This window comes from Vibrio sp. MMH1-50, assembly GCF_022347645.1.
In the GTDB taxonomy this organism is placed as follows: Bacteria; Pseudomonadota; Gammaproteobacteria; order Enterobacterales; family Vibrionaceae; genus Vibrio; species Vibrio harveyi.
Map to the genome: position 1 here is coordinate 1 of NZ_JAKRGG010000032.1, position 57671 is coordinate 57671.

Annotated in this window: 37 protein-coding genes and 1 pseudogene (1 of these 38 running past the window's edge); 10 read left to right on the plus strand and 28 right to left on the minus strand. The window is 44.9% G+C overall.

What is annotated here, in order from left to right; genetic code table 11:
* Positions 1-250 (plus strand): annotated as a pseudogene (locus tag MHO32_RS19345) (carboxypeptidase-like regulatory domain-containing protein); the annotation flags it as partial.
* 340 nt (positions 251-590) lie between these two features.
* Here the strand turns inward: MHO32_RS19345 and MHO32_RS19350 are convergent.
* Positions 591-1310, minus strand: a complete 720-nt coding sequence (locus MHO32_RS19350) for a beta-ketoacyl-ACP reductase (protein WP_009697041.1) — start codon at positions 1308-1310, stop codon at positions 591-593.
* Between the two features lie 430 nt (positions 1311-1740).
* Here MHO32_RS19350 and MHO32_RS19355 point away from each other — a divergent pair, with 430 nt between their 5' ends.
* A complete protein-coding gene (locus MHO32_RS19355) occupies positions 1741-3225 on the plus strand; it encodes a DUF1800 family protein (protein WP_239213492.1) in 1485 nt (494 codons plus the stop codon).
* Between the two features lie 5 nt (positions 3226-3230).
* On the plus strand, positions 3231-4577 hold the full coding sequence (locus MHO32_RS19360; protein ID WP_239213503.1) for a DUF1501 domain-containing protein: 1347 nt from the start codon (positions 3231-3233) through the stop codon (positions 4575-4577).
* Between the two features lie 112 nt (positions 4578-4689).
* Here the strand turns inward: MHO32_RS19360 and MHO32_RS19365 are convergent, their stop codons facing one another.
* From MHO32_RS19365 to MHO32_RS19375, 3 genes are read right to left on the minus strand one after another with little or no spacing between them, the layout of a single operon-like run.
* Positions 4690-5496 (minus strand): metal ABC transporter permease, encoded by an 807-nt coding sequence (locus tag MHO32_RS19365; RefSeq protein WP_005452753.1) that lies wholly within the window; start codon positions 5494-5496, stop codon positions 4690-4692.
* Positions 5497-5499: 3 nt separating this feature from the next.
* A complete protein-coding gene (locus MHO32_RS19370; RefSeq protein WP_239213538.1) occupies positions 5500-6426 on the minus strand; it encodes a metal ABC transporter solute-binding protein, Zn/Mn family in 927 nt (308 codons plus the stop codon).
* Positions 6416-7564, minus strand: a complete 1149-nt coding sequence (locus MHO32_RS19375; protein WP_017189561.1) for a hypothetical protein — start codon at positions 7562-7564, stop codon at positions 6416-6418. The genes MHO32_RS19370 and MHO32_RS19375 overlap by 11 nt, the downstream gene beginning before the upstream one ends.
* A gap of 303 nt (positions 7565-7867) precedes the next feature.
* Here MHO32_RS19375 and MHO32_RS19380 point away from each other — a divergent pair, with 303 nt between their 5' ends.
* A complete protein-coding gene (locus MHO32_RS19380; protein WP_050908953.1) occupies positions 7868-8521 on the plus strand; it encodes a cupin domain-containing protein in 654 nt (217 codons plus the stop codon).
* Positions 8522-8602: 81 nt separating this feature from the next.
* On the opposite strand, the gene MHO32_RS19385 is transcribed toward MHO32_RS19380, so the two are convergent.
* Positions 8603-8842 carry a YdcH family protein gene (locus MHO32_RS19385; protein ID WP_005452761.1) on the minus strand — a complete coding sequence of 80 codons (240 nt, stop codon included), beginning with the start codon at positions 8840-8842 and terminating at the stop codon, positions 8603-8605.
* A gap of 233 nt (positions 8843-9075) precedes the next feature.
* Here MHO32_RS19385 and MHO32_RS19390 point away from each other — a divergent pair, with 233 nt between their 5' ends.
* Together MHO32_RS19390 and MHO32_RS19395 are read left to right on the plus strand one after the other, a co-directional pair.
* Complete coding sequence (locus MHO32_RS19390) at positions 9076-9879, plus strand: SDR family NAD(P)-dependent oxidoreductase (protein WP_239213513.1); 804 nt, start codon at positions 9076-9078, stop codon at positions 9877-9879.
* A gap of 263 nt (positions 9880-10142) precedes the next feature.
* Complete coding sequence (locus MHO32_RS19395; RefSeq protein WP_009700644.1) at positions 10143-11015, plus strand: B12-binding domain-containing radical SAM protein; 873 nt, start codon at positions 10143-10145, stop codon at positions 11013-11015.
* A gap of 113 nt (positions 11016-11128) precedes the next feature.
* On the opposite strand, the gene MHO32_RS19400 is transcribed toward MHO32_RS19395, so the two are convergent.
* The 3 genes from MHO32_RS19400 to MHO32_RS19410 form a co-directional block, all read right to left on the minus strand.
* Positions 11129-12433 carry a dicarboxylate/amino acid:cation symporter gene (locus tag MHO32_RS19400; protein ID WP_239213515.1) on the minus strand — a complete coding sequence of 435 codons (1305 nt, stop codon included), beginning with the start codon at positions 12431-12433 and terminating at the stop codon, positions 11129-11131.
* Positions 12434-12516: 83 nt separating this feature from the next.
* Positions 12517-13767: an NAD(P)/FAD-dependent oxidoreductase gene (locus tag MHO32_RS19405; RefSeq protein WP_239213517.1), complete on the minus strand. Its 1251-nt coding sequence runs from the start codon at positions 13765-13767 to the stop codon at positions 12517-12519.
* 231 nt (positions 13768-13998) lie between these two features.
* Positions 13999-17622 (minus strand): Ig-like domain-containing protein, encoded by a 3624-nt coding sequence (locus tag MHO32_RS19410; RefSeq protein WP_239213519.1) that lies wholly within the window; start codon positions 17620-17622, stop codon positions 13999-14001.
* Between the two features lie 611 nt (positions 17623-18233).
* On the opposite strand from MHO32_RS19410, the gene azu reads away from it, so the two are divergent.
* On the plus strand, positions 18234-18686 hold the full coding sequence (gene azu / locus MHO32_RS19415) for an azurin (protein WP_005452777.1): 453 nt from the start codon (positions 18234-18236) through the stop codon (positions 18684-18686).
* Positions 18687-18797: 111 nt separating this feature from the next.
* Here the strand turns inward: azu and MHO32_RS19420 are convergent, their stop codons facing one another.
* From MHO32_RS19420 to pstS, 12 genes are all read right to left on the minus strand, one after another.
* Complete coding sequence (locus MHO32_RS19420) at positions 18798-20864, minus strand: EAL domain-containing protein (protein WP_199479196.1); 2067 nt, start codon at positions 20862-20864, stop codon at positions 18798-18800.
* A gap of 338 nt (positions 20865-21202) precedes the next feature.
* On the minus strand, positions 21203-23293 hold the full coding sequence (locus MHO32_RS19425) for an EAL domain-containing protein (protein WP_017189567.1): 2091 nt from the start codon (positions 23291-23293) through the stop codon (positions 21203-21205).
* A 324-nt stretch (positions 23294-23617) separates the two neighbouring features.
* Positions 23618-24466, minus strand: a complete 849-nt coding sequence (locus MHO32_RS19430; RefSeq protein ID WP_005452782.1) for a mechanosensitive ion channel family protein — start codon at positions 24464-24466, stop codon at positions 23618-23620.
* A 102-nt stretch (positions 24467-24568) separates the two neighbouring features.
* The gene (locus MHO32_RS19435; protein ID WP_239213521.1) at positions 24569-25474 is read right to left on the minus strand and encodes an OmpA family protein; all 906 of its coding nucleotides are present in this window, start codon (positions 25472-25474) and stop codon (positions 24569-24571) included.
* Positions 25475-25483: 9 nt separating this feature from the next.
* Positions 25484-28999, minus strand: a complete 3516-nt coding sequence (locus MHO32_RS19440; RefSeq protein WP_239213523.1) for a hypothetical protein — start codon at positions 28997-28999, stop codon at positions 25484-25486.
* A gap of 68 nt (positions 29000-29067) precedes the next feature.
* On the minus strand, positions 29068-40149 hold the full coding sequence (locus MHO32_RS19445) for a DUF11 domain-containing protein (RefSeq protein ID WP_239213525.1): 11082 nt from the start codon (positions 40147-40149) through the stop codon (positions 29068-29070).
* 371 nt (positions 40150-40520) lie between these two features.
* Positions 40521-41012 carry a DM13 domain-containing protein gene (locus tag MHO32_RS19450; protein WP_005452792.1) on the minus strand — a complete coding sequence of 164 codons (492 nt, stop codon included), beginning with the start codon at positions 41010-41012 and terminating at the stop codon, positions 40521-40523.
* Between the two features lie 425 nt (positions 41013-41437).
* Positions 41438-42163, minus strand: a complete 726-nt coding sequence (locus MHO32_RS19455) for an SDR family NAD(P)-dependent oxidoreductase (protein WP_017189572.1) — start codon at positions 42161-42163, stop codon at positions 41438-41440.
* Between the two features lie 139 nt (positions 42164-42302).
* Positions 42303-43160: a phosphate ABC transporter ATP-binding protein PstB gene (gene pstB, locus MHO32_RS19460; protein ID WP_026000267.1), complete on the minus strand. Its 858-nt coding sequence runs from the start codon at positions 43158-43160 to the stop codon at positions 42303-42305.
* On the minus strand, positions 43157-43993 hold the full coding sequence (gene pstA, locus MHO32_RS19465; RefSeq protein WP_005452801.1) for a phosphate ABC transporter permease PstA: 837 nt from the start codon (positions 43991-43993) through the stop codon (positions 43157-43159). Before pstA ends, pstB begins: the two co-directional genes overlap by 4 nt.
* The gene (gene pstC / locus MHO32_RS19470; RefSeq protein ID WP_009697019.1) at positions 43990-44919 is read right to left on the minus strand and encodes a phosphate ABC transporter permease subunit PstC; all 930 of its coding nucleotides are present in this window, start codon (positions 44917-44919) and stop codon (positions 43990-43992) included. The genes pstA and pstC overlap by 4 nt, the downstream gene beginning before the upstream one ends.
* A 54-nt stretch (positions 44920-44973) precedes the next feature.
* Positions 44974-46008 carry a phosphate ABC transporter substrate-binding protein PstS gene (gene pstS, locus MHO32_RS19475; RefSeq protein ID WP_029788215.1) on the minus strand — a complete coding sequence of 345 codons (1035 nt, stop codon included), beginning with the start codon at positions 46006-46008 and terminating at the stop codon, positions 44974-44976.
* Between the two features lie 378 nt (positions 46009-46386).
* Here pstS and MHO32_RS19480 point away from each other — a divergent pair, with 378 nt between their 5' ends.
* Positions 46387-47781, plus strand: coding sequence for a sensor histidine kinase (locus MHO32_RS19480; protein ID WP_009697017.1), 1395 nt, complete (start codon positions 46387-46389; stop codon positions 47779-47781).
* A complete protein-coding gene (locus MHO32_RS19485) occupies positions 47778-48407 on the plus strand; it encodes a response regulator (protein ID WP_005452815.1) in 630 nt (209 codons plus the stop codon). Before MHO32_RS19480 ends, MHO32_RS19485 begins: the two co-directional genes overlap by 4 nt.
* Positions 48408-48524: 117 nt before the next feature.
* Here the strand turns inward: MHO32_RS19485 and MHO32_RS19490 are convergent, their stop codons facing one another.
* The 8 genes from MHO32_RS19490 to MHO32_RS19525 form a co-directional block, all read right to left on the minus strand.
* Positions 48525-49082 (minus strand): sugar O-acetyltransferase, encoded by a 558-nt coding sequence (locus MHO32_RS19490; RefSeq protein WP_009697016.1) that lies wholly within the window; start codon positions 49080-49082, stop codon positions 48525-48527.
* A gap of 121 nt (positions 49083-49203) precedes the next feature.
* A complete protein-coding gene (locus tag MHO32_RS19495; protein WP_050939397.1) occupies positions 49204-50544 on the minus strand; it encodes an HlyD family type I secretion periplasmic adaptor subunit in 1341 nt (446 codons plus the stop codon).
* Entirely contained in the window at positions 50519-52237 is a 1719-nt protein-coding gene (locus MHO32_RS19500) for a type I secretion system permease/ATPase (RefSeq protein ID WP_005452821.1), read from the minus strand. The genes MHO32_RS19495 and MHO32_RS19500 overlap by 26 nt, the downstream gene beginning before the upstream one ends.
* 59 nt (positions 52238-52296) lie before the next feature.
* Positions 52297-52878 (minus strand): calcium-binding protein, encoded by a 582-nt coding sequence (locus MHO32_RS19505; RefSeq protein WP_005452823.1) that lies wholly within the window; start codon positions 52876-52878, stop codon positions 52297-52299.
* A gap of 206 nt (positions 52879-53084) precedes the next feature.
* A complete protein-coding gene (locus MHO32_RS19510) occupies positions 53085-53741 on the minus strand; it encodes a LuxR C-terminal-related transcriptional regulator (protein ID WP_239213528.1) in 657 nt (218 codons plus the stop codon).
* A 230-nt stretch (positions 53742-53971) separates the two neighbouring features.
* Entirely contained in the window at positions 53972-54640 is a 669-nt protein-coding gene (locus MHO32_RS19515) for a LuxR C-terminal-related transcriptional regulator (protein ID WP_005452827.1), read from the minus strand.
* A gap of 177 nt (positions 54641-54817) precedes the next feature.
* Entirely contained in the window at positions 54818-55018 is a 201-nt protein-coding gene (locus MHO32_RS19520) for a hypothetical protein (RefSeq protein WP_005452830.1), read from the minus strand.
* A gap of 58 nt (positions 55019-55076) precedes the next feature.
* Entirely contained in the window at positions 55077-56993 is a 1917-nt protein-coding gene (locus MHO32_RS19525) for a methyl-accepting chemotaxis protein (protein WP_050907169.1), read from the minus strand.
* Positions 56994-57310: 317 nt separating this feature from the next.
* On the opposite strand from MHO32_RS19525, the gene MHO32_RS19530 reads away from it, so the two are divergent.
* A protein-coding gene (locus tag MHO32_RS19530; protein WP_005452840.1) for an AAA family ATPase crosses the window boundary here: on the plus strand, positions 57311-57671 show its beginning. The gene runs 596 nt beyond the window's last position; 361 of the gene's 957 nt are visible here — the first part of the coding sequence; the start codon lies at positions 57311-57313; its stop codon lies off the right edge, out of view.

Here is a 57671-nt window from a genome sequence, read left to right on the forward strand (position 1 = left end):
TCGAGGGGTTACACATAATGCTTACTTTGTAGAGATGTTATCTGCTCTAAATTGCGATCTATCGAATAGTGAAGAAGTGATTTATGTGTATAACTCAAATTACCCCAGTGGCGTAATTGAATACCCTATAAGTAGTATTTGCAGATGGCCTAAGCGAGCTGAGATTGAAAAAAGGAAAGCCGCAGACATTGAAGAGTTTGGTGAGCTTAAAAATTTGGATAAGTACGGAAATATTAATGGATTAATTTAGGGAATAAAAGTGGTAATACTTCCTCCAAGGTTAACCTCTGATCCAACTAATTTTTTCCATTCTATTATTGAATAAGAAACGAAGAATTGCGCTCTTACTTCACATACAAAAACATTTCTAAACTCAAAATAGGGAAGTTAGAAAAGTCTTGGCTATAACTTCAATAAAATGCTCAATCGTTTATATGGAGGCGCCAATGAGGCTGTTAAGCGTTTTTATGATTAACAGCTTCAACCTGTTTTTATGGAAAACAGGTTCCAATAACTAACTTGACTCTATCCAACAAAAACGCCCTTCACTCAGATGAAGGGCGTTTGTTATTTGAGGTTTAGTTCGTTGGTTAAAGCACTAAACCACCGTCAATCTTGAGCACTTGTCCTGTAATGTAAGCGCTCTTGTCGGAGGTGAGGAAGGACACACCATTAGCGATGTCTTGTACTGACCCCATTCGACCTAATGGGGTTTTGCCTTCCATCATTTCAATGACTTTTTCTGGTAGGTTTTTGGTCATGTCGGTGGCGATAAAACCTGGCGCGACACAATTGACGCGGATCTGTGCCCCCTTTCTCGATAGCTCTTTCGCCCAGCCTTTGCTCATTGAAATAACGCCGCCTTTACTTGCGCCATAGTTGCTCTGACCGATATTGCCATCTGTTCCCACGATAGAAGAAATGCTTACAATACTGCCCTCCCCCTGCTCTAGCATGACAGGGGCAACACGTTGAGTTAGTAAGAATACGGCTTTTAAGTTCACGTCGATAACGCTGTCCCAATCTTGCTCTAGCATGTCTGGCAGCAATGCATCACGAGTAATGCCGGCGTTATTAACCAACGCATCAATTCTGCCATGCTGTTTTACGATACTATCTACCACTTCGCTAACGGTTGCGGCATCGCACAAATTGACTTGATAACTGCTTAACTGCGCTGACTGGCTCCATTCCACAGGCGATATATCCAGCCCGACTACGTGGAATCCATCCTCGAGTAATTGCTCACAAATAGCTTGGCCAATACCACGAGCCGCACCAGTGACTACTGCTACTTTTTCCGGTTTCATCTTGGTCTTCCTTAAATGTTGAGATTACAAATTCGCTGTTATCCCTAGCGTTTGTTGTTTTTATGCTTAGTCGCGTTATAGCTGCGCTTCTCGTACGCAGGGTCTTTCATAAACTATAGAAACAGTCTGGGAGTCGGATGTGAACTAATCAAGACATCTTGATGATGGTTTGCCAAATAATGCGTTTCCGTCACTGTTCTATCGATGTTGCTGCGTAACAAATGCGCTTTTTGTTGAATAAGCAGCCCTTCACTTAAAGCTCACCCATTTAATTCTTAGATTATGCAGCAAAGTCACAATAAAGCTGTGGGTATTACATTCTTGTTATCAAAAATCTGGATTACGATTTTAAAGATACAGCGTGCTTTTAAACATGGATGCGAGAAAGACGCCTCACCTGACAAAGATAACAATACCTACGGGAGATAAAATGAATCAGGCTTACATCGATGCAGCAAGAACGCTGCAACAGTGCACATTTGGGCCATCCCAACGTGACATTAATGACCTCGTTCAATCAGGAAGCATTGAAAACTGGGTCGCTCAACAAACACTTATCCCTTCTTCATCTTGGCTTACTCACTTTGAACAAGATGAGTTGAATGTTCCCGACTTAGGACAGGGCTTGTATTACGCCAGCAGTTGGACGCGCATGACGGTGGAAGGCAACGATATTCTGCGTCAACGCATCGGTTATACCCTTTCTCAACTGTTTGTCGTGAGCGTAAAAGACCCAGCATTTAGTGCAGCGTCTAAGCGTCGTTACATGTGTAATTACTTCGATGGGCTGCTCGATAACGCTTTTGCGAACTTCCGTGATGTGATTCGCTTTGTATCGAAATCGCCAATCATGGGCGAATACCTAACCTTTGTAAACAACGTTTCTAATGAGCTCACTGCACCAGATGAAAACTACGCGCGAGAGCTGTTGCAGTTATTCACTCTTGGTCCTGTCAAGCTGCGCAATAACGGTGAAGTCCGTTTGGATGCCGAAGGTAACGAAATGGCATCTTACACCCAAGAAGATATTGAACAACTGGCCCGCGTGTTTACCGGCTGGAAGTTCATTGATATCCGCGGTAATGACAAATACAGCCAACCGATGTTGCCACGCGGCGAGCATGACATGGGCGAAAAACGTATTCTTGGTAAAACCTTCCCCGCCGGTGTGGGTGCAGAGGATGAGCTGGAAGCAGTGATTGAGCATTTGATGAAACAGAACACACTCTACACTTTTGTAACCAAGTTCTTCATCAATAAGCTTGTGACCAGTAACCCGAGAGCGGGCTACATTCGCCGTGTCCGCCGGGCATTTAAACGCTCTGATGGCGACATGCAAACTCTAGTAGTTGCGATTTTAACTGACAAAGACGCCCTGCGTTCTGGTAACTCAGTGGGCAAATTGCGTGACCCGCTATCTGTCTTTACTCATGCGATGCGTGCTCTGCAAGTGAAGCGTCGTGACGGTGTGATGATGTGGCCAAAACAATTCAATTGGTATAGTCGAACGCTGCCTTTATCTGCCCCATCTGTGTTTTATTACTATCAACCTGATGACGCGCCAAATCATCCTGATTTTAATGGTTTGGTGGCACCCGAGTTTAATGTGTATCAATGGCATGACATTTACCAATACGGGATTCAGTTCCGTGAGTTGATTGCTCGCTTCGAACAGGAAAACAAAGATTGGTACATGGATGAAACCTTGTTCATCCGTTACCTTGCGTTTGATAATGAAGGGGTTGTTGATTACCTCAACGAGCATTTGTTCGCTTTTCAAATGAGTGAGCAAGCGCGCCAATGCTATCTCGATTACCTCGCTCAGTGTCCGGGACGCAAACCGGAATGGCGCAAAGAGATTAAGAATCTCGTCATGAACGCACTGCTTTCACCAGAATTCATCACACAGGGGTAAACATCATGAACTTAACTCGACGTCGATTTTTACAAGCAAGTTCCGCTGGTGTGGGTATTTCTGCGCTGAACCTAGCGGCATTTCCTACCTTTGCTGACTCGTTTAGTCAATGCCAAAACGGATATCGCGCTGTTGTCGGCATTGACCTTGCAGGCGGTAATGATGGCTACAACATGCTTATTCCAACGGCAGCCAATGCCAACGCTCAATATCGCGCCCTACGTGGCAATTTGGCTTTGGATGAAACTACGTGTATTTACCTAGATGCCGTGAACGACACGGCAAAACTGGCGCTCAACCCTGCCATGGCGGCGCTCAAACCTTACTGGGACAGCGCGAACCTTGTACCTGTGATTAACCTAGGACCACTGACTCAACGCGTAAACAACGTGATATATGGCGAAAGTACGCGACCAGCGCATCTGTTCAGCCACTCGCATCAATCCACCATGGTTCAGTCTCATGCGACCAAGTCTTTATCGAAAGAAGGCTTTGGTGCAAAGACATCCACCGAGCTAGGTACCATGCTGCGCAATCTAAACGAACTATCGCCAATGTTTGATATTGGCGGTACACAGGTGTGGACAAATTGTATTGAAGCACAATCCAACTCGGTGGGATCTCAACCTCCAAGCGATATTTTTAATGATCAACGTTCACGCGACTTGTTCGATCAACTGCAAAGTACCGGCAGTTACAGCAATATTTTTCAATCGCATTACGCAGGAGTCGCGGTAGATTCCACCAGAATGTATGAGCAGTTTAGTTCGATTCTGAATTCCGAGATCACCGATGCTTTCCCTGAGACACGAATCGGTAAGCAATTGAAAGCGGTGTTCAAGCTGATTCTACATAAAGATCAATTCCAACATCCTGCTCAGTACTTCAGTTGTAAGTTGGGAGGGTTTGATACTCACTCAGCACAAATCAGTCGTCAAACTGGCTTGTTGCAAGAGTTGGCAGAAGCAATGGCAGCGTTCCAATTAGCATTACAAAACAATGGGTTGTTTGATCAAGTAACGACATTTACTCACTCTGAGTTTGGTCGAACTCTGATTCCAAACGGCACCGATGGCACGGATCACGGCTGGGCAAGTCACGCCTTAGTCATGGGCGGTGGTGTAGCAGGAAAAGCAATTGTGGGTGAGTACCCGGATTTATCTGAACATAGTCCGTATTTGCTTTCTCGTGGGCGTGTTATTCCCACCATTTCTTCAGATCAATTGCATGCAAGTTTGATGGCGTGGTTGGGCTTATCGGAAACCGGAATCAATCAATTATTCCCTGCGTTGGATAACACTTTGACAGATTCGATTCAGCCTCAAATTCTCCCTATTTTCAAATCTTGCTAAAATAGAAACAGATAGAGTGGCTAAATTGGTCTATAAACGAAGACTGCTCAGGCGTTACTAATAAGAAAAAGCAGTGCTAAACAAAAGGCTCCGTGAATGCGGAGCCTTTTTATCATTGCGCGATATGCTCTTGACCTTTGCAAGCAGATTGCGATTTGAGCAACCAAGGTTGCAGCAAAAGATTGAACAACATACCTGCGATAAACAAGGTGATGACAATACTCGCCCCGCTTGGTAAATCGTAACGAGCCGAAACAGCAATGCCCGATAGTATTCCGACAATACCAATGCTGATACTCGCAATAAAGAACCGAATCCCTTTCAATGCTGCGGCGCACAAAGCCGGAATCACCAACAACGCAAATTCTAAGTAAATCCCCGTGAGCTTGACCGTAATCGGCATCAAGATAGCAAAGATAAGATAGAAGCCACTGCCCAGCATAAACTCAGGCTTGAACCATACCAACAGCAGCATCGCCGCGGTTATCAAAGCCAAAGGCCAAACGTCCGCCCACGTTGCCCACAACAACTGACCATTAAGGATGCCTTGAATGAAGTCACCGCCATGTGGGTCTTTGCTCACGAGCAAAATCGCCAGCGATGCGGATACTACAAACAGGCTGCCGATCATCGGCTCTAAATGCTGTTGGTATCGCTTCTCCATTACGGCGATCAGACCGCAAAGCAATAACGACATCACCCAAGGACCAACCATCTCACCAAAGAAGGAGCCTGAAAACAGTGCGTATTGGTTCAACCAATAATGGCTGAGCGCAGCTCCCAAAGCGGCAACTTGTGCCACCGCCAAATCAATAAAGATGATCTGTCGATTGAGAACTTGTTGCCCAAGAACCACATTGCCAGCCAGAGCAATTAAGCCGCACAACACCGCTGGCAATAACCATGCATACTCAGCCATGGTTTAGATCTTCACCGGAATGGGTTGCACGAGCACGGCCAATAAATCGTCGATAACTTGATCGTACATTTCATCCAAGCTTTCACCTTTAGAAACCGTCAGTGGCAGTTGAATCACAGGTTTGTTTGTATGCTGCTGTAACCAATTTGCTGGACGCTGGTCTTGGTGAGATGAGTAAACAATCGCATCAAAACTATTGGCATCTAACTTGGTGAGTGATTGCAGGTGAGATGTGGTTGGCGAGATACCCGGTTTTGGTTCTAAGTCAGCAATTTGCTCCATGCCAAGCCAATCGTACAAATAACGATAAGTCGCATGATATCCCACCACTTGCTTCCCTTTTAATGGCGCGGCTTTTTCATTCCATTCATTGAGTTTTTTACGCCAATGCGCACGAAACTTCATGCCATTAAACTGGTACGTTTGCGCATTATCTGGATCGATGGTTTTCAAACGCTCGGTGATCGCATGCGAGAGTGGAATCATATCGTTGGCTGCAAACTGCACGTGCGGATTGCCATGGGCGTGAATGTCCCCCATGCTACGGTCGACGTGGTCATGAGTATCTAACATTCGAACGAAATCCGTTGCGTAAATCATACTCGGTGCGCCGTTTTGTACCGCAGCATTGCTACTGCGTACTTGCAACATGGGTAGCCACCCTACTTCCAACTCGGCGCCGGAACACATTGCCATATCAGCTTGGCGCATCTTAGCAATTAGAGAAGGGCGAGCTTGGACGTAATGCGGATCTTGCTTTGCTGTGGTCGCAGAATAGATGGTAGCTTCTGGTGCGTGGCTTTCGAGCAAGGCTTTCCATTCTGGCTCACAAACGAAGATGTTGAGAGCCAAAGCAGGCGAAGAGATGATGGCAGCCCCCGCCGCCATCATCGCTAAACTGCATTGAGTCAGTGTCAGCTTAGAACGCATGTGCACCGTGCGCTCCAAATGTCATAACGTATTGCAGAGTAAATACGTTATCTGTTTCGCTGTCTTGGTTATCGATACGAGTGTATTGCGCACGGATAGTACCAAAGTGAGAAGAATCCCACGCGATCATCGCATCCATCTCTTTATCATTCAGTGCAGTGAAGTGCATATGGTCGCCGTGAGCATGACCATCGTAGCTTTCTGCTTCACCGTAACGTAGACCTGCTGACCAGCTTGGGTTAAATCGGTAAACACCTGATACGTAGTATGCGCTTAGGTTATCTGGCGACTCCGCATCATCTTTAAACTTGCTGTCTACCACGCCGTCCAACAACATGTATTCCGCTGATAGCGTCAAGTTGCTGTATTTGTAATTACCATCTGGAGCCCATTTCCATACGAAATCTGCACCGTAAAGGTTTGCACCAGTGACTGCTGCACTATGATTATGGTCGTGACCATGCTCCTCTTCGTGACCATGACCGTGGTCGTGATCTTCGAACTCTTTCACTTTCCCGTTTTCGTTACGCAGGTAGCTTAAACCAAACTGCCAGCTAGACGACTCAGAGAAATCATTACCTAGTTTCAGCGTAGAAGTATAAACGCCTACTTTGGAGCCTTCTTCAACAGAAGACATCTTGCTACCACTTAATGCTTCAACGCCAAATTTCACGTACAGATCCGTTGGCAACACAATGTTTGCGCGTACACCATCATCGTAGTAGTGCGAGCCTAGGAATGTGCGGTAAGCAATCGGACGCTCCACAAAGCTGTCGGTGTGCATGTGTTGATTGTTCAGGTAACCAAAATCAGACAGGAATCGACCAGCACGAACATTGAGACCGTATGGAAGTGCCAGTGTCTCGACAAAAGCTTCTTCAAGCATCAATTCTGTTTCATTGCCATGGCTTTCTAATACCGCTGTTAGCGCACCGTGGAATTTGTCATCAATGTTTGCAGACATGTTCAACTCAGTGTGACCAAGACCAAAACCTTCTTCACGCTCTGAGTTATGACGTTGGCCATCTTGATAGTAACCGTCTAGCACTACGCCAATCTGAGGATTCGAAAGCGCATCGGCAAAAACTGGGGAAACAAACAAGCTACCAACCGCTAAAGAGACCAATTTCTTATTCACTACGTTTTTCCTTATTTTGTTATGTTATAACACCATTCAATATTTCGCGGATGTTATAACATAACAAAGAGTAAAAAAAGCGAAGCATGTAACAATTTGTAAAATTAACTTATGTGTAAATTATCAATAATAATCATAAGGTTAACCGGCAAGGTCTCCGTATCACTCGAAAAATCCATACCTAACCTTGTGAAAACTCCTGGTTGGCAAACACGCGAAAGCGACTAGAATCGCTTTATTACCCAGATGACGCCAAGATGCTTGGATATACGTACTGGATATAAACAAATACAGGAAGCAACTATGTTAAACATGGATTTTTCACAACGCTTGGTGATTAAAACCGCAGAACAGGAATGGATCGCTAGCCCTGCTGTTGGCGTGTGGCGTAAACCGTTAGAGCGTGAAGCTAAAGAGTCAGGACATACCACCAGCATAGTGAAGTACGAGCCAAACTCAGCGTTTGCTACCCACCCTCATCCGTATGGGGAAGAAATCCTAGTGCTTGAGGGGGTGTTTTCCGATGAACATGGCGACTACCCTGCCGGAACTTATATACGCAACCCTCCGGGCAGCCAACACGCGCCTTTTAGTCGTGAAGGCTGTGTAATCTTGGTAAAACTCAACCAGTTTGATCCAAGCGATATTGAAACGGTACGAATTCATACTCATCAAGCAGATTGGCTACCGGGTATTGGCGGATTGCAGGTGATGCCATTGCACGATTTCGAACACGAACATGTGGCGCTGGTAAAGTGGCCAAAAGGCGAAAGACTCCAGCCACACCGTCACTTTGGTGGCGAAGAGATCTTTGTATTATCGGGCGAGTTTAGAGACGAATTTGGTGAGTATCCAACTCACACATGGTTGCGCAGTCCGCACATGAGTGAGCACTTTCCTTTTGTGGAACAAGAAACGGTGATCTGGGTGAAGACTGGGCATCTACCCGTTAAATAGCGTGCTTAAGCTAACAATCCATCTTGCAGATACGAAAACGGCTCGAAGATTCGAGCCGCCATTGATGAAGCACTTGAAGGATTATGCGCTCATTATTTTTGAGTAAAGCCAGTCTTTTAGTTCTGCACGGTTGTGTTTTAAAGTGTTCATTTCATGGTCGTCGATTGGGTTTCCTCGCAATTCGAGTTCACGGATTTCTTTGTCGAGCGTGTTGTAGTTTTTAGCGTTTTCAGCAAACGCAGAGTCGTTAGCTGTCAGTTGAGTGATGGTATCCAAATGTTCTGGGAATTCATGAGTTAATGAGTGATTTTCACCTAACATAGAGACCTCTTTGGCTGAGTATATTTTAAGTTAAACAAGCTGCTCAAATCTTAAGCAACGCTTAAAATAACCATAGCATTTCAAAGGGGGTGAATTCGTCGATTCGCCCACAAAAACACCAATAGATTGATTTTCAATTTTTCCTATAAAGTGTTTCCCCAACGCCCTCAATAGTCTAATGCGGAAGATGCCACTATGATTGTTTCATATCGAATTCATAAGGAATCTCAGCTATGCAAAAAATCATCCTGATCACAGGCTCTACAGACGGCATTGGTTTAGAAACAGCGAAAATGTTAGTGGCTGACGGGCATCATGTGATCGTGCACGGTCGTAACCAAGAAAAAGTCCAAAACGTAGAACAGAGCTTGATTGAGATAAACGCAGGTAAAGTCGAAAGTATTGTTGCGGATTTGTCTTCTCCACGCGCCGTGAAACAGATGGTTGCAGAAATAGCAGAGCGCTTTGGCAAGCTGGACGTCATCATCAATAACGCTGGCGTATACGCAACACCAAACGCAAGAACTCAAGATAACCTAGATGTGCGTTTTGCAGTCAACACCATTGCGCCTTACCTACTGACAAAAGAGTTACTTCCGTTGCTTGGCAATACAGGGCGTGTGGTGAACTTGTCTTCTGCTGCGCAAGGTCCTGTTAGCATTGATGCATTAATGGGTGACAAACCGTTGTCAGACGGTGAAGCTTATGCACAAAGCAAACTGGCACTTACCATGTGGTCACGCGTGATGGGATTACAGTTGAAAAACGTCGGTCCTATGGTTGTATCAGTCAACCCAAAGTCTCTACTTGGTAGCAAGATGGTAAAAGACGCTTACGGCATTGCTGGCGGCGATATTCGCTTGGGTGCTGACATTTTAATTCGTGCCGCACTATCGGATGAGTTTGCACAAGCACATGGCGCTTACTTCGATAACGACATTGAAGCTTTTGCGGCACCTCATCGTGACGCCTTAAACGAGCCAAAGTCACAGCAAGTGGTTGATGCCATTGAAACTGTGATTGCGAAGCTTGTCTAACTCAAGCCAAAATAAATATTGCTATTTTTGTTCAAGCACCTAGCTTCGGCTGGGTGTTTTTTATCTGCATTCCAACAAAATCCCTGCCCTTAATTATCAATAAAATCTAAAAACTCATTCGATAAAAGCACCAATTATCAACAATTACCAATATTGTTAATCTTCGGTCATCGGGAATAAGGCGACGTTATATTGCGCTTATCCCCACTGTCTTTAGCGAGCGATGGCACTGAATCATCCCGCCTTTAACTGGAGATCCATTTATGAACTATGAGGGCAAAGTTTACCGACCATGGCCGGAATACCGCAGCATTCTTATCCAAACTACGCTGGGCTGTAGCATCAATACGTGCACGTTCTGTAGCATGTTTGATGATAAGCGCTTTAAAGTGCGTCCCATTGAGGATGTGTTTAAAGATATTGAGGAAGCGCGCCTTATCTACCCACACGTAGAGTCGATCTTTCTAATCGACGGTAACGTTATGGCAGCACGCACGGATTACTTGCTCAAGATCTTCGACAAACTGCGCTCCACGTTCCCTGAGTGCAAAAAGACTTCACTTTACAGTGGCATGAACGATTTCCGCCGTAAAACCATTGCAGAGCTAAAAGAGCTCAAAGATGCTGGACTTGATATGGCGTATTCCGGTCTTGAATCGGGTGATCGAATTGTTCTAGAGCGCATCAAAAAGCGCATGTCACCAGAACAAGCCATTGAAGGCATGGCAATGGCGAAAGAAGCTGGCATCGAAGTATTGCTCTCTTTCATCTTTGGACTTGGTGGGCGTGAGCGTTCAAAAGAGCACATCATCGCCACAACCGATATTTTGAACCAAATGAATCCTGAGCAAATTGCCCCAATGGCACTTGCGATTCAACCGGGAACGGTGATGGAGCAAGAAGTGAAGAATGGTGAGTTCATTATGCCGACACAACTGCAGGTGTTGGAAGAGGAAAAATACCTGCTTGAAAACCTGAACATTGATACTTTTTACTGGGGCGACCATGGCAACAACATCGTTCCTCAAAAAGGCTGGCTGTTGGATTCTCGCGACGATTTTCTAAGAAACATCAATCACGCGATTGCGTCTAACCCAATGGCAAAAGACAACGTCATCCAAACCTTTTCGTGGTAATGATGACGGGTTCAGATAAAACACCAAATCCCTAATAGGAACTAAGGAGTGACGCACAATGTCACTCCTTTTTTCAAGCTCGATATTAAAGAAGAACCGACTTGGCGTTAGGGTTAGCTCACCGAAGCCGCTGTATGTTGGTCAAAAACATCACCAGCTTGTTTCTTTTGCCAACGGTCAATGACAAGCGTCGCAATCAAATCCCCTTCCACATTGACGGCGGTGCGGAACGTATCCAACGGCCTTTCTATCACTAATAAAATGGCTATCGCTTCCAATGGAATGCCCGCAGCTAGTAGTACTAACTGCATACCCGACATGGAGCCCGAAGGCATGCCTGGCGCACCAACGGAAGAGACCATTGCCATGATAAAGATCATCACCAACCCTGTGGTACTCAAATCCACCCCAAACAACTGTGCTAGGAAAATTGCAGCGACACCCTCAAATAACGCGGTGCCGTCCATATTCATTACAGAGCCGAGCGGCAGCACCATACTGCTGACTTCTGGCGCGACATCTAAATTCTCTTCCGCACTTTGTTTTGCCAAAGGCAGCGCCGCCGCACTTGATGACGTTGCGAACGCCATGGCTAATGGGGCTGAAATCGCTTTAAACAGTGCAACTGGAGAAATCCCGGTCATTACCTTAGCAATCGTCGGTAATACCACTAGCCCGTGCACCATCGTGAGCACAAACACCAGTAACGCAAACAACGCAAGTTGCTGAATCAGATTCCCACTTGAGGTCAGCGTAATATCAAACACGATCGCAAAAATAGCAATCGGAGACAGCTTAACGATGCCTCGAATCATGGTGTTAACACTTTTGCTCAGCCCCGAGATCACCGCTAGCAACGGATGACCCGATGGAACAGAAAGCAAAATCGCAACGCCTGCCATAAAGGAGAAAACCACGATCGCCAGCAAGTTACCATTCGCCAGTGCAGCAAATGGATTCACCATCGCCATCTTGACAAGGTTGGTGAGTATGGCGGCACCACCAGCACCTTGCTCGTCAATCAAATGAACATCACTACCCACAGAAACGCTTTGATTAAGTGGCTCCCATGCAGGCAAAGCTAACGACGCACCAAGCCCTAAACTAATGGCAATTAAGGTGGTGAAACTGTAGAAAAGTAGTGTTCGCCCCCCCAGAGCTTTAAGACGAACGGTTGAACCAATATTGGTGATGCCTTCGACAAGAGAAAACAGCACCATCAAACCCACTACCATTTTCAGTAAGCCGAGATAGACCGTTTTGCCCAACATTAAAATTTGGTAGTAATCACCCGACAGTAAAAGCGATTTGTCGACCAGTCCATGGTCCACAAGAAGAAGGATGGCTTGAGCCCCACTCCACGCAAGTAGGGCAGAAATAAGAAGTTGAACGGGCAAAGAGAGTTGCAAATGACGCATAAAAAACACCTAGCGCCACAAATCCTGATGATTTGGGCGCTCGATAAAAATGAAAAAATGGAATCGAAGAGTCACGGCTTGGATTAAGACCAAGAGCCTTTGTAATATGGGTTCAATAAACCTTTTACGCGTTTAAGCACTACCAAAGCCGACACGCGGAACCAACCGAAAATAACGCGCTGATGCAGCCTAAAGATCGTGTCGTACAAGCGGCGAACGTAGCGTCCACGCAATACGACTTTGTCATTCATCAATGCGCCAACCGCGTAGTCATGCCCAAGCGCGACGACCATCCCACCGTCTTTGAACACAAACGGCTTTAACTCTTTGCCTTTTACTAAGCGTTTAAATTGCTTCGCCAAATGTGTGGCAGCTTGATTGGCAGCTTGCGCTCGTGGCGGCACAATGCTTCCATCTTCTTGTGGGCATTCAGCACTATCTCCAATAACAAACACGTTATCATCGAGAGTAGTTTGCAGTGTTGGCTGCACTTTAAGTTGGTTAATGCGGTTACTTTCTAGACCATCGAGATTCGCTATCCAATCCGGACATCGAATCCCTGCTGCCCAAATTTGTAGATCGGCAAGAATGACTTCATTTTCCGTCACGATACGGTCTGCTTCTGCACGTTGAACTTTGGTGTTTAAGCGAACATTAACGCCTTGCTTTTGTAGTTTCTTCAGTACCTTGGCAGACATGCACTCAGCACTTGCAGGTAACACACGATCCGCCGCTTCGATGAGCGTAATGGAAAGTTGAGTACCATTTTGGTAGCGGTTTAATTGCTTGCTGACTTTCGCCCATTCAGCCGCTAACTCAACACCAGTTGCGCCGGCACCCACGATAGAAACACGATGTGAACCACCATTTGCTAGCATTTGCTTCATCTGTTCCCACGCTTTTTCTGCTTGAGAAGCGGAATCTAAGAATAAGCAATGATCGCTCACGCCCGGAATTTTGAAATCGTTACTGATCGCACCAACAGCAATCACGAGGTAATCGTAATCCAGTGTTAACTGCTGCGATAGCCCGGTCTGCTCTGGTGAAAACTCAGTACTCACAGTGATGGTTTTGTTCGCACGGTCTAAGCCTGACATGCACGCTTGAACATATTGGTAACCGTGACAAGCAGCATGAAGACGAAACGCAACCGAATCGAGCTCATTATCAAACGTGCCCGCCGCAATCTCATGCAGCCTTGGTTTCCATAAGTGATGAGAAGATGGCTCAACCAAAGTAACGGTATGGTCAGATTTGCCTGCAAAACTGCTCGCTAAACGCGTGACCATTTCTAGACCCGCAGCACCACCACCGACAACAACAAAGTTCGACATACTCCCCTCCCGGAAACCATCCATCGAAAGATAAAAATCAAAAACGCAGCAAATACGTTTGGAATGGCGGGCATTATATTGGGTTGAAAATAAATGATAATAAGCGGAAAAAGAAAATGACTATTACGAATTAGTAATAATAAAAACTAAGCATCTGAGCCAAATGCTAAAAACAAAAAAGCCACCACTTTTCGGTGATGGCTTTTCTTCATTGATGTTGCTTTGTCTTAATTAGCGAGGATCAAGACCTAGCTTTTGTAGTACCAGTTTGAAGTTCTCGCGGCGCTCTTTCACATTGTGAACATCACCTGTCGAACACGTCAGGTCCGGACAACCACGGTTAACGATGCCTGAAACGTCATCGATAAATTGAGAACCTTGCAGACCACTATCTACATACTTCTTCAGCTCATTGTGGTAGTTCCAATCCGCGTACTGACCGCCTTCATCGTTGTATGCCTGAACTGACGTTACCCAGTAGAACAGACCTGCGATCCACTTGATCTCTTTGTTCTCTTCCGAGCTACAAATCAGACCTGGGTTAGAACAGAAGTCTAGCTCAGCATAAAGTGGGTTCGCCGGTGGCGCTTCTACCGTTACGCCATCAATTGTCTTACCAATGGTTGATGGATCAACGTGCGAACGACCTAGGTAGTGGTTAAGCGTACCAAAGTTCTGACGACCTGTGGTTTGGATTACACCACGACCCCACCAGCCACAGCCTTCAACGCTTTCTTGGCTGCTGCCGTCCCAAATGAACTTACCTGCTTTCTGACCAACGTAAGTCTTACACTCGTCGCGTTCCCAAACTTGCTTAGACGTATCTACGCTTTCTGGAACATCGTTACAGTGACCGTTGTTTGTCCAACGACCTGCTGCACCGTTCACCAATAGACCGCGCTCTTCAAGTACTGCATCAGGTGCTGCAAAGACTGGAGCTGGTGCGCCATACCATTTAGCATGAGTCAACGCACTGACTTCCATCTTGTCATCACGAGGACAAGAGTACGCATGATCTAAACCTGAAACTGGATTTACACCGTAATCTGCGTATTTCTGACCCAGTTGACCACAACTTGCTGTCATTGGGTAATCCGCAGGCGCGCCGTATTTCACTTCAGACCAGTTGTTTTCATCACACGCGTTGTAGCGGATAGTCTCTTGCATACTTTGCGCAAGGAACGCAGCAATCGCGACTTTCGCGTATTTGATGTTGGTTGCATCATCAACTTCATCGTTCATCAACCAGAACTTATTGCCCGCCACACCAATGTTGTGCATTGCGTTCAAGCCATCTAAGAAGTCGTTCCACTTGTAAACCGTTGACGGAACCCACTGAGACTGTGGCGTTTCGTATAGGAAGGCTTCGTTATCCATCACGCTTTCAGCATTTGCTAACTCTTGGTTTAGCGCTTCAATGCGAGTCAACGAACCTTTCTCTAACTCTTCACCTACGTAGTACAGTGGCACTTTCGCCGTTTGGTAAAGCTCAATTTTGCTGGTTAGAGCTTGAGAGTCTTGATCAAACATCAATGCAAATACGTTGCTGTACGCGGCTTTACGGATTTGCTGATCGGTTTGAGTATTGCCCATGAAGTAATTTGCGGTTTGCTCTGTTGGCATGTTCGCTAACATTGCAGGCGCATCAACGTAATCTGTTACCTGTTTTACGTATTCAAGTGCGTGATGCCACTGCTCGCTGGTTAGTGCCGTGGTTGCATTCGATTTAGTAAACACCACAAAGTCAGCTTTGTTCGCAGTATCTGCTTTGTAAAGCTCGAAACTATCAAGTAGATCGGCAGTGAAAACGGACGCTTCATCCCATACAGACTGACGACCAGAGTGGGTATCGTAAGCAAACTCGCCAATGCTTAATGACCAACCAAATGTCGCTTGTGGCGCAAGGGTTGTGAAGATCAAGTTGTAAGCATGTGCCCAGCCTTTCACGTCATCGCTCAGTGCGTTGATCGCATCGATATCAATACGGCTACCCGTAATATCAATGGCATTCGTCAGTGCTTGTTTAACCGCAACGGGACCAAAAGATGCACCTTTGTCTTGCGTAGCGAGATCCAGAACATCCGATCGAATCACGACAGATGCAGTACCCGCGTTGTCTGCTTGTTCGATAGCCGACACAAACGAACGTGTCAGTTGCTCTAGGTCTGTGAGCGCATCACTGCTGCTTGCTGCAATAGTCAGTGTGCTTGGTGCTTGAGTGGATGGGCTCGCCACTACGAATGTGTTTGGCCAACCTGCCACTTCTAGACGCACTGGGTCCATTGGGTTACGCAATGATAGCGCTGGCGCTGTACCCGGCTCAGTACCATCACAGTTTAGATGTAATGACCATGAGCTATCGCTGCCAGGAACAGATTGAGTCCAGTACACCGCTGAGTAGGCAATGTTCTTATGAACCATAATGTCGCCGCCTGTTGCGTGATCACCACGAGTCCAGTCTGGGTACACATTAAAATCAGCACACAGTCCACCTGTTGGCGGAGGCGTCGGTGTTTCTACTTTTTCAACTGTGATGTTTACACGTGCTGTCGCCGTTAGATTCTCAGCATCTGTTGCGATCGCTTCTAGCTTAACTGCACCGACTTCTGACGCCGTCCAGTTACAAGAGAACTGGTTTGTAGTTGATGCGTTGAAATCACAGATTTGCTTGTTGTTTGCTTTCACGATAACGCGAGACAAATCGTCATCAGCATCCGTTGCACGAACAGAAATGGATACCGCTTCACCTTTTTCAAACTTAGAACCGTTCGAAGGCGAAGAGAAGCTCAATTCTGGCTTAACAAAGCTTGGGGCTGCTTCAACTGCAACTGCGATGCTGCGTTGCTCGACCATTTGGTTGTTCTGATCGAGAACCACCACTTTAAGTGTCGCATTACCCACTTCATTTGGCGTCCAAGATTGAGAATACGTCGTTTGACCTGCTGTGATGTTACGTTGACCTAACTTGCGGTCATTCGCCCAAAACTCCAGTTTAGAGATCAATTCACCATCAACACGGGCTTTAATCGTCGTTGCCTGACCCACCATCAATGCTTGACCCTGTGTAGGCGCGACGAATGTTAGCTCATGGACTTCAGGTGCCACTGGTGGCTCAACTGGCTTCTCTTTTACCGAAATGCTTACCGCTTGTTGTTGGGTTAAACCAGAAGTGTCTTCTACTACAGCTTTGATCGTGTGAGTGCCTGCGCCAACAGAAGTCCAAGTTGCTTGGAATGGGGCTTGCGTTACACGAGCAACTTGTTTGTTGTCGACAAAGAAAGTCACAGCTTTAACGCTGGTGTTGGTTGCCGTAACGTTCGCTAGCATGGCAACCGCTTGACCTTCTTCAAACTCAGCACCGTTCACTGGCGAAGCTAATTGAAGAGAAATTTCTGGTTCACCTACTTCACCTTCGTCATCAGCGATCAGACGAATGGTATTTTGAAGAAGAGTCAGATCCAATACACCACTCACACCCAGAGTTAGCTCAATACGCTCACCTGCCGGAAGTTGTGATTTCACCCAGCTACCGCTATCAAAAGCCAACGCGAGCGTGTTATTGAAGACGTTGCCTTGTGCGTCGCTGGTGAACTTCATGCCCGGGTAGCTGATGCCAGTCGCAGACCAAGAGGGTGTCGACATTGATAGGTTTGAATCAAACGTCACTTTCGCATCACGAAGTTCAACTGGCTTTGAACCGTCGTTCGTTAGGATCACTTTGTAAGTGTTCCACCACTGGCTTTCTGAGCCGACGATAGTTGCGTCTGTGATCACTCCTGCGTGTGCAGCAGGCAACCCCATACCGATCGCCAGTGCTAAAACACTTGGCATGATCGCTAGCGTATTCTTTCTCATAATTAAGGACTTATACAAACAACAATAAAAAGGAAAGGCATTATAGAGGGGGACTTTTTTCGCGTCGCAGCGGACAGGTGTAACTAAATGTAACTCAACTTACAGGTGTAAAAGTGCCAAAAATAAAGCGTCTTTTCGCGTCAATTTGACGACATTTCGTACGCAATCGGTAAGCAAACAAAAAACTGGGACTCTAGTTCAAAATTCAGAAAGTGTGCACTGGATAAAACAAATCTATTTTCTGGTGACAATCGAGATAAGAATTTGTCTTTACTTTGCTTTTATGCATCTGAAAATCAATAAGTTACAGAATAAAAACACTTGAAACACTTAGTTACATGTTAGCAAAAAAAACGCCAAAATCAGGGCGTTATGAAGACACAAATAGGCATCTGAGGTGGTTATAAAGATCGTCTTCACACTTCTTAAATGAAGCGTTCAAAATAAGGCATATGAATGATCATCCAGTGAAAACGATAAGTATAACTTTGCAACAAAACGTCAATATCCGGATTGAAGCACGGTTTCAATTGGAATATTCGATGATAATGAGATGCATTGGATCGGTTTGAATCCAAGTCAGCCCAAAAATAAAATATGGAGAGTGTTATATGTCTTTACGTTTAGTAGCAGCAACCTTTGCACTAGTTGGATTAAGCTTTGGCGCGCAAGCAAGCGCAGAGTGTGAAGTGTCCATCGATGCTAACGATATGATGCAGTTTTCGACCAAAACACTGAGCGTGCCAGCGACGTGTAAAGAAGTGAAACTGACGCTGAACCACACTGGTAAAATGCCTGCGCAATCAATGGGTCATAACGTGGTGATTACTGATACGGCAAACCTTCAAGCAGTGGGTACAGAAGGCATGTCTGCTGGTCTAGAAAACAACTACGTGAAACCAAACGATGACCGTGTTTATGCCTTCACTAAAGTGGTTGGCGGTGGTGAAAGCACTTCTATCACGTTCAGCACTGAGAAGATGACTCCGGGAGGCGATTACTCGTTCTTCTGTTCTTTCCCAGGTCACTGGGCAATCATGCAGGGTAAATTCGAGTTCAAATAATCACGCCTTCATCTAAGTATTCTAGTTTGAGATTCTTAGAGCGACATAAATTGAACCTAAAAGAAAAGGGAAGCTGAGCGCTTCCCTTTTTTGTATCTGCTCACCTCGGCCTTAAAATGCAAAGTGATCGTAATCCAGACTCTCTTCTCGCTGACTGTATTCAAGCTTTACAACATCGTCGAAGGGCATTGGTTGATAGAAATAGAAGCCTTGGATCAGATCGATACCGAGCTCTGCCATAAACTCCAGTTCGCTTTCTGTCTCTATGCCTTCTGCCACCGTAACAGCACCAGTAATTTTTACGAGTTTCGCCGTTAACCTAAACAGCTCACGACCATTTTTGTTGTTGAGATTAAGCACCAACGAACGATCTATTTTCACTTTATCAAAATCGTATTTCGACAAGTAACCAATTGACGAATAACCTGAACCAAAATCGTCCAAGGCAATCCTCACCCCCGCTTCTCGCAGTGTGCTCAACACACGGTGTGTACGATGCTCATCTTGAATCAACATGTCTTCAGTAATTTCAAACTCAACTTGCGAGCAAGACAACGCGCTTTCGTTAATCATCGTCAATACTTTTTCGGTGAAGTCTGGCACCAAGCAAGTTTCTGGAGATAAGTTAATCGAGACCTTAAAATTTGGTCGATTCGCCAAAGGCGCCACTTCACGCAGTGTGGTCTCAACCACCCATAAATCCAACTCACTCATTAAGCCGACTTTGGCAAAGTCCTCAAGAAACGTTGGAGGCGTGATCTCGCCCGTTTCTGAGCGGTGACGAATCAGTACTTCAAGCGACCGAATCTCCCCTGTGCGAGCATTAACCTGCGGTTGGTAGAACAACACGAACTCGCCATGCTTTTTCAGATCACTGATGCGCTTTTGTGCCGCGAACTTATTGGTAATTTCAGGGAAAAATGCCCCAGCGACTTTGCCATTGTCTAATCCCTCGTAATTGAAAAAATCATCAGAGACTGACTTTGCAAACAACGTATTCGCATTCCCAATCTTGTCCATTTGCTTGAAGAACGGATAGTAAATCAGCACACCGACTAAGATGATGATCAGTTGTAATACCACGCCAGTCCATGTGTAACCAGTCCCGATGTAACCGCTGGCGAGCGGCGGAGTCATCCAGCTAACGATCTCGGTAATCGGTGCCACCAACCCCATTGCTGTTGCAATATACGCGATGACTAACCCCACAACCGGTGCGATTAAAAATGGCACAATCATGACTGGATTGAACATGATGGGTAAGCCATAAATAATGGGCTCGTTAATATTAAACAAGCTCAACACCAGTGCTGTTGCCGCCAAGGCTTTATAACTGCGATTTTTAGTCAGAAACAGCATACACAGCACCAACGAAATGGTGTTCCCTGCACCACCCATTCCTGCATAAAAATCAAAGAAGTTTGTGGTTAAAATTGGCAGTGGTGTGTCCAGCGCTTCGTGGTTTTCTATCGCGACACGAGTTACCTCATAAAGCTCTGACTTGTAAGGGGCAAAAATGATGTGACCATTGATGCCAATCGACCAAAATAGGTTACGCACAAACTCATAAATGATCCCATCAAGCAACGAGTTTGGGTCTAGTTTCGGCAGTAACAGATCTGCAATATCAGCGGCACAGAATGCCTGTCCAAGTGCATAGCCCAACACAGTGTAACCAACCACCAAGACTACGGTCGCCATGATGAGGTTGTATGATTGATCCACCACATTTGGTAAATCAGAACGCATAAACCATCTGCGGTTTTGCATGAAGCGTACAGACCAAGCGACGACTGTCGGAACCAGAATCGCTAATGGGTAGTTACTCGGAACAACAGTACCATCTTGCAATAAGCCCCATTCGTTACAGACGATAAAGTAAATCATCAACGAAGGCGTTATCACGTTTACTCGCGAGACTTTTAGCAAAGAGGAAAGGAACTGCGAGAAGTACACTAGAAGCAAAATGGGAAATAGCTTCCAAATAATGGCGCTTGCTGCCCCAACAGTCATACCAAGTTGTTCATAGCCTGCGATCATCAGTAGATTGCTTAACAATGTACTGAATGCAGAAATCAATGAAACAGGCAGCAACATCACTAAGACGTTACACAAACCATTAATGTATAAGTTGGAAGAAATTACAGTAAAAAGCCGATTAATGTATCGATTGTTCATTTGGCTCAGTTAATCCATCAAAGTACGACTCAAAGAGCCGCTCAAGAAATTCGCCGCAATTAAATCCATTTAATTTGTTTCGCAATGAGGGAGAGTTTCGACAAACACGTCGAGGACGGTATCATTCGAGTAACAAAGCGTTGATCGTTCAACGTTGCGAATAGTCACTCAACAAGGGTAGCCACAGCCAACTTGTTGTAATCGACCAAACAGAAAGAGCACCTTTTAAGCCCCTCGGTACTCTTTCGTTTGATAGAAACGCGTTGCTTCTAAGGTCAACGTCGTTCGTTAATTCGCCTGCTATTTAAGCAAGGAGGCGCACATTAGCGCCAGCAAGTCTATATTTCCACTCGACTTTGTAATTGTGACGATAGAAATGGTTTTTCTTGCTGTTCACCAAGAATGTCTAATAAAGGCGATGGACGAGCAAAGAAATAACCTTGCACTTTGTCCACGCCGCAGCGTTTAACAAAGTCATATTCCGCTTGCGTCTCCACCCCTTCTGCCACGACTTCACAATGGGTGATGTGACCTAGTTTCGCAACCAACTTGTAGAGATCTTTGCCCTTTTGATTGTTTGCATCCAACAAAAGTGAACGGTCTAGTTTGATCTTGTCGAATGGGTATTTCAGCAGGTGTGGAAACGACGCATAGCCTGTACCAAAATCATCCATTGCAATACGAATACCCTGTGCCTGAAGCGCTTCCATTGTTTTGATCAAAAAAACCTTATTGCTGAGAATCGCTTCTTCTGTGATTTCAATTTCCAACCACTCAGGAGAAATACCGTAATGGGCTAAACGCGAAAGCAAATGCGGCACAAACTCTTCTTGTTCTATCGTCGCCACCGCGATGTTGATGGCAATACGACGATCTTTCGATAAGTGCATTTTCTGCATGTCTGCCAAGACTTTCTCTATCACCAACTTATCCAGCAATGGCATCGAGTTGAGCATCTGAAAATCACTCACAAACGTCGGCGGGCATAACGTGCCATCTTTATCGATGTAACGAAGTAGCGCTTCATAAGAAAACTCACTGACGTTTTTGGTCGACTGGAGCTTTTGATAGAACATCACTAACTCACCTTCACGCAAAATCGTGGTTAAGCGTTTCTGCGCCGTCGACTTACTGATACTGGAGTTGTTCGACGCCTTTACGTTACTTAGCAGTGATTTAAATATCGAGCTTTCGATACCGGTATAAGCCGTATTCGCACGAAACTGTGCTGAGTATTTTCCTGCGTACGCCAAATAGAACGGTCGATAGATGAAGATGCCCAATACAATGATGAAGGCTTGAAGAATCGAACCTTCTATTTGATTCCCCATCGCCATATAGCCACTGAACAAGGGTGGTGTCATCCAGTTCACAATATTCTCTACCGGCGGTACCAACCCCGATGAAATGCACAAAAAGGTGATGACAAAGCTCACTAACGGCACGAGCACAAAAGGAATGATCAAAATCGGGTTGAAGATGATTGGCAAACCAAACAACAAAACCTCGTTGATGTTAAAGATCACCAGAGGCATCGCTGCCAGAGCAAGCATCAAATGATTGCGCTCTTTAGCAAACATCAGCACACAGAAAAGCAAACTGATCGAGTTGCCAGATCCGCCCATCGACATAAATGCGTCGTAAAAGCCTTGGCTAATCACATTCAGTGACGCCTCTCCGGCCTGCCACGCCATTACATTGGCTTCGGTTGCGGCAAAGATCTGCTGCTTAATCGCAAACAACAGGTTGTGCCCATTGATGCCAATCGAGCCAAGTAAACCCAGCACAGTTTGATAGATCAAACCACCTTTGAATGTCAGCGGGTCTACGCCGAGCTCACGAACCATGCCACCTGACAACGCCATAAAGATCGCCGTGAAATGGGACATCACCAACGCGATGAGCACAAATAAGAAAAAGTGCACCACGTGTTTAAGCAGCCGTGATGAAAAGTCGAGGGCTTGGGGTTCTAACAGACGTATCTTGAAAATGCTGCAGTAAACGTACGTCATTGTCGCGCTCAATAACGCCAACAATGGGTTGTTCGGTAACATGTAAGTCTGTGAAAGACTGCCATTCTCTATTGAGATCAAGTAGAACATGATCAACGAATAGATGATGAACACGGCGCTCGAAACGTTGGTTTTATGGGAAAGGTAGTAACCCGCCACCACGCAGAATGCACTTGGATATAAGTTGATCAGGATATCTGATACATGAAACAGCAGTTGGGAAAAATCCGCTAAGCCAGTAAAACGGAATACGTGTCCAAAAAAAACTGCCAACGCATTAGACAGAATCAAAGGTAACAGCAGCAATGCGATTGACGCCAAATCCGTTAAATAGGATTTCGACGCTGACTGCCACTGCCCCATCAATGCGAATAGACGTTGAGAAGGCGAAAATTTGATTTTAAAGCCAGTTTGCATGAAGCATCTTAATAGTAATGTTATGAAGAGATTCAGCGGTTTAATAAACAGCCATGCGTGCAACCTTTACCGTTAAGTCGTCGAGCCCGTGGGGAGCCAACCATTACGGTACGGACTATCTGAGTAGTCTTAATTGATGTTTTTATTGTGTATTTTTAGCAACAAGCGGAAGTTGTCTGAGGACAGATTGCGGGCGTAATTTAACGATTATATGCGCCTCGATCCATTAAGATATTTTGTCGTAACGACAAATGAGCAATAAAAATAACCCTCACCTTTGATTGGTGAGGGTTAACATTGAGGTGATGATTATTGAGCGAGAACTCAGTGTTCCGGATTCATCGGGAATCGTTGCTCATACAGCTCCATAAAGTCTTTGCGAATCAGGTGTTCTAAGTGGTTGGCTTTGTCCGTTGGACAGAAAATCATGATATGCACGATTTGCTCACCATTGATGTTGCTTGAGATATGGATATGCGGCTCTGCACCCGGAAGATCGACACCGGCGTGTTTTTCAATCATCGCGTTGTAGCGATGCGCGACATCAGCAAAGTAACTGCAATGTTCGTCAATCTTATCGGTCAGTAATGGCAAAATTGGGTATAGGTTGACGAAGTCTTTCACCACAACAGAAAAGTCATGGTAAACGTAACGCTTCATAAAGTTGAGGTTCTTCACTGGGTAGGTGAAAAACATGCTGTTAGGCAACGTCGCGGTTTTTCCTGTGAAGTGGTATTGCCCATGATGCAGGTCGATTTCTTGAATCACTGTCGCCATCATATTGTGCTCAATTACTTCGCCACATAGCTTACCGACTTCAATCCAGTCACCAATGCGAAATGAACGAGAACTGGCTCGTTGAATCGAACCAGTAAAACAAAGAATAATCTCTTTAGATGCGACAACAATCGCTACTGCAATCGCGGTAACGCTTAGGGCGAACTCGCTGATTTCTGATTGCCATAAGATGAACAACAGGATCAGCGTAAGCGCGAACGTACCGTTTTTGGTTCTCGACATCCAACTGCGTTGTTCTTCCGTAATGAAGGCATCGTCGCCACGAATTCGAGACAGAATCAAACGACGCAGAACAATGATGAACAGCAGGATTAATGCGGAAAATAAAATTTTGTGAGTGAGAAGAAAATCGACGACTAACTGCACTTTCTCCATTACCCGACTCCCTGTTTGGTTTGGATAGGTTGACCTTTGTATGCTAACTACCGCTATGAAAACAGGTAGGTAGCTAGCTTGCGAGAGGACAACCTTACCAAATTATTCCGTCGGTTGCCCCAGTTCGCTCTCTTTAAATACGATAAACGCACGGCGGTTTAAAGCATTGGCTTCTGGAGATTCTTCGTTGATCACAGGTTGAAGCTCACCAAAGGCTTTTACCTCCCACACAAACTGCGATGGATCGAGTTTCGTCTTGAGATACGCCACTACGGTTTGCGCTCTTCGCTCCGCCAGTTGTTCATTATAAGAGAGCGAGCCCACTTGGTCGGTATGACCAGCCACCATAATGCTACCTTCTAAACCTTGCAGTTTGGCGATGAAGTCATCTAATTGTGAAAGGTCTTCCGGTTTTAATTCCGACTTATCGAAATCAAAGTGTGGTGTCATCGCCATGTAGATCTTGCGTTCTGATTTTGGCGGCTCACAGAAAGGCATCTCTTCGTATTTCTTCGCCTCTTCAAACATAACGTAAGCACGACGGTTTTCGGCGCGAGCTTGATCCGATTTACCCAACGCTAGCGGCTGCGACTCACCAAAGTGCTTCACTTCCCAATCGTATTGCTCTGGGTTGAGTTGTTGCTGAAGATACGCCTCTACCGATTCAGCACGGCGCATAGACAGCTTCTCATTGTACTCATCAGAGCCTTTAAAGTCGGTATGACCAACAATCGTGATGCGCCCACTCAAGCCTTGAATATCATGGATGAACGCATCTAGACTTGCCGCATCGGCTTCACGAATGGTGGACTTATCGAAATCGAAATGTTCGGCAACCGCGATATGAATTTCGCGCTGCGGCGCCAAACATTCACTGATCAGAAATTTGGAGACATTCACGTCCGCAAACTTTTCTCGGTTCTCTTGGCTTACATACGCATCCGCCGAACAACCTGCCAATATTGCCCCTGCGATCATGCCACTTAACAAACGAATCGTCGTTTTCATATCGCCCTCTTATAACTTACCAACTAGGTTAATGAACACGCCTGATGCGTCGTAATCGTCATCATTCGCTAGGTTGCCATCAAAGCCCGAGAAGTTGTAACCCACGCCGACTTTGAAGTTATCACTCAAATGTTTGTTAACGGAAACCAATGCGCCCTGCTCTAGCTCATCGTAGGTGCTGTCCGTCTTCCAATGGTACTCGCCGGTAACATCCCAATCTTTCATGACACGATAAGATGCACTCAAGCCGTACAATGAAATTTTGCTATCGACAGGAATGTCTTCGCCTGACTGACGAGTGAAGATTTCATGTTTGTCTTTGAATGCGTATTTCGCGCCTAAATCCCAGTTTGCATCCAACGAATAGATACCTTCAATTTCGATGATATGGCTCTCTTCATCTTTGTAATCTACATCGCGGTTGAGCTGGTCGAAATCCACCAAGTAGGTGTAGCGAGATAACAAGTTCAAACGGTCGTTGTAGATTGGGCGATAAGCCAGTCCTGCCGTCGACTCAATAAAGCGAGCCAATACTTTATCGCTCGACTTACTCTCAGAGCGCGAGTAGTTGAACTTGCCAAATAAGGTGTACTCTTCCGTCAGGTGATGCGTGTAACGGTTAGTCGTCACCCATTGGTCGATACGTTTCTTATCTGGGTCTGCGGAATCATCGGTCTTGTCGACACGGTACTCCACTTTGTTCTTGAACAGCACGTCATCGATATCAATCGAAGTGCTAACACTCACCGCTTGGCGCTCAGTAGTGATCTTCTGTTCGTCTTCGATTTCGCCTTTTTGGTAGCCGATGCCCATGTCGATGTCGTCGTTCATGTCGTAACCAAAGCCAAACGAGTCAATACGACCTTTGCCGTTGTTTTCATCAACAAATTGGTTTTCTTGGTAGAAATCAACCGTAGAAGTTAGGTCTGCACGCTGACCAACAATCACATTGTTTTTGCCTTCGTATGTGTCATCTACATAGGTTAAATACGTACTGTAATCTTCGGTTACGTCATACGTCACACTCGCTTCTGCGGCATCGCCACGATCGCCAGTGGTGTATTCAGCACCTACCACAAAGTCTTCTAGAATCCGGGTTTCACCACCCAGAGTGACGCTGTCGTTCTCGTCGTATTCATCCGTTTGACCTACGGTTTTCTGACCTTTGATATAAACGTTGTTATCGCTATCCCAGATGTAGTCAGCACGCAGACCCGCTAAGGTGCCTTTGCCTTTTTCATCTTGGTTGTTTAGCTCTTCAACTTGTTTACCCGCCGCCGAGATCTTGATGTGTTTGGTGACCTTAACTTGAGTTTCCAATTCCGCTTGTTGGGTATCGGTGCGTAAATCACCGTCTGATTCACGTTCTTCAACCGAGGTAAAGCGCGTCTTTACTGCAAGTCGGTCAGTGGCTTGGAAACGAATTTCGGTACCGTATGACTCTTGCTCTAAGTCGTCATCTTGGCTGGCAAAACTGTAGCCTGCATCTTTGGATTTATACCAAGCTTTGACGTCGTTACCCACTGCAGAAAAGACGTTCGGAGCGAGATCGTATAGGTTCATCACCCCTTTCACTTGGTAGATATCACCTTCGCGATCTTCTGCGTTATTGCCAATTGGGGTGAAAGTTAAACCTCCGTCTAAAGAGACGTAGTTAGAATCAGTTTGTCGACCTTTACTGTGCCCGAATTCGGCTTTTAAATAGGTGCCTTCTGAAGCACGCAAGGTTAAGTCTGTGCCGTATGCTTCGTAGTCTTGATTGTCTTTTTCTTCGGTTTGGTAGTTTGCCCCGACGCCGATGTAATCGTTCACCCAACCTTTCACGCGACCACCAGCAGTCATAGAATCTATCGCATCAGTACCTTGAGGCACGTACTCATAATCCACCGCAAGATAGTTGTCGTAGCCAGAAGAAGGCTGGTCGTTGATAACCGAACCAAAGTTATCAGAAATGATGTTGTTTAGTGGTCTGGTTAGAATGATGCGACCTTGATACGGGTCGATTTCATAGTCTCGTCCCGATTGCAGTGGCATTTCCTGAACCGTAATGCTGCTATCAGGGTCAACAACTTTCACCATCACCTTGTCGCTGCCCGGAACCACTTCACCATGACGCAAGAAGTACAACGAACCACCAGTGCCTAAGAATTCATCGTGAGCAAATAGTGAGTCCGATTCAGCCGCAAAACCAACGATGTTCAGGCGATCTTCACCAAACTTGGTGGTTGAGCGAGTACGGTAATCACCTTTGAAACCATATAAGCTACGGTTGTAATCGTTGTTGTCTGTACCCGTAATTCCTGTGTTGTAGTTACCCCACAACACATTGGATTTATCGTATTCGACGTTGAGATAAACCTTACCTTTGGTGTTGACCACTTTGTAGATGTTCGAACTGTCACCGTAGTTGCCGTAATACATCTCATCGTCGTCTTCTAGAATGTCGAATACACTGGATGAATCAGAGGCAAACGGGTGTTTAAACATGTCTCGAACGTCACTCTCTTTGGTATCAAAGTGAGTAGTAATTCTGAGTTTGTCACCAAACTTACCCTGTCCAAAGTACGCTAAGCGTCCTTGGTTGTAGATGTCATCTTGGTATTGGTCGTCGACGCCCAATGCCGCTGAGTTACCGGTGACCTTGTTTTTACCAATGTAGAAGTCAGCAAGACCCGCTTGTACCCAATACTCATCTGGAATACGTACATAAAGCTGATAACGGCGCTCTTCACCATTGTCGAACACCACGCGAGTTGGGAATAAATAAGCGTCTGCTGGTAGGTATTGCTCTGCGTATAGCTCACCTTCTTCCACATCGAACTCGTCTTCGCCAATCACGACTTTGTCGACGCCTTTTAGTCCCGTACCCATGAATCTTGCCAGACCCGCAGAGGTTGGAATGTTGTGACGCATCAACTGAGCCTTACCTAGCTTGCGGCTTTGCTCTTCTTCGCCGTCATTCTTGTCAATATCAACTTCAGAATCAGGCTCAACAAGGTCAATCACACCAACTGTAGTCACGTCCATATTGCCGTCTTTATCGAAGGCTTTTAGGCGGAACAACAGCTGTGTGTTCGATTCAAATTGGTAGTCTTGCGTGGTAGCGCCGTCCCAAACAATGTTGAAGTCATTAGCAAATTGCTGTCCTTCTACCACGGCTAATGGGTTCACTAAACCGCGGTCTCCACCCCGAAACACCTCAAGTTGGTAATGATCGACGTAGTAGCTAAAGTTGGTCGTAATAGCGAAGCTCATCTCTTGTAATGGCTTGCCATCTTTCACTTCCACATCACTGCTGATGCTCAGGTCGAGCACTGGGTCAAAACGCATAATGTCGCGGCTTACCCAAATCGCACCTTGATCTAAGTAGATGCGCGAGTTATCTGTTTGTTCGTGAGCTTTAACTTCAATACCCAGAGAGTCACTGTCAAGTTTTTCCAATTGGCTGGTGTCTTTCGCGTAGGAAAGTATCGGCAAACCAGCCGCGATGCACATTGTCAGTTTTGATGGTCTCAATCTAATCATAATAATCCTGCTTAACCGTTTGAATTGTCGGCTGGGACGCACCCAGCCAGCGTCTGTTCTTCGAACGGTTAATCATCCCCACTGCTTTGAATACTGAAGTTAAATTTCGTCAGCTTGTTTGGTGTAATTCGGCGTACTTTCGGGTTCTCACTGATCACCTTCATGCCTGTTGGTAGCGAGTCTGTGTCAACTTTGACCAAGAACTGCTTACCTTTCTTATTCAACACCCACTGATCTGGAACGTGGTATCGACCATATTGGTCTGTCTCGATAATGATGCCTTCGACGGTCAGTAATCGAACGCCTGGAATGCCATCTTCGTATAGCCCTTTGTTCTCTACGATGATTTCCCATAAATACGCATCACCATCTCGGTAGAGGTTTCTCACTACATCAATGTTCTCTGCTGACAGACCTTTTTTCTTATCTCCTTTGTGCTTGGTAATCGCATTACCTTGCTTGTCGAACTCGATATGCGTGCCGTTATCCGTGGTCACCTTGAATGGGAAGCCTTGGCGAGTTCGAGTCTTGAATTGGAATGCAACTTTGTTGCTGTGCTCAAGCGTTCGATTGCGTGACAAGCCGTATAACTCATCCACTTCGTAGCCTTTGTCGATGCTCGACATCAGCACACCTTGACCTTGTTGCGTGACTTGAACGTCTTTAAGCTGCGTTTCAACACCATCTTGCGTAATGAAGGTTGAACCGGGAATGTAATCACCTGCGGTTAAATCGACATCGATATAAATATCATCCGCTGTCGCATCTGCTTGGAAGCCGTCACCATTGTGATCCTCAAACACCTTGCCGATGATCGAAGCGGTGTCGAATACCTTATCTGGCATCACTTCCACCGTTGCACTAGCTAGATTAGATTTCACCACATAGCTTGTGGTCGCACTCTGAGCAGAGAAGCTCTCTGCTGGTGGCGCTTCTGCCCATGCAGTGTTGGTATAGACACCAAAGGTGGCACCGACACTGACCCGCATTAGGTAACGAATACGAACAGAATCAGCCGTTTTAGAATCGCCTTTGCCGTAAATATTCATGTCACCAACGTCAAAGATCAGCTGATTGGTTTTGGTCGGGTCCACTGAAATTTGAATATCATCTGAAGTGTCAAATACACCATCAGGACCGCTATTCACCATCTCAGTAGAGTCTGGGATATAAGCAAAGCCACCTGGGTAACGGTCCACCAAACGCACACCCGTGAATGGGTTTTCTTTATCTTCGTTAGTGATGGTTACTTCGTACTCCACCACTTCACCTACACTCGCTTCTGACTTACTCGCAACCTTAGTTACGGTCAGCATGCCTTCGTTGTAAGCTTGTTTCTTCACTTTGATAGTGACATTGGCGGTCGCAACTTCGCCCGTCGGCGCGGTCGCAGTGAAAACGTTGGTGAAGTTGTCATCAATACCCTGATTGATCTCGCCTGCCACCACAATTTGATACTCGTTACCTTGGTAGGCTTTCATGGTGTGGTTTGAGTCAACGTTATTATCTGAGTCAACCGATACCACAGCACCAGATTTAAGCTCGGTGATGGTCGCCGTCCACGAGGTAAATAACGCATTTCCATTGCTGCCAATCAACTTATCGATTTCATCCAACAAGTTAACGTTGTCAGCATCAGCAGAACCACGGTTGGTTGCCGTCATGGTAAAGGTGATTTCATCGTCATCATTGGTGTATTCGGTTTTATCCGCAACCTTGGTGACGGCTAGGATGATCGGCTGTGGCTTAATCGTAACGAAATCGTCAGCGAGCACATCACTCTCTGTTTTATCGTACGCATACGCATGGTTGGTAATTTCCCCCATGGCATCCACATTCACGACACCTGTGATTTCGATTTCCAGTTTGTCGTTTGGAGCAAGCACTACACGACTATTGATATCCACGTTATCACCTTGGATTTTTGGCAACACGATGGTTCGATCATCACTGTATGAACTTGTCATTCTCCAACTGGTGAATGCAGCGGCTTCGGTGTCATGAATCGTATTCACCTTCAATTCAGAGAGCAGGTCTTTAAGTACAATCTCTTCGGTGAATGAGCCAGATTCGTTACTCAGTACGACATGGTAAGTTGCATTTTCGCCCGGACGGTAATATTCCTCGTCAACGGTTTTCTCAAGCTTGACGGACTCTGGCATCGATAGCAGCGTTGCACTCGCTTCTTGAGTATCACCGCGGAATGTGGCACTTGCGGTGTTTTCAATCTCACCCGTCGCATATTGATTAACAAGCCCTGTGACCACAAACTCAACTTCATCATTCGCAGCAATCGTCAGCATTGAGTCAATGTCTGCGTTCACTCCCGGAATGTTAGTGATGTCTGTTTCTGGATTGCTCTTATTCACATCAATACGCCAAGAGTCGAAGGCTTTAACGGTGGTGCCATCAAGGCGCACTACGTCAAGATCGCTGATGGCATCTTTCACCTCAACGTCTGTTGCTGGCACCGTACCTTCGTTCTTCACTTTGACACGGAAAGTCGCTTCTTTACCCGGAATGTAGTACTCACTGTCGGTGGTCTTCTCGATAGAAATACCCTGAGACTGCGGTTGAATCGTCGCGCTCGATTGCTGCGTGGTGCCATTCAAATCCGCAGTGGCAATGTTGGTAATGTCACTTGCTGCCAACGGATTCGTTTTCGCGGTAATCGTGAATTCAACGATGTCATGTGGCGCGATATCAATAACCGAACGAATGTCTCGATCATCTACTGGCATTGGCGTAATCGTCGTACGAGTGTCTTTGCTAGTGGTTTTAATTGTCCAACTGATAAACGCGCGATCACTGACACCATTCACGTTAGTCGTTCTGATACCCGACAGAATGTCATCGAGTTTGATGTCGTTATCAAAGCCATCGGTACCGTTGTATACGCGAACGTGGAATACCGCGTCCTCACCCGGAATGTAGATAGGTGATTCCACCGTTTTCTCTATCCATACTTCCTCAGGTAAGGTTTCCAAAGTTGCCGTAGCATCAATCGTTGCACCGCCAAACTCTGCTGTGGCAGTGTTTACAACGTTTGCGACCGCACTGACATTGACCGTACCCGTAATGGCAAACTCCACCGTATCACCTGGCGCAATATCAATATTGGTAGAGATATCATCATTTGGTCCTGGGACCTTCTCGATATTGGTGCGAGGGTCGCCCTTCGTAGTCACGATTGTCCAGTCTTTGAATGCTGGTGCCATAGCGCCGCCCGATGTCTCCACTTCCAGAGCAGAAATGAAGTCTTCCACTTTGACATCTGACGCAAAGCCTGAACCGTTGTTGGTCACTTTGACGCGGAAAGTAGAGAACTCACCCGGCTGGTAGTAACGCTCATCAGTGGTTTTCTCCAGAACGATGTCACCCGGGCGAGGTTTCAGCGTCGCAGTCGCAGTAACGTCTTTGCTGTTATGGTTCAAGGTCGCTTGGTTAACGATATCTCCTGTAGCCTCAGCATTGACGAGACCAATCACGTACAGTGTGATGGTGTCATTTGGCGCAAGGTCGATGTTGTAGTCAATGTCCTTGTCCACGACCAGAGAGTTTGCATCCACCGTTGTTAATGAACTGCCCGAGACGTATTGCACTGCCCATTGCAAGAAGGCTTGATTGGTCGAGCCATCTACCGTCGTTACTGTCAATGCGCCAATCTCATCTTTCAGGTTGATGTCATTGGCGTAGCTATTATCTTGGTTAACGATCTTCAAGATGTAGCCAGCTGCTTGGTTCGGACTATAGAACTCAACCATCGGTTCTTTTGTGAAGGTTAAATCTGGGATTTTTGCTGTACTGGTCGCTTCAGCAGTCTTGGTCGTGCCGTTATAAGTCACTTCGACCTTGTTAGTGACATCCCCGACAACTTCCGGATCTAGCTCCCCTTCTACGGTCAGAGTCACAACGTCATTTGGACCAATATCCAAACTACCGTCCAAGAACTCCCCTGTCGCTGATGGGAACTTTGTATCACCAGTTTGCGAAGCTGCATTAAAGAAGATAGTGCCAGACTCAAACGCTTTCACCGTTGCACCAGTAATGTTGGTAGAGGTGATGTCGTTTACAAGGTCTTTAACTTGAACGTCATTCGCCCAGTTCGCGGTCGTGTTTTCAATTTTGATTGTATAAGTCAGTGTATCGCCAGATTCATACTGGTTCTTATCAACCGTTTTATCGACAGAAAGATCTGCCGTCGCAGCAACATAAGTTGCTTCAGCTGTTTGGGAGCCGCTTGAATCACTCACTTCCACCAGGTTAGTAATGTCGCCAACAAGGTCCGCTTTTACGACACCTTCAACATGCAATTGAACCGTATGGTCAGGGTGAATGTTGTAACGAACTTGATAGCCTTCGCCTTTATCACCTGTAATCTCCGAGCCAGCAATCTGTTGCGTCAGATTTGGGGTAGTGCCCACAACATTGATTGAGGTAGCAGACCAAGCATCAAACGCGCGCACTGGTAATGTAGAGCCCGCTTTATCGGCACGAATATTTTTCCAAAGATCAGCGATCAGGACATCCGTTGCGTAACCATCACCGGTATTTTTGACTTCGATGTCATAACCAATGGTGTCACCAGGGTGGTAGATAGCTGGCGTAGTCGACGTGACTTTCGTTACTGTCAAGCTGCCCGGTTCTGGGACAATCACCTTCTCTTTTAGGTTATAAGTGAAAAAGGTCGAGCCCGAGTTCAACTTACCTTGTAGTTGGTTGGTAAACTCACCAACTGCGTCATCACGAACATGCCCTACAACCTCAATTAAAATCTCAGTGTAAGTATCGTCAGCCGCTTTACCGCCCATTTGTACTGTGACATCAATGTCGCTATTCGCGGCAATGCTATTGAGGTTAGTAATATCCGTATATGACGGGTTGCCATCAGAAATCACACGAGCGCTGACTGTCCAATCTTTTAATGCTACCTGCTCTGAACCGTCAGCCACTTTTACCTTATAACTGCTAATAGCATCTCGAATATCAATCTTCTCGTTATTCGATGTTTGGTTTCGAATACGCATTTGATAACGAACTTCTGAACCAGGCGTGTAGGTCGGTGTATCTGTAGATTTTTGCGCGATTAGGCTCGACGTGCCTGGGTCAAGAACAACGGGATTACTATCATCACCATTCACCTTGGCGATGTTAGTTATAGTACCTGTTGCGTCTGCAGCTACCGTACCATCAACCTCGAATACCACGGTATCTCCCGGCATCAAATCAAATGCCGCATTAAGTGGCACTGTACCTTGATAATCACCAGTGATAGAGAATCTATCCGCATCTGGAGCACTGATAATGGCAACACTGTAATCTTGGAATGCTGGCTTGCCATCGGATGTGTTAATTGTGTTCAGTTCATCCACGATTGTGGCATCGTTAGCAATACTCTCACCGGTATTAGTAACACTGACTTGGTATTGCACTTGACCATTCGGGTTGTAATGACACCCAGAGCCCGAGGTCGATGGGAAGGTACAAGTGCTGCTGTCAGCCGTCGTACTCAGTACCGACTTTTCAAAGCTCAATACAGGAACCACTGGTGGAATCACATCTGTGGTATCACTTTGATTGCCTGCTCGCCCGGTGTTGCCATCAATGTCTCCTAACGCGTCAGGGCGAACTTTTCCTTTCACCGTAAACTCTATGACTTCTTCGGGAGCGATATCAACTAACAGGTCCAAGTTATCGGATGCATCATAAGTTTCAATGTAGGTATCCTGCGTTCCCGAGGTACCTGTAGAGGTAAAGATATGAGAGATTGATGTCTCTGAGAATGCCGACTTCGTGGTTCCACCTACGACTTCAACACGAACGCCAGACACGATGTCTTGGATTACCGTCTGGTCACGCCAAACAGGCTCTGTATTAGTAACAGTAAACTTGTAAATCACCTCATCGTTAGGCTTGTAAGTATCGCCCGATGTGTAAGATTTACCTGCAATAGACACAATTTCTTTGCTCACGGCAAGGTTGCTGCCTTCCGGAGTAACCGTCGCTGCACTGAAGTTAGAGCCATTGTATTTCGGCTTCACTACGATTTGGTCAAGTGCGTCTTGACGAATTTGCGACTCCATAACAAAGTCAATCCAACCACCTGGAGCAATAGACAGCTTAGCAATATCAATATCGACATCAGCACCGCCTACATACCCATCGATCAGCGTCGTTGCTTCTCCAGAAGTCGTTGCCTTCACAGTCCAACCATATTGATCGAATGCTGGTAGCGTCTGTGAGTCTGCTTCACCATCCGCATTCTGTGCAGTACGAACTTTGACTTTCGAGAAAAACTCTTCGAGAGATTTGTTGTACTCCAGGCCTTTACCCTTGTTCTCGATACGCAAGTGGTAAACGATCTTCTCGCTACTCGTTGTGTGATTGTAAGTGGTTTTATGCGTAGCAAACGTTGTATCCGTATACGCTTTATGCGTTTTAGAGATATTTGCTGGCAGCATGTTCACTGGCTCTGATGGCAAGTTATGGCTGTTATCAACGACGGCTACGTTGAGAATTTGCCCTACGGCTTGCTCACTAATCTTCGCCTTAATGGTGTACTTAACAAACGTACCGCCGGTTACAAACTCATTTGCCGCGAGGTTGAAGTTAGTATTGATGTCCGTGTTGTTACTGACTTTACCCGCATCACTGATCGTACTCGCGTCCACACTCGGAGTAATCGTCCATGAGTCAAACGCACGACCTTTCACACCGCCAAAGTAATCCGTTTGAATTTTGCTGATTTCATCTTTGATTGGCATCTGATTGATGTGAACGTTGTTTAAGTTCTTCAATAAGATTTCGTATTCGATGTAACCACCAGGCGTGTATCCACCTGTCAATTCGGTGGTGCCATCTTGGTCATAGAGTTTTACGACGTGTTTAGAGAAATCGTATTTCTCGGCAGATGCCTTAGTCTCTGCACTCACGGTATCGCCGTCGACGGTCAATAGGTTTAGGATCTTACCCACCGCATTTTTATTGACGGTTGCAGTAACTACATATTCAATCTTTGTACCCGTCGGGATGGAGGCATGGGTATTGATGTCTTTGTTATCCGCAATACTGCTATCTAAATCGAGGATCGCTTTATCACTGCCACTCACAATACGTGGCGCTACCGTCCAACCAGAATCAAAGGCTTTTTCATTTTTACCATCAACGAGATCAACCGTGATACCCGACAATTCATCAATCACTGGGATGTTGTAGGCGTTACCTTTACCATCGTTTTCAATGGTTAATCGGTAAACCAATGGCTTCCCTGGCTCATAACTGGATTGATCGACCGTTTTACTAAATGAAAGATGGTAGCCATTTGGAACAACTGTGATACCACCGATAGTAATCGTGCCTACGGCGTCCTCACGAACAACACCTTCCACTTCAAAAGTCACCGAATCACCACCAGCCACATCAATCGTTGTATCGATGTTCTGGTTATCTGCAACGGTGCCATCCAAAGTACCATCGGTGGTTCCTCTACCACCTTTGCTATCTTGCTTACTTACATCAACGGTATAGCCAGACGCATATGGCGTATCTTTGCTACCATCAAGTAGCTGAGTCTTAACACTATCAATATCTTCTTGAACTGGATGATCATTCACATAGCCCGTTTGAGAAGAAACGGTCACTTGATAGGTTAAAGTATCACCCGGCGAGTAGAAGTTTGATTCTTTACCGTTAACCAGCAGCTTTCTGACCACGTCACCGCCATTGTAAGCGCGCTCCATTTCGTGGTGAGAAACGTGTGAATCTTCGTCGTTGCCGACATAACGATACACGTAGGCATCATTTTCGATCTTGTTGTTGAGAGTGGTTCCATCCAGTGAGCCAACAACGTTATCTTTGACGCGTGCTTTGATCTGAAAAGTTCGAATCTCTCCAGGGTCTAGGCTCATTGTCGCGCCTTTACCACCCGGTGGGTAGATAAAATCATCGTTAGTGGCAGGCTCGAAATCTGAACCAGTCTTAAACTGCCAGTATTCAAACGGGTTTTGGTCAGGAAAATCTTGGAACTGATTGTCTTTGTCGTTCGCTAGAACTGACTTGATATCATTCAGATAGTCATAGACTTTGAGTCCATGTTCTGTAGTTGAACCATTGTTTTTGACACGGATTTCATAAGTCACGTCTTCACCAGGAATAAAGCGAACTTTATCGGCTGTTTTAAGAATCGAAACGTTTAATGAATCCCCAGATACATGACCGATTTCAGCAGAAGAAGACTGATTCAAATTGGTCGAAGGATCGTAGGTTTCAGCCGTGTTAGAGATTTCACTCTCCTTGTAGTCGTTCTTAACGACACCAGTTACAACGAATGTTACAGAGCCATCAACTCCACTTACATTGGGGTCAATATCGACTCGGGCATCAAGATTTTCATCCGTTTGGTAACCACTTGGGTCCCCTGCATAGCTGCCTGTTTTATAAGGCGAATTGTTTGAGTCAGTTTCAGAGGTGTAACTCCAGGTAGAAAAGGCATTAAGAGCTTTGATATCATCAAATACACGAACTTCGTCTGCATAACCAAGCCCTCTGTTTCTTACCGTTATTTTGAAAGATACCTCTTTTCCTGGAATAAAATCATCATCTGGAGTTGTCTTCACAACAATGATTTTTGGATCATGTGGATACACGGTAACCGTATCAACCACGGAAGATTGAATGCCTGAATCTGGCGTTTTGACATCCGCAGTGTTGTTAAAGCGAGTAAAGAGGATTTCATCAGGCGTATCACGATCTATTTGAGCCACAATGGTGTATAGCACTTCCACGTTCGGTGGAATCTGCACTTTGGTATTTAAGTCAGTGTTGTCAGCGAACGTACCAACATCGGTATATGTAGCGTTTCCATCTAGGCGAGGGTCATCCGAAATAATCTCTGCACTAATTTGCCAAGACTTAAACACTGGTTTCGTCATGCCATCTGGCTCAAGGACGCCAGCTTTAATCGTCGACAATAGATCTTTTACTTCAACGTCAGTCGCGTAGCCATTCTCTTTCGCGTTCTTTAGACTGATTTGGTACGTCACTTCGTTGTCTAATTTTGAGTAAGCCGTCTGCTCACCATGGAAGCTTGAATCTGTGTTTGTTTTTACTCGCTTGTTTAACTGAATCACAAAGTCACGCGGGTCAGAGCCACGGTCGGCATAAACCGAGCCATCCACAGTCACTTGGTTAGAGATATGTCCATTTGCGAGCGGATTGGTTTCAGCAACAATGGTGTATTCGATGTAAGAGTGAGGCTGAAGCGTCGCAATCACATTTAGGTTATCCGGGAACTTCACCTCACCAGCAATGCCGGTGTCACTTGCGGTTGCAGTACTTCCGTCGTCTTTGAAAGCCTGTGCGGTAATGGTCCAGCCCGTATACGCGGCGATCTCACCACCATGAATATCTTGAGTTTTGACTGACTTAAGGTCATCCAAAACCTGAACTTGGTTAGCGAAACCATCACCATCATTGGTTACTATGATGGTGTAAGTCAGAGCCTGACCGGAAGAGTAGAAACGACTGTCGACATCTTTGCTCGCACGTAAATTATCGTCCGGCGTTTGTACACCAGATCCTTCTTCCGTCACGTTATCATTGGCACAGCTTGCACTGTCATCCAAAATAAGACCGGTACTCGTATCACTCGTTTTTGCCGTTAGCTTGTATTTGATCGTTTTGCCCGGCGCGATATCCGGTGTTAGTGAAAGCGGGCTTGACGTCCAAGTACCATAACTAAACGAACCAGGGTCCGAACCAATGGAATCCTCACCTGAAATAACATCCACTTTCCACTTTTCAAAAGCTTGACCATCGCCCGCGCCGCCTGCTTGTTCAGTCACCACACAAGTCAGGTTTTCTTGGACCAAAAGGTTATTGGCAAAATACTTGGAAGAGCCATTGGTAACCGTGATTTCGTATTCAATCTCACCACCTGGCACATACTCTGACGCCGAGGTCGTTTTGGTAATTGAAATGTCGGAATCCGCAACACTCAGTACTTTCTCTGCATTTACCGTGTCTGAAATACTTGAACTCTTAACTAAGGTGTCAGCTTGATCCGTCACTGACGCAGTGAAACCTTGCAGAGCGCCAATGGTAACAGGGGTTAACGTTGCTTTAACTTGGTAGGTAATCGACTCTCCTGGATAAATCGAAACGATATCATTGAAGTCAACGTTCGTTTGCGTACTGCCCGCATAAGATGAATCTGACTTTCCACCAATGTTTGATACCGTGATGTCCCAACTATCAAAAGGATTTCCGTCCACATCCGTATTGTTGTAGGAAGAAGTACGATCATTAGCTAGACCATTTGGGCTAACCAAATCTTTAATATTCTGTTTTACATGATAATTGTGAGCAATCGCTCCGCCGTTGTTGGTGACCTTGATTTGAAAATCAACTTCACCGTTAATTAGGTAAGGAGATGTCGACTGTAAAGTATGTGCCAGAGCGATATCTGGATCTGCCGGAGGCGTTGTAAGTTCACTACTGTTAACAGTGCCAGCACGAGTCGTTGATGTCGCTTTGGTGACAATGTCGCCAACAAGGTCATCAACAACGGTCGCTTTGATGGTGTAGGTGACGTGACCACCAACAGAGAGCTCAGCGTCTTTAACCGACAAATCACCAGAAGTAGCAAAAGTACCCGTTTTGCTGCCGGACGAGACTTTAGCACTGATATGAACATCACTGAAAGCTGCACCTGTTGAGCCATCTTGTTTTTGAGCCGTCAGCGTCTCGAACGCTTGCTCGATATCTAAGCCTTTAACGGTAACAGAGCCTCTGTTGGTCGCAATCAGCTTATAAGTTAGCTTACTCCCCACTTGGTATTGAGCCGGCTGAACGGAAGCTTCTAACGTGTAGTCGTAATCCGCAGGAGTAAACGTAATCGTTGATGTATTGGTAAACGTCGTTTCTGTGCCGGAAACGGTACCTTTTACCTCGGTGTTGCCTAAGACAATATCCTCAGCGGTGTCATCCGCAACGGTCGCTTCAATTTGGTAAGTAACCCGTCCAAAAGGGAGTAGGCTAGCCCCATTCACATCGAGGTTACTGTTACTTGCGGTGTAAGTGCCTGGGCTCGAACCTAATGTATGAGAATCAGAGATTGTTAAGCGGCTAAATGCTTTATTCGAACCAGACATGACTTCCCATATCTTATTCGTTACAGCAACATTACTAATAGTATTCGCTGTTGTATTTTTCACATCAATGGAATAACTGATTACTTCCCCATTTTCATAAGCAGTTCCTGATGTGGGACTAAACGATATTTCAATTTCCCCCGCGGCCATCGCTTTGGCGGAAACTAAAAACATCAAAAAGAATAAAGCGAGATAACGTTGAATCACTGGCACAATACTTTTCCGACTCATACAAAATATTAATCATTTATTGATTTATGACAGGACAGCGCCCCGTCAAAATACAGGCGTCGAGATACTGGCGACAGAAACGCTCCTTTTGTCACGTTTCTGTCAGTTATTATTCGACATGAGTTAAAATTGTTTGGGTATTAGCTCTGATTCATTTTTGCGACAGATTTGAGCTGTGCAGACGTAATAAATTCACCAAAGGTTTCACACCAAACAATGACTGACGTGTAGTTATCTAAGGGCAGATCTTGAGGAAGAGTGACCATAAAACGGTCAAATGTTTTCACCTCTCCCACCTTCACCATTTGTGACTTCAAGCGATTAAAATCCGCCTCGGTTTCAACAAACGTTGGTGAGAGATACAGCTTATAATCCGGTCCGGGAGCCAATTCTCCTTGAAAAGCAATCGTATCTTCAGTGACCCATAGATCCCCTTCTCCCCAATGAAGAAAGTCACTATCTGTTCGATTTCGCTCGAACATGCCACGGTAGAGAACACCTTCCGAAGAGTTAGACACAACCGAAACATCTGGTGAATCAGGTTGGATAAGAATAGGCAGTGCATAAATACCCGCAGCAAAACCCGCCACAGCAAACAAGATGTGGCTCACAAGCAATAAAATCCATTTCATCGTTATACCTAGCTTTAACTAACAAGACGTCAATATCAAAGTTAGTTCATAAATCCATTTAAAACAGAGCATTACTACAAACTCAGAAATTTCCTATATAGTTTTAAGGGCAATATCACAATTTCGGTGATAATTTCCCCAACCCATCGCCTTTTTAAAAAGTATGTCACTGTTTTTTAATATATGAGTCCTAACCCGAAGCATGAAAAATAGATATCGTCGCCACTGGTTTTAGAGTGTATCGAAGCAGAGGAATTATCATTCGGCATCTTTTGCGCAAAGAGTTTTTTAAATGCCTATTTCAAACGGTGAAAATGAATGTACCCAAAAAACAGGGAGGAGAATAAAGAGGAAAGTAAACGACTACCGATAAAATAATAAGAAGTACTCTACTGAAGAGCACTTCTGTACCCAAGAAAGTAAGCTTAATCAATCAAACTGTCTTGATAGATCATTTTCTTGCTCATTCCACCATCGACAACCAAGTTGTGTCCATTAATAAAGTCATTCTCTGGATGAGTTAAGAACAAACACGCATTTACAATATCTTTTGCCTTACCTACTCGACCCGATGGATGCTGCTGATGGTCAAAGCTATCTAAATCTTCATACCCTTCAACTTGTATCCAACCAGGGCTTACAGCATTAACGGTAATGGGAGTATCAGACAGAGAAATCGCCATGGATTGAGTCATCGAAACTAAGCCTCCTTTAGATGCACCATATGCATCCCAACCAGCTTCATTTTGATTCCAACGTGTCGAGGCAATGTTGACAATTCTTCCAAAAGATTGAGCACGGTTTAATGCAATAAATCGACGTGAACACGCAAACGCCCCTTTGAGATTGACATCAATGACTCGAGAGAATTCTTCAAAAGTCAGTTGTTCAACTGGTTTGTTAAAGTTAGCGATTGCACCGTTGTTGATCAGAATATCAACCTTACCGTGTGCACGTTGGATCTCATCAAAAGCGAGCTCAATCTGCGTAGGCTGCCCTAGATCGACGTGATAAAACTCGACGCTCGGATTTTGGTTTACGGCAATATCAAACACAATGACCTTCGCTTGTTGGTCTAAATAAGCCTGCGCGAGATACTTACCAATACCTTGGCTGCCGCCTGTAATAACCACCACTTTGTTTTTGTACATACTGCGTTCTTAATTGTTTGAGATGACATTGTTTGAGATGACCTTAATTCTAGAGTGTCAGGGCATAAAAAAATAGGCACGATCCTCGCGAAACCGTGCCTAAAACGAGCTGACTAATCAGCGCTATTGTTGTTATTCGTTATCCAAAGTCCCCTGAGATATAACGTTTAGTACGGTCGTTGTCTGGGTGATGGAAAATGTTTTCAGTCTTACCAAATTCTTCGAGCTTTCCTAGATACATAAAACCCGTGTAATCGGAGATGCGCATTGCTTGCTGCATGTTGTGCGTTACGATAACGATGGTGTACTTCTCACGCAGCTCTGTTATCAGAGTTTCAATGGCGGCGGTGGCAATAGGATCCAGCGCGGAAGTCGGCTCATCCATTAAAATAACCTCTGGCTCTAGCGCAATCGTTCGAGCAATACATAAGCGCTGCTGCTGACCACCTGATAAACCATTCGCATCTGCATCTAGCTTATCTTTCACCTCTTCCCACAAGTGCGCACGCTTTAGTGCAGACTCGACACGCTCTCTAACTTCGGCTTTGCTAAATGCACCTTGTATCTTCAATCCAAATGCCATGTTTTCGTATATCGACATGGGAAATGGCGTTGGTTTTTGGAAAACCATGCCCACTTTGGAACGCAGTTCATTGACGTCCGTATTGCTAAAGATGCTCTCACCATCAAGTAAGATTTCGCCTTCAGCGTACTGATGCCCATACAAGTCATATATACGATTTAACGTACGAAGCAGTGTAGACTTACCGCAGCCCGATGGACCAATCAGTGCCGTCACTCGGTTTTTATAGATTGGCATTGATACGGATTTCAACGCTGCATCAGAGCCTTTGTTGTAGTAAAAATTTAAGTTTTGAATGTCCATACGATGAGTCAAACTTGCTGAGACATCGTTGGCGCTAACACTGTGTACCAAAGTATTCATAGTGGATTCATTCATGCTTGCTCTGACTGGATTTAATGTTGCCGTGTTCATGCTCTTCTCGCTTTTAATAATTGCGGCAACGACGTCGCCAGTACGTTAACAATCAAAATAAAACTCGTGATAATCAATGCGCCAGCCCATGCCAGCTCTTGCCATGAGCTGTAAGGGCTCATAGCAAATTGGTATATCGTCACTGGTAAGTTTGCCATCGGTTTGCTCATGTCGGTCGTCATAAAGCTACTGTTTAACGCAGTAAACAAAAGCGGTGCCGTCTCCCCAGAAATACGAGCGATGGATAAAAGAATGGCAGTGATAATCCCCGGAGCTGCGGCGCGGTAACTAAGTTGGGTGATCACTCGCCATTTAGGCGCCCCTACACCGCTTCCCGCTTCTTTCAACGTTGGCGGGACCAAACGTAGCATCTCTTCCGTTGAAGCAACGATCACTGGTAGTGCGAGAACGGCTAATGCGATGGCACCTGCCCATCCAGAATAACCGCCTGTCGGTACCACAATCATGGCGTAGACAAACAACCCGACCAAGATAGAGGGAGCACTCATTAACATACCGTTAAGAAAGCGCAGCGATTCGGCCACTGTGTTTTCTTTATCAGCTTCTGCCAACCACGTGCCCGCAAGAACCCCAATCGGTGCAGCAATCAGAATGCCCAAGCCAGTCAGCATTAAGCTCCCCACAATGGCATTTTTTAAGCCACCTTCACTGCCCGGACCAGGCGTTAACTCGGTGAAGATAGCGAAGCTCAAGCCCTTTATTCCTTCACCAATCAAGGTGTATAAGATGCTCGCGAGAACGAAGACACCGAACGCTGCCGACAAAGTGCAAAATGTTAGAAAGCTAAAGTTCTTTAATTTTCTGCTATTCATGATGACTTCCTTAACAAACGACGAGCAAAACCCATCACAAAGAAAGTGATAAGAAACAACACCACTCCCAGACCAATTAACGATGCGATATGGATTGGATCTGTTGCCTCGTTAAATTGCTGAGCAATCGTCGAAGAAATGGAGCTTGCTGGCATAAAGAATGAAAATTCAATACGGCTCGCACCACCAATAACAAAGGCGACAGCCATGGTTTCACCGAGAGCGCGACCGAGACCTAAAATGCCAGCACTCACTGTTGCATTCTTAACTTTAGGGATAAGCACCTTGGTGATGACTTCAAATGGTGTCGCTCCCGTTCCATATGCTGCTTCACGGAGGACATCCGGAATGGATTTCAATGCGTCACGCGTTAAAGAAGTCATGATAGGCAGAATCATAAATGACAAGATGATCCCCGCCGCCAATAAGCCTATCCCAATCGGCGGACCATTAAACCAACCACCTACCAAAGGGATATCGACCAAATGCACACCGGCCCACATTTGGAAACCTTCAGAAAACCAAGGAACGAAGACAAACAGTCCCCACATGCCGTAGATGATACTTGGTACAGCAGCAAGCAGTTCAATGGCTTTACTTACTGGTTGACTCAACCATTTAGGAGCTAACTCAGCAAGGAATACAGCCGTACCTAACGCAATCGGTGCAGCAATAACAATAGCGATGAAAGAAGTAACCAGCGTGCCATAAATTGCTGAGGCAGCGCCAAATTGACCGTTAATGGGATCCCAAATATCTCTAAAAATGAAGCCTGGACCAAATTCCTTAAAGGCTGGCCAACCACCTTCAATAAGAGATAATAAAATACCAATTAAAGTTACAAAAATTAATAAAGCACTAGCAAAACTCAGCTTATTAAAAACCGAATCGCCGTTCACTTTACTTTTAATAGCTAAAGTAGTCATAATATTTTATATAGTAGCCTGATAAATATATTACTTATCAGGCTACTTGATTAATTATTGAATAATCGTGTGACCGTTAGATTTCAAACCCTCTTTCCAAGTCTCATTAACCATGTTAACGACTTTATTTGGCATTGGGATGTAATCCAACTCTTCTGCAAGTTGACCTTGTTTATAGCTCCATTCAAAGAATTTCACGATTTCTTTCGCTTTGTTCGCATCCGCCTGCTCTTTATGCATAAGAATAAACGTCGCTGCTGTCATTGGCCATGAGTTTGCACCCGGTTGGTCGTTTAACAATAAGTGGTAACCCGGAGCATTATCCCAATCAGCATTGGCAGCTGCAGATTGGAAAGTGTCCATGCCTGGGTTTAGAAACTTGCCATCTTTAGATTGCATTTGTGTATAGGCGAGATCATTTTGCTTAGCAAACGCATACTCTACATACCCAATGGCTCCTCGGGTACGGTTAACAAAGTTTGCTACACCGGCATTGCCGTTCCCGCCAATGGTTGTTGCTTTTTTCGGCCATGTAATGTCTTTGCCAACACCAATAGACTTATGCCATTCGGGGCTTACACGGTCGAGGTAGTCCGTAAAATTGTAGGTGGTGCCAGAACCATCTGAACGGTGGACAACATAGATAGGTTGATTAGGTAGGTCGACATCTTTATTGAGTGCGACAATCGCAGGATCATTCCAGTTTTTGATGTTACCAAGGAAAATATCTGCGAGAACTTTACCTGTTAGTTTCACCTCTCCAGCATCAATACCAGGAATGTTCACCACAGGAACAATTGCCCCCATCACCATTGGAAACTGAATCATGCCCTCTTTGTTCAGCTCCTCGATAGTCAGTGGCGCGTCAGTCGCACCAAAGTCCACTGTGTTTGCTGTAATCTGGCGAATACCACCACCAGAACCAATAGCTTGGTAGTTAATCTGAACACCCGTTTCCTTCTGGTATTGCTCAGCCCATTTCGCATAAATTGGATGAGGGAATGTCGCACCAGCGCCGTTGATCGTTGTTTTAGCAGCAACGCCAAATGATGCTGCAACCAGAACTGAAGACACTAGAGCTGATTTCATAAATTTCACAATATATCTCCGATATAATTTAGTGAGAAATTTGGGCTAATTAAAAACCAATGTTTAATTAGCCCTGTTAGTTTTAGTGTTCAAGTAAAACTAGGTATTGAAATAAATAAACAGTCAATCGGTACTAATCAATCGACGCGTTGAGATTAAAAATTTAATATGACAGTTTTATTAAAGAAATAAGTTAAACAGCTCAGTGTGAATAACAATTATCTCCCGCAAATAATTTATGATAATAAAAATTCACAAACATCATATGAAATCTATATAGATAGGGACGTTTCTAAGGAAATATGTATGCAATGCAAAATAATAAGATTGCAAATTTTAAATATTGATGAAGGGTAAGGAGTCCTTTAGACTCAAATGATGGATATGTTACTCATCTTCAAAATTTACCTCTTCTATGGCTTAGCTTTCTTCGCCATCTTTTTTGCGATTCTGTTTCGAGATCTACGCAAAAGTCGCATTGCTATTGCTTCTGCTCTGCCCATTCTGGCTTTATTTGGTTTCATCCACGGCTTCCATGAATGGTCCGAACTTTACTTGGTGATGTATGAACACGAATTTACCCTGACTAAAGGCATAGAGACTTTCAAAGTATTTAAGCTCTTGTTCTCATTCATTGCTCTCGGGGCTTTCGCTTGGAAGATGCTAGATCTGACCAGTTGGAAGAAGGTCAAGTACATCAAATACGCCGCGATTGCGGTTCTGACTCTATTTATCGTTAGCTTGGTTTACCGCTTCGGCAACAAAGAATACGCCATTTATGTCCATAACACCGCTAACCAAGTACGCTGGATTTTTGGTTTAGGCTCTGGAGTCATCTCTGGTCTAGCCATGATGAGCTACGCCAATATTCTTGAAAAAGAAGGTCATGGCGCTTCACTGCCTTTTAAGCTGACGGGGCTTTCTCTCGTTGCTTATGGCATTGCCGCAGGCGCGCTGACGGTCGATTTAGGACTTTGGGTGCTGATCGTTAGAATGGTGTGTGCGCTCTCTATCTTGTGCACTCTTTGGATTGCCCTCAGAGTATTTGACGATGAAAAGAACAAGCAGCTTGAAAGTCATATCCAACTCTCTCAACAAGACGCTAAATTAAAAGAACTTGGTGAACTGACCTCAGCGGTTGCACATGAGATTAAAACACCACTCTCCAGCGCAACCATGAGCTGCGATTTATTGGAAAAGCAGCTGCCGGATAACGAAGCAACTCATCGACAACTGGCTCGAATTCGGCAGGGTCTTGAGCGCGCCGCAGAGATCAGCCACGAAGTACTTAACTACGCTCACCATAAGCCAATACGACGTGAGGTGGTTTCGCTCAAAGAGGTTGTGGAACATGCTTTGTCTCTCAATCAATACCGCCTAGAAGGCTTTATTGTCAGTACATCACTAGACGATAAATTGAGTGTGCGAGGCGATGCGGGCCAGTTAGAAGAAGTGGTAACAAACCTCATCGGCAACGCTATCGATGCAAGCCAAGAACATAAACAGATTTATATCGAAACTTATCAAGACAAACTCGTAGCAACACTCTCAATTTCGGATTGGGGAACAGGGATGCCACAAGACAAAATCGCCAAAGCAAAGACGCCGTTCTACACCACAAAACCTCGGGGAGAAGGTACGGGAATGGGACTGGCTATCAGTAATCAAATTATCTTACAACACGGTGGCGAGCTAAACTTGAGGAACTCGAAGAAGAGTGATCAGGTAACAGGCTTAACAGTTGAAATCCGCTTACCAAGGAACATTGAATGACATTAAAACTCTTACTTGCAGAAGACGATGTAGAATTGAGAGAGGTCCTCGTTGAGGCATTAACCTTGGAATCGTTTGAAGTCATCGCATGTGATAATGCAGAGGATGCGTTAGATATTGCTAGCGAGCAACATTTTGACTTAGCGCTATTCGACGTGGTGATGACTGGGATGACAGGTATTGAAGCTCTCTCCACTTTAAGACGTCAACATCCCAACATTGGTATTATCATCACAACGGCATTTGCTACTGTTGACGTTGCTGTCGACGCTATGAAAAAAGGGGCAGATGAGTTTCTCACTAAGCCTTTTAACCTCGCTGCACTATCGGTCACCTTAAAGCGCGTCCATGCTGAACGCTCACCAAAATCCCCTCTTGATGAAAGAAAGCATGACCAAATCTTTAGTGCGTTATCCAACCCAATTCGCCGCTCGGTAATCAAGCAACTTAAAATCCATCGTAAAATGAAGTTTATGGATCTATGTCGAGTGGTGGGTATTGAGGATCACACCAAGTTTAATTTCCACTTAAAACAGTTGGTCAATAGTGGTTTGGTGATCAAGGAAGACGGTCGTATTTATTCACTGACCGAACAAGGTCAACAAGTACATTCCAGTATGCTTTAGACCTCGATTGTCTATTTGAACACAGAATGAGAACCCCAAAAAAGCCGACTCTGAGTCGGCTTTTTGTTTATTTGTACTTTTTGTCTATTTGCGCTTTTTAGTTTATTTACTTCGCCTTTACTGCTCAATAGAACGAATTACTTTGCATGGGTTACCAGCGGCTACAACATTCGCTGGGACATCCTTCGTCACGACACTACCCGCCCCAATAACAGAATTCTCACCGATAGTGACACCAGGGCAAACAATCACACCGCCCCCCAGCCATACATTGTCACCAATCGTAATTGGCGTGCCAAATTCAACGCCTTCTTCCACGCGTCCTCTGACATCGAGAGGGTGACCCGCAGTGTAAATTTGCACGTTAGGAGCAAACAAAACATTGTCCCCAATGTGGACTTCCGCGACATCTAACACCACGCAATTGAAGTTGGCATAGAAGTTTTTACCCACTTTAATGTTTGAGCCGTAGTCGCACCGAAATGGCGGTTCAAGGTACGCCCCTTCAGAATCAGGGATCAACTCATCAATCGCACTTCGCCATTCATCCGTATCAGGAATGCTGTTGTTAATCTTTTGCAGAACTTTTCGACATTCAATTCGCGCTTGGTAGAGCTCTTGGTCCCAAGCATCGTATGGCTCGCCTGCCAGCATTTTTTCTTTTTCTGTTCTCATCGTTCATCTCACCTAAATAAAAGCGCATCAAAGCACATCACAACGTCGCAAAATGTGACTGGCGTAGTGGATTATTTATTTGTGTAAACACTGTGATGAGATTTCAAACAGAAGCTATCCATCAGTCTTCTCGGAATGCGCGATTCATACTCTCCGTTAATGGTTTAACCAAATAACTTAGGGGTGTTCTCGGTTCAGACAGAATCAACACTTCTGCATTCATACCAGATGTCAGCCTATGCTTCGCAACATCGTCTTGAGACAGCGCAATACGAGCGAGATAAAAGTCATCTTGATTCTGCTCAGATAATTTATCAGCAGAGACAGTTAATACTGTGCCATCTAGTGGTGCAAGTGTTCTTGCATTTAAAGCCGTTAAACGCACTTGAGCATGTTGCCCTGGACTGATCAAATCAATATCTTGAGGGCTTACTCGAGCTTCCACCAACAACTTATCGTCTTGAGGAACCAATTCCAATAAGGTTTCACCAGAGCCTATAACACCTTGCTCGGTAAATACTTGCATATTGACCACTCTGCCAGAGATTGGCGCAATAATGGCAGTACGCGCAACGACGTCTTTCGCCGAACGGTACTCCTCACGAATTGAAACGATCTCTTTCTTAGTGTTACGCAACTCTTCTACGATTTCATTGAGCCGTTCAAGTTTTAGCTCTTCAACTTTAGCTTGGTTCTCATCCAAACGCTTGCTGACGGTGAGAGACTGGCGATCAAGCTGACTTAAGGTGCTTCGTACTTCTGCAGCAAGGCGCTTTAGCTGTAATAAAGCTGACTTACCTGAAAACCCTTTCTGTACCAAAGCTTGATTGCTCGCAATTTCCTCTTCGATAAATTTGAGGCGCTCCCTCTCAATTACTTTGGTTTCCTTAAGGTTATCCAATTCCAAACTCGCACCGGAAACACTCTGCGCAATGATGTTTAACTTGCTGTTAAAAAAGCGTTTTCTTGCCTCAAAAATCTTGTTTTGAACAGACTTTGCTTCGGCAACAATCTCACTGTTCACGAACATTGTTAGATCTTGCGACCAAACAATCTCTGGAAGCTCATCCAACTCTGCATTGAGACGATTTTCTTTTGCGATAGTGTGGATGTACTGACCGCCAACAGAGTCCAGCTTAGCGTTAGCTTGACGCTGCGAGAGCTGAATAAGTAATTGCCCTTTTTCAACCAAGTCGCCTTCTTGAACGTAGAGCTTATCAATAATGCCCCCCTCTAGATGTTGGATCTCTTGTCGTTTGCTCAATACAGAAAGATCACCATAAGCAATAGCTGCACTCTCAAGCTTAGACGTCGCCGCCCAATAACCAAGCCCACCTAAAAATAGCGATAGTGTAAGTACGCCAAGCAAAATGGGACCTTTTAAACGAAGCTCCGAAGATGGCATAAAGCGCACCACCTTTTCAGCAGCTAATTCGTTAACGGTTGGCAGTTGATTGCTCATTTCGCACCCTCGGTATATCTGTTCTCTCTTCACCCATTAAACGCTTAAGAACTTCATCTCTCGCTCCATACAGCTTCACGCGCCCCTCAGCCAAGTAGAGCAATCGGTCCATTTGCCTTAACGTGCTTGGGTTATGGGCAATCACAATCACGGTAGAACCTTGGGATTTAAGGTGAGCAATCAAGCGTTGGTACGCCGCTTCCCCCTCTCCGTCTAAGTTTGCGTTTGCTTCATCAAATACAACGACCGAAGGGTCACCATAAACGGCTCTGGCTAAAGCAATTCGTTGGCGTTCTCCACCCGATAAACCTCGTCCGTTTTCACCGACCATGAAATCATAGCCTTTGTTTTTCTTTAGTATGAGCTCATGACAACCAGCTAGCTGAGCGGCTTGAATCACTTTAGCGGGGTCTTCGTCTTTGAAACGCGCAATATTTTCCCGAATAGTCCCAGGAAACAATTCCACTTCTTGTGCTAAGTAACCGAAATGTGCTCCCCGATCTTCAGAAGCCCATGTAGAGACTTCCATGCCATCTAACGTCACTTTGCCCGCAAGAGGCTTGATATTACCAAGGAGCAATCTAGCAAAGGTCGATTTACCAGTGCCTGAAGGACCAATTACGCCAACAGACACACCGGGAGGGATAGACAGCGTAATGGCAGACAAAACTGGCTCCGTTGCACCAGGATGGCGATAGGCTAAACCTGTCAATTCGAAGTGCCCCTTAGGTCGAGGCAAAGGCATATCAGACTCATCGTGTTTGACAATCTTGTCTATTTCGAACAGACGGCTGTAAGCGTTTTTTGCCGACATTGCACTGCGCCAAGTGCCGATCGCTTGCTCCATCGGTGATAATGCTCGACTCATTAAAATTGAGCTCGCAATCATCGCGCCTGCAGTGATCTCATGCTGGATTACCAACCATGCGCCGCCACCTAACAAACAAATTTGTAATGAGCCTCGAACAAACTTGGAGAAATTAGCAAGGTAGATCGATTTACCCGCCACACGCTGCTCCAACTGGTTGGATTCATTCACTCTAGAATACCAACGCTCTAAAAAGGCATTCATCATGCCCATCGCAATGATTGAGTTTGAGTTTTGAGTCGCGACTTCTGCTTGATTGATATGGGAAATCGAACGAACTTCACTCTCTTGTAAGGTTTTGCGTGTCACAAGCTCATTAATTAACCCCAAACTAAACAGCACAATAGAGCCACCTAGGGCTATGTGACCCAACATAGGGTGCAGCAGATAAACGAATAAAATGAAAACGGGGGTCCAAGGAGCATCAAGTAAAGGGTATGGCGCTTGGCTACTTAAAAAGCTTTTGATGTTTTGAATGTCTCTCAGCACTTGAGAGGTGTAGCTTTTACCCGTGTGGGCTTGGTATTGAATACTGCGTTTAAGCATAAATACCGACAGTTTTGAATCTATCCAATAACCGAAGGATTTACTCATTTGAGCGCGAGCAATATCGATAAACGACATGGTTAGTAGCGCTGCAAGTACGATAACCGTTAATAAGAAAAGCGTATCAATGGAATAGGAAGAGATTACACGATTGTACACCTGCAACATGTACAAAGGGATTGAAAGTACTAATAAATTTATAAATAAACTAAAGCCAATCAGCAAACCTGTGAGCGTGCACAGTTTCTGTTTAACTTCTTTGAAAACCGTATTTTGCACGATTACATCCACATATGTTGATACGTGGGCGCTAGTAATCTAGCGCCCAATAGAATGACTTAGATAATGAATAAGTCGCTTCCGTATGACTCGATATCTTCTTGCGTGACGCCAATTAGTTTCACAGTTAAGTCTGCACCGTCCGTGAACACTGCGCTGCCGTTCGCATCGTAAGTAAACGTCAGGTCTTCATATGATGTTACTGAATCACTGACGATATGAAGTGAATCTTCACCAATAGTGAAATCAACGACCTTCGCCTCACCATGACCACCAAACTTATCTGTGAAGATAAACTTATCTGCGCCAGTACCACCGATCAGTACATTGTCACCTGAACCAGATAGAAGCGTATCGTCACCGACACCACCGTTAAGCTTGTTGTCACCTAATAGCCCTAGCAATTTGTCATTACCTGTACCTCCGCCCAAGTAATCATTGCCTTCACCAGCCTTCAAAATATCATCTCCGGCACCGCCAATAAGACGATCGTCTCCCGCGCCACCTACGACGTAGTCATTGCCGCCGCCCGCAACAAAGGAGTCATTGCCACCAAATCCAACAAAGATGTCGTTGCCGCCATCAAAGTCAGTTTTATGGTTGTCACCTGAATCACCGTTGTGCGTATGATTTATACTCATTATTGTTCCCTCTTGGCTTTATTTTTGAATAGACCTTTTCACGTCTGGACTACGACTCAATTTCAGACATAAAAAGTCTAATAAATAACCTCAAAGGAGCGAGTTTGAATATGGGATGAGATTTAAAGCTGACTCAATTATCAAAAAAATATTAACTCATACTTTCTTCAATATTCTTTATCCAATACAAAGAGTTACTAGTAGTACTAAAGATTTCTTTTTGCCCAACTTGTTGCTTGGGTTCGATTCTTTACTTCAATTTTTCTAAAAATGTTATAAAGATGAGATTTAATTGTATGTTCACTGATAAATAAAGAATCGGCAATTTCCATATTTGAGCCACCTTCTTTCAAAATCTGTAGCACTTGTATTTCTCGTCGGGTTAACTCCACTTCTATAGCTGGCTCAATAATTCGATTCACTTCCTTATCTTTGTAATAAGTAAGTAACTGTTCTAACAGTCGACGTGATAACCAGTTTTCGCCTTTTATAATTGCCTCTAAGCCCTGACATAACTTGTTCATAGAATCATTGGGACCAAAAATCCCTTTCACGAAAGGCCACGCAGCCAACTCTTCTATTTGAAGCTCATGCCCAAGGTTAAGCATTATTGTTCCTAGTACTTTTTCATTATTTTTTAAATAATCTAAAGTTTCAGAAGGAGTATCTATAGAAAAGTCAACAAGTAGAAAATACTTCTCTGGAATAAGTTCGTGGTAACTAGGATTCTTGCTATCAATAATCGTAATCTTGGTTTCGGTATTCTTAGAAAGCATCTCCTTGAAGTTTTCACTCTGTAAACTTTGCTGAGTGATCATTAGGATTTCAGGCTTATCCTTATTGTTTTCCATAATGTTTCTCATACTTTCACTAACGTTTCATTCTAAATTTAATAATTATTAATCAGCACTTGGTCTCATATCTAAGTGCTAGTCGCTAGAGTATGTTTATTTCCTACTTTTTTGAATTGCAATTTCGTTAAAATCATAAACAAAAAAAGTGTTTCTCATAAAAGAAACACTTTTTACATATCAAATATCTATATAAGATCTGACTCGCAAACTAAGGCTAGAAAGGGGAATCCCTATAAGTTTTATACGGCAATCGATAAACCTGAAATGTTTTCTTTAGCCCAAATTAATGCTTGCACTCTGTTTTTTACATCAATCTTCTTGAAAATATTGTGGAGGTGAGTCTTAACAGTATTTTCGCTCACAAATAGTTGCTCTGCGATCTGTTGATTCGAAGCCCCCATAGAAAGGAAGGTGATGATTTGTTGCTCTCTTTTGGTCAAAATTGCGGACACGCTCTTATTAACTGGTCTGCTATGTCTGCGCAGATGGGTGATGTATTGCTGAGAAAACTTACGGCTAAACCACATGTCACCCTGTAATACTTTGCCAATTCCAGCCTGTAATGTGCTGATATCGTCCGATGTGTAGAAGATACCCGCGAGTGTCTGCCATACAAATAGCTCTTCCGTTGAAATCGATTTGTCACAATTTAACAGAACTTCAATGGCATCTTTTAGCTCTGCTTTTTTAAACTCCATGTAACGAGAGAAGACTTCATCAGTCATAACACTATAATCGAGTAATATAGCGGAGACTGCTTCCAATGGAATTGTGTGCTTGGTGAGCTTTTCAGGGGCTATCAGAAAGACATTAATACCGAGTTTGGTTTCAAGAACATCTCTCAACAATGAAGACTGCAAGCTATCCTCAGTAATTAAAATTACGTTCCTTATATCTTTGTGCTCCATCTCGTTTGCAGTCCTTAATCATTTTGATTGAAATAAGCAATAGATTTAGGTACAGCGGGAGTATTGTCAAGTATGAAAAAAAGTAGTAACAAGGATTAATCTGTTGATTAATAAATAGATTAATAGGGTGAGTTAAATGGCGGGTATTAAAAAAGGGAGTATAAAACTCCCTCTTTATTAGTGAACTGGCACTGAATTTTTCTGATTGAACTTACCAAAGTATTGCTCAAGAACCTCTGGTGTCAGCTTTCCTTCAGCTTCTAGCTTCTTCAGTTCCGCTACGATTTCTTGTTGTTCTTCAAGAGATGGTAGCTTCACTTCAGGCTCGTCACCGGCTTCTTGTGAGATCAGTTCTAGTTCTTTTTCGAAATCATTCATAGTACTTACCTAAATATCGAGTCGTTAAACTTGTAAACTAGGTCTATTCTATCCAACTCTAGAGCTTGAAGCTACCAACCATCTTATCCAAGCGAGATGACAGTTCTTGTAGATCTCGACTTGCGCCAGCCAACTCTTCTGCCGTCGCAGTGGTCATTTCATTGATAGCGTTAATTTCTTCAATGTTCTGGTTGATGGTATGTACAACGGTTGATTGCTCTTCTGTTGCTGTCGCGACTTGCGTATTTCGATCTGAAATATCGGCGATACGCTCAGAGATATTCATCAGAACATCCACGGCTTCATCTGTTGATGCCACACCTTCAAACGTTACCGCTTTACCCGCTTCCATTGCTGTCACAGCATCTTGAGCATCACTTTGAAGTTGGTTAATCATCTTCTGGATCTCTTCAGTAGAATCAGCAGTACGTGACGCAAGATTACGCACTTCATCCGCTACCACAGCAAAGCCTCGACCTTGCTCACCCGCACGCGCAGCTTCGATCGCAGCGTTAAGCGCAAGTAAGTTGGTTTGCTCAGAGATATCACGAATCACATCCAAAATTGAGCCAATGTCTTTGGTCGTTGTCGCAAGTTGAGTGACCACCATGCTTGTGGTTTCCACATCACCAGCAAGGCGACTGATCACTTCTTTTGCTTGCGTTACGACTTGACGGCCTGTTTGGGTGTTATCAGACGCTTGGTTTGCCGTATCTGCCGCTGTTGCCGCATTAGATGCGATCTCACTGATCGTCGCACCCATTTGGTTGATCGCTGTTACTACCTGAATAGTTTGGTCGCGTTGCTCTTGGCTATTATCGTGCGTAGATGTTGCCTTACTTGAAACACTGTCTGCTGCTTGGCTTAGCGCACCACTGGTTAGCGATACTTCTTTCATGGTAGCGTGGATCTTCTCAATAAAGCCGTTAAAGCCTTTTGATAGCTGAGCGATTTCGTCGTTACCTTTGATTTCAATACGCTGAGCAAGATCACCCTCACCTTCACCGAGGTCAGTGAAGCGGTCAGCGATTTGACGAATTGGGTTAGTAATGCTGTTTGCAAGTAGAACACCCATCGCAATGAAGATCAGCGCCACGATTGCTGTTGTGAACAACATTTTCTCTGCGGTTGCATCTAGATCAGCAAACACTTCATTCACAGGAACCACACCAACAACAAACCAGTCCATTGACGGCACGTATAGGCTCGACACAAACATGTCTTGCCCTTCGAACTCAGTCGTAACTAGATTAAAGTGACCTTTATTTAGCAATTGAGATGCTGCGCCACCGAACAATTGATTAATAGATGTTTTGTTCTTACCTTGTTGGCGATGGATTTGGATGTCACCTTTACTATTTGTTAGGAACACATAACCCGTTTTCTCAATCTTAAATCCATTAAGTAGCGATACCATGTCATCCATCGACTTAGACAGACCAGACATCGAAATACCGTTTACGTCTTGGTAGTTGGCAAACATTTTCACGTCGCCATTCGCTTCTTGGAATACGCTAACTGACTTATCTTGACCAGAAGAAGTAAACCCAAAGAACCATGCGTCTTGTGAGTGGTTAAGTTGACGCAGGAAACCATTTTGGTTCCAGTAGTAAGCCGTTTGTCGGTTCGCAACGGAAGCGTCGTTCAACTGATATTGGGATTTAACATTGTTAAGCTGTTGAACAAGTTGTGCTTCTACTGATGGGTTACGGTCTGTCGTTGATAGGGCTTCAACGACAAATTCATTAGTAGCAAGTTGTTTTGCCGCTTGTTGCATCTGTACAACTTCGCGGTCAATTTCAGTATTAATTTGCTGCAACATAGCAGGCAGCTCAATGTCGATTAAGCGGTGACTTAGCACCTCACGTGCATGGCGCTGAGCCATCACACCGACAATAATTGTAGAAGCAAGAACGGCAAAAGTAATACCGATGACAACCTTCTGTTTGATACTCAGGGAATTAAGTTTCAACATATCTGGACCTTTAAAAGAATCACTTATTATCTGCATTCTGAACAGAGTAAAACTAGGTGCATATAAGCTTGGTATGCACGGCATGAAATCTATATCGACCTCCCCCTACAAAACTAGAGAAAATTCTCACAAAATTATGCAAATGTGATGTAACAGACTGTCGAGTAAGGTAATTCACGCTTTTCAATGGCTTGCAATCACTTTACTCGCCCCAATATTGAAAAGATAAATTACGCGGACGTACTGGAACTTTTCCCCTTGAGAAAGTGACCAATACTCAAAACAAGAATCATATGGATACCCAGAGAGTCCAAAAAATGCACAAAACAAACTTCGAAACTCTTCAAAGCTACTTAGAGTCTCAGATCATTGGTCAGCATGATCTCGTTAAACAGCTTCTTATTGCTCTACTTGCCGATGGGCACATCTTGGTTGAAGGTCCTCCAGGATTGGCTAAGACTCGTGCGGTTAAGTCTCTGTCGGATTGTGTAGAAGGTGATTTCCACCGAATTCAGTTCACACCTGACTTACTGCCAGCAGACTTGACGGGCACCGATATCTTCCGTCCAGAAACAGGCGAGTTTACCTTCCAGTCTGGTCCAATTTTCAACTCATTGATCCTTGCCGATGAGATCAACCGTGCGCCGGCTAAAGTGCAAGCTGCGATGCTTGAAGCAA

What these genes read in the sequence shown, in the direction of transcription:
- MHO32_RS19350 (WP_009697041.1), bottom strand. Translation starts at nt 1,310, where the DNA reads ATGAAACCGGAAAAAGTAGCAGTAGTCACTGGTGCGGCTCGTGGTATT.
- MHO32_RS19355 (WP_239213492.1), top strand. Translation starts at nt 1,741, where the DNA reads ATGAATCAGGCTTACATCGATGCAGCAAGAACGCTGCAACAGTGCACA.
- MHO32_RS19360 (WP_239213503.1), top strand. Translation starts at nt 3,231, where the DNA reads ATGAACTTAACTCGACGTCGATTTTTACAAGCAAGTTCCGCTGGTGTG.
- MHO32_RS19365 (WP_005452753.1), bottom strand. Translation starts at nt 5,496, where the DNA reads ATGGCTGAGTATGCATGGTTATTGCCAGCGGTGTTGTGCGGCTTAATT.
- MHO32_RS19370 (WP_239213538.1), bottom strand. Translation starts at nt 6,426, where the DNA reads ATGCGTTCTAAGCTGACACTGACTCAATGCAGTTTAGCGATGATGGCG.
- MHO32_RS19380 (WP_050908953.1), top strand. Translation starts at nt 7,868, where the DNA reads ATGTTAAACATGGATTTTTCACAACGCTTGGTGATTAAAACCGCAGAA.
- MHO32_RS19385 (WP_005452761.1), bottom strand. Translation starts at nt 8,842, where the DNA reads ATGTTAGGTGAAAATCACTCATTAACTCATGAATTCCCAGAACATTTG.
- MHO32_RS19390 (WP_239213513.1), top strand. Translation starts at nt 9,076, where the DNA reads ATGCAAAAAATCATCCTGATCACAGGCTCTACAGACGGCATTGGTTTA.
- MHO32_RS19395 (WP_009700644.1), top strand. Translation starts at nt 10,143, where the DNA reads ATGAACTATGAGGGCAAAGTTTACCGACCATGGCCGGAATACCGCAGC.
- MHO32_RS19400 (WP_239213515.1), bottom strand. Translation starts at nt 12,433, where the DNA reads ATGCGTCATTTGCAACTCTCTTTGCCCGTTCAACTTCTTATTTCTGCC.
- MHO32_RS19405 (WP_239213517.1), bottom strand. Translation starts at nt 13,767, where the DNA reads ATGTCGAACTTTGTTGTTGTCGGTGGTGGTGCTGCGGGTCTAGAAATG.
- MHO32_RS19410 (WP_239213519.1), bottom strand. Translation starts at nt 17,622, where the DNA reads ATGAGAAAGAATACGCTAGCGATCATGCCAAGTGTTTTAGCACTGGCG.
- azu (WP_005452777.1), top strand. Translation starts at nt 18,234, where the DNA reads ATGTCTTTACGTTTAGTAGCAGCAACCTTTGCACTAGTTGGATTAAGC.
- MHO32_RS19420 (WP_199479196.1), bottom strand. Translation starts at nt 20,864, where the DNA reads ATGAACAATCGATACATTAATCGGCTTTTTACTGTAATTTCTTCCAAC.
- MHO32_RS19425 (WP_017189567.1), bottom strand. Translation starts at nt 23,293, where the DNA reads ATGCAAACTGGCTTTAAAATCAAATTTTCGCCTTCTCAACGTCTATTC.
- MHO32_RS19430 (WP_005452782.1), bottom strand. Translation starts at nt 24,466, where the DNA reads ATGGAGAAAGTGCAGTTAGTCGTCGATTTTCTTCTCACTCACAAAATT.
- MHO32_RS19435 (WP_239213521.1), bottom strand. Translation starts at nt 25,474, where the DNA reads ATGAAAACGACGATTCGTTTGTTAAGTGGCATGATCGCAGGGGCAATA.
- MHO32_RS19440 (WP_239213523.1), bottom strand. Translation starts at nt 28,999, where the DNA reads ATGATTAGATTGAGACCATCAAAACTGACAATGTGCATCGCGGCTGGT.
- MHO32_RS19445 (WP_239213525.1), bottom strand. Translation starts at nt 40,149, where the DNA reads ATGTCTGGTTCGAATAAAGCATTTAGCCGCTTAACAATCTCTGATTCT.
- MHO32_RS19450 (WP_005452792.1), bottom strand. Translation starts at nt 41,012, where the DNA reads ATGAAATGGATTTTATTGCTTGTGAGCCACATCTTGTTTGCTGTGGCG.
- MHO32_RS19455 (WP_017189572.1), bottom strand. Translation starts at nt 42,163, where the DNA reads ATGTACAAAAACAAAGTGGTGGTTATTACAGGCGGCAGCCAAGGTATT.
- pstB (WP_026000267.1), bottom strand. Translation starts at nt 43,160, where the DNA reads ATGAACACGGCAACATTAAATCCAGTCAGAGCAAGCATGAATGAATCC.
- pstA (WP_005452801.1), bottom strand. Translation starts at nt 43,993, where the DNA reads ATGAATAGCAGAAAATTAAAGAACTTTAGCTTTCTAACATTTTGCACT.
- pstC (WP_009697019.1), bottom strand. Translation starts at nt 44,919, where the DNA reads ATGACTACTTTAGCTATTAAAAGTAAAGTGAACGGCGATTCGGTTTTT.
- pstS (WP_029788215.1), bottom strand. Translation starts at nt 46,008, where the DNA reads ATGAAATCAGCTCTAGTGTCTTCAGTTCTGGTTGCAGCATCATTTGGC.
- MHO32_RS19480 (WP_009697017.1), top strand. Translation starts at nt 46,387, where the DNA reads ATGGATATGTTACTCATCTTCAAAATTTACCTCTTCTATGGCTTAGCT.
- MHO32_RS19485 (WP_005452815.1), top strand. Translation starts at nt 47,778, where the DNA reads ATGACATTAAAACTCTTACTTGCAGAAGACGATGTAGAATTGAGAGAG.
- MHO32_RS19490 (WP_009697016.1), bottom strand. Translation starts at nt 49,082, where the DNA reads ATGAGAACAGAAAAAGAAAAAATGCTGGCAGGCGAGCCATACGATGCT.
- MHO32_RS19495 (WP_050939397.1), bottom strand. Translation starts at nt 50,544, where the DNA reads ATGAGCAATCAACTGCCAACCGTTAACGAATTAGCTGCTGAAAAGGTG.
- MHO32_RS19505 (WP_005452823.1), bottom strand. Translation starts at nt 52,878, where the DNA reads ATGAGTATAAATCATACGCACAACGGTGATTCAGGTGACAACCATAAA.
- MHO32_RS19510 (WP_239213528.1), bottom strand. Translation starts at nt 53,741, where the DNA reads ATGAGAAACATTATGGAAAACAATAAGGATAAGCCTGAAATCCTAATG.
- MHO32_RS19515 (WP_005452827.1), bottom strand. Translation starts at nt 54,640, where the DNA reads ATGGAGCACAAAGATATAAGGAACGTAATTTTAATTACTGAGGATAGC.
- MHO32_RS19520 (WP_005452830.1), bottom strand. Translation starts at nt 55,018, where the DNA reads ATGAATGATTTCGAAAAAGAACTAGAACTGATCTCACAAGAAGCCGGT.
- MHO32_RS19525 (WP_050907169.1), bottom strand. Translation starts at nt 56,993, where the DNA reads ATGTTGAAACTTAATTCCCTGAGTATCAAACAGAAGGTTGTCATCGGT.